Here is a 57671-nt window from a genome sequence, read left to right as displayed (position 1 = left end):
CGCCCACCTGCGCGCCTTCGCCCGGCGCGACCGGCACGCGCCGGAGAGCGTGGCCCTGCAACCCGCCCTCGACGACGCCCTGGCACTCCTGGCCAAGCGGCGGCGCTCGATGGAAGTGGAACTGATCCGCGATTTGCCGGAAGCGACCCTGTGGGTACAGGCCGGCGAAACCCGTCTGCGCCAGGTACTGGGCAACCTGCTGGCCAACGCCCTCGACGCCCTTACCGAAAAAGGCCCGCCGCGCAAACTGTGGCTGAGTGCCGAAACCACCGCCCAGGGCGTCAACCTGTACATTCGCGACAACGGCCCGGGCTTTTGCATGGAAGCCCTGGGCCGCGCCAGCGAACCGTTCTACACCACCAAGACCCGCACCCAGGGCTTGGGCCTGGGCCTGGCGATCTGTGACACCCTGATGCGTGCCTTTGGCGGCGAACTGCTGTTTGCCAACCACAAGGAAGGTGGCGCGCTGTTAACCCTGAAATTGCGTGCCGGCTCGCCGGGCGTCAGTCTGCAACCGTCCGAGGACCGCAGTGTATGAGTATCGATAACCAGATTCAGGTGGTGTTGATCGACGATGATCCGCACTTGCGTCAGGCCCTGTGCCAGACCCTGGACCTGGCCGGGCTGAACGTCCTGCCCCTGGGCGAAGCCACCGGCCTCACCGCGCGCCTGTCGCGGGATTGGCCGGGCGTGGTGGTCAGCGACATCCGCATGCCCGGCATGGACGGCCTGGAGCTGCTGGACGAGCTGCACGGCCAGGATCCGGACCTGCCGGTGCTGCTGATCACCGGCCACGGCGACGTGCCGCTGGCGGTGCAGGCCATGCGCGCGGGAGCCTATGACTTCCTCGAGAAACCCTTCGCCAGCGACGCCCTGCTCGACAGCGTGCGCCGCGCCCTGGCCCTGCGCCGGCTGGTGCTCGACAACCGCAGCCTGCGCCTGGCCCTGAGCGACCGCCAACAACTGAGCACCCGCCTGGTGGGGCACTCGCCACAGATGCTGCGCCTGCGCGAGCAGATCGGCGCCCTGGCCGCAACCCGCGCAGATGTGCTGATCCTCGGCGAAACCGGCGCCGGCAAGGAAGTGGTGGCCCGCGCGCTGCACGACCTGTCGAGCCGGCGCAGCGGGCCGTTTGTGGCGATCAACGCCGGGGCGTTGGCCGAGTCGGTGGTGGAGAGCGAACTGTTCGGCCATGAGCCCGGCGCCTTTACCGGCGCGCAGAAGCGGCGCATCGGCAAATTCGAATTCGCCAACGGCGGCACCTTGTTCCTCGATGAAATCGAAAGCATGAGCCTGGACGTGCAGGTCAAGCTGCTGCGTCTGTTACAGGAGCGTGTGGTGGAGCGCCTCGGCGGCAATCAGCTGATCCCGCTGGATATCCGCATCATCGCCGCCACCAAGGAAGACCTGCGCCTGGCCGCCGACCAGGGCCGCTTCCGCGCCGACTTGTACTATCGCCTCAACGTCGCGCCGTTGCGTATTCCGCCACTGCGCGAGCGCGGTGAAGATGCGTTGATGCTGTTCCAGCACTTCGCCGACGAAGCCAGCAGCCGCCATGGCCTGCCGTTGCATGAGCTGCAACCGGGCCAGCGTGCCCTGCTGTTGCGTCATAGCTGGCCGGGCAATGTGCGCGAATTGCAGAACGCCGCCGAGCGCTTCGCCTTGGGCCTGGAGTTGGCGCTGGACAGCACCCCGGACAACCCCGCCAGCAGCGTGCTGACTTCCACGCCGGGCGGCTTGAGCGAACAGGTCGAGCAGTTCGAAAAAAGCCTGATCGCCGCCGAACTGACCCGCCCCCACAGCTCCATGCGCAGCCTCGCAGAAGCCCTCGGCGTACCGCGCAAGACCCTGCACGACAAACTGCGCAAGCACGGCCTGAACTTCGCCAACCCAAGCACTGACGACGAATGACCCTGCCCACCCACCAAGAGGCCGCCATGAGCCGCGACAGCCGTTACCTGGAATCCATCCTCCACCACGACATCCCCCTGACCCGCGAAATGGGCCTCAAGGTACTCGACTGGCAAGACGGGCAACTGCGACTGCATCTGCCCCTGCACGCCAATATCAACCACAAGAGCACCATGTTCGGCGGCAGCCTCTACTGCGGCGCGGTGCTGGCGGGTTGGGGCTGGATGCACCTGCAACTGCGCGAGGAAGGGATTGAAGACGGGCATATCGTGATTCAGGAAGGGCAGATCAGTTATCCGCTGCCGGTGACGCACGACGCGACCGCCATTTGCGCGGCACCGGAGGAGAAGGTGTGGAAGCGTTTTTTGGCGACCTACAGGCGCTATGGCCGGGCGCGGCTGGCGTTGGACACCTGGATCGTGAATGAGGGCAGTGAAGAGCGGGCCGTTACGTTTACCGGCCAATACGTCTTGCACCGCTAGAAGCCAATACACAAAAAAATGTGGGAGGGGGCTTGCTCCCTCCCACATTCAGATCGGCTGAGGTATTAAGAGCGGGCCAAGGTCAGCAACCGCTCACGCCACGCCGCCTTCGCCGGCAACGCCAGGAAAAACGGATTCAGCAACGACGCCCGCGCTGGATAGCTGAACGGCTCGCCACTCAACTCCAGCACCTCGCCGCCCGCCCCTTCCAATACACCCTGGGCCGCCGCCGTATCCCACTGCGAAGTCGGCGCCAGCCGCGGGTAGCAATCGGCACTGCCCTCGGCCAACAGGCAGAATTTCAACGAGCTGCCGATATTCGCCAGCTTCAACTCCCCCAACCCTTCGCTCAAACCGTCCAGCAGACGCTCTTGCTCGGGGCTGGTATGCCGGCGGCTGGCGACCACGGTGAACGCCTCACCAACTGCCGGGGCCTCGCGCACCTGGATCTGCCTGGGCGCTTCGTTCACGTCGGAACGCCACGCCCCCAGGCCGGCACCACCGAAGTAGCAACGGCCACTGGTGGGCATGGACACCACGCCGAACACCACGCGCCCCTGTTCGACCAGGGCAATATTGACGGTGAATTCTTCGCTGCCGGCGATAAATTCCTTGGTGCCATCCAGCGGGTCCACCAGCCACCAGCGCTGCCAGCCGGCACGTACGCTCTGGTCGATGTCAGCGTCTTCTTCGGACAGTACCGGGATGCTCGGGTCCAATGCGGTAAGGCCCGCAAGAATCAGATGGTGGGCGGCCAGGTCGGCCGCCGTCACCGGCGAATCATCGGCCTTGGAGGTCACCGCCACATCGGCGCGCCAGTACGGCAGGATCACTTCACCCGCCTGGCGGGCCAGTTCGATCACAGGGGCGATAAACGGGTGGCCTAAAAACAGTTCGCTCATGGGGTAAACGCTCCACGCTGAATCAACAAATCTCGTACCAGGTACAACGCCGCCAGGGCGCGGCCTTCGCTGAATTGCTCGTTTTGCGCAAGCTGCGACAGCTCGCGCAGGTTGACCCTGTCCACACGCATCGGCTCGGGCTCATCACCTTCCAGGCGTTCTTCATAGAGTTCGGTGGCGAGCACCACCTGGATTTTCTGGCTCATGTAGCCAGGGGATAACGACAGCTCGGTAATGTGTTCCAACTGCCGTGCGCCGTAGCCGGCTTCTTCCTTGAGTTCCCGGTCGGCCGCCGCCAGCACGTCTTCGCCGGGTTCGATCAGGCCCTTGGGCAACGACAGCTCATACTCATCGGTACCGCCGCAGTACTCTTCAACCAGCAACGCATGATCTTCGTCGATCATCGCCACGATCATCACTGCGCCGTAGCCGGCACCGCGGCCCACCAGGCGCTCGTAGGTCCGTTCAACGCCATTGGAAAAGCGCAATTGCACTTCCTCCACGCGGAACAAACGGCTACTGGCGACTATTTCGCGGGCGAGGACGGTGGGTTTCTGGCGCATAAGCGGCTCCTTGGCGTGATCGGGTTACTATACCGTGGCTTTTCCGATTGTCTGTGTCGGATATCTTTACTTACATGAGACCGCACCATGCCCTCTTTGCCCTGGCACGCCATCGACACCGTCCTGCTGGACATGGACGGCACCCTGCTCGACCTGCATTACGACAACCATTTCTGGATGGAACACCTGCCCCAGCGTTACGCCGAACTGCACGGGGTGAGCCGGGCCATGGCCGAGATGGAGTTGCAGCCTCTGTTCGAGCGTAACGCCGGACAGTTGCAATGGTATTGCCTGGATTTCTGGAGTGCGGAACTGAACATCCCGGTGCGCGAACTCAAGCTGGAAACCGCCCACCTGATCGCCCTGCGCCCGGATGCCGACACCTTCCTGGCGGCGATCAAACAGGCCGGCAAGCGCGTGATCCTGATCACCAACGCCCATCGTGATTCGCTGTCATTGAAGTTGGAGCGCATTGAACTGGCGCCGTACTTCGAGCGATTGATCAGCTCCCACGACTACGGCTTCGCCAAGGAAAACCCGCAGTTCTGGGATGCCTTGCAGGCTGACATCCAGTTCGATCCGGCTCGCAGCCTGTTTATCGACGACACCCTGCCGATCCTGCGCAGTGCCCAGGCGTTTGGCGTGGGGCATTTGCTGGCGGTGAAAGAGCCGGACAGCAAAAAGGGGCCAAAGGACACGGCTGAATTTGCAGCAGTCGGTGACTACCGCGATCTCATTGCCGGGCTCTGAACCCTGTGGGAGGGAGCAAGCCCCCCTCCCACCTTTTCGCCCGTGTATTACTCAGGAATACGCAGTGTCTGCCCTGGGTAAATCTTGTCCGGATGGGACAACAGCGGCTTGTTGGCCTCGAAGATCTTGTTGTACAGGTTGGCGTTACCGTACACCGTCAGGGAGATCGCGCTGAGGGTGTCACCCTTTTTCACCACGACGAAACGGGCGGCGGCAACTGCCGGGCCGGTTACGGTGATCTGGTCATCCACACTGGCCACGCCTTGAATGTTACCCAGCGCCAGCAGAATCTTCTCTTTCTCTTCCTGGGTGGCGACTTCACCGGTCACGGTCACTTTGTCGCCATCCACCGTGGTCTGCACATTCGGATTCCCCAGACCCACCTTCGCTACGTGTTCCTTCAACTGCTCACTCGCGTTGGCATTACCCGGCGTCAACAGGTCGACAATCTTTTCGCCGGCTTCTTTGATAAAGCTGAAAATGCTCATAGTGCGCTCTCCTTGGTAGTTGATTTCCAGATGCCCAAGACTAGACCAGTCCGGCAGACTTGTGTTCCAGCCCGACCAAAGACGCAAACGCGCTAGAATCCCCCCGCCATTGGAATAAGCCCTGGAGCGAAGATGGACATCAAGCAGCTGAAATTCCTCATCGCCCTCGACGAGACCCGTCACTTCGGCCAGGCCGCGGCGCGTTGCCACATCACCCAGCCAACCCTTTCGATGCGCCTGCGCAACCTTGAAGAAGAGCTGGACTTGCCGCTGGTCAATCGCGGCCAGCGCTTCGAAGGGTTCACCGCCCCCGGCGAGCGCGTGCTGGCCTGGGCACGCACGGTGCTGGCGGCCTATGACGGTTTGCAGGCCGAAGCCGCCGCCTGCCGTGGCAACCTGGTGGGTACGTTGCGCCTGGGTGTGGTGCCGTTGTCGAGCTTTGATCCGCTGGCGTTGATGCAACAACTGCACAAGGAGCATCCGAGCCTGCGCTTTGAGCTGTCGGCCCTCAGCTCCGAGCAGATCCTCGAACAGTTGGCGAGCAATCGCCTGGACCTGGGCGTGTCCTACCTCGATCGCCTGGACAACGAGCGCTTCGACTCCCTGGCCCTCGGCGAAACCCGCATGGGCCTGCTCTACGACCAGCGCTATTTCAGTTTTGGCGACAAGCCGCTGAGCTGGGAGGCCTTGATCGAACTGCCCCTGGGCATGCTCACCAGTGGCATGCACTTCCGTCAGTCCATCGACCACAACTTCCACAGCCGGGGCCTGCACCCGCAGCCGCTGTTACAAACCGACGCCGTCCATCAGTTGTTACAAGCGGTGCATGGCGGACTCTGCTGCGCCGTCATGCCGTTGGACGGCGGCCTGGACGCCCTCACCGAACATTTGCGCCTGCAACCCATCGAAGACGCCCACACCCTGGCGCGCCTGGGCCTGATCATGCGGCGCAGCGCGCCGCGTTCGGCATTGGCAGAGGCGTGTTTCGCGCTGTTTCAGAAATCGCAAACAGAGTCTTGATCGACGTCATCTATCGGTAGATCAGTACTGGCAATTAGACGCGACGCTTTGTCGCGCCTAGTCTAAACACTGATCAATCCGCCGGTGGTACTGCCCCATGAACGCCAAGCGCCCAGTCTGCGCGGCGCCTGCTCCGGAAGCGTCCGCGCCCGTCGCCAGCCAGAGCTACCAGTTTTGCAACCTTGAGCACACTGAAGTCGCCAGCACCGCCTTGGCCGAAGAAGTAGCGTTGGCGATTGCCTATAACGACATCAGCCAGGCCGTCATGCTGGTCACGCCCACGGACCTGGAAGACTTTATTGTCGGGTTCAGCATCGGCAGCGGCATTATCGCCGACGTCAGCGATATTTATGATCTGAAACTCAGCGGTTCGGGTTCGGCCCAATACGCTCAGGTGCAGATCTCCAGCCGTGCGTTCTGGAACCTCAAGCAGCAGCGCCGCCAGCTGGCAGGCACCAGCGGCTGCGGCCTGTGCGGAGTGGAAGCGATGGAACAGGCCCTGCCGGACCTTCAAGTGCTGCCCGGCGCGCCCTTGCCGCCTGCCGAATGGCTCGACGGCCTGCGCCAGCGCATCAGTGCGTTCCAGCCTTTGGGCCAGTACAGCGGCGCTGTGCATGCGGCCGTGTTCATGGATAACCAGGGCGAATTGCTAATGGGCCGTGAAGACATCGGCCGGCACAACGCCCTCGACAAGTTGATCGGTGCGCTGATCCGCCAACGGGTCCGCACCGACGGCGGGCTGGCGATTGTCACCAGCCGTTGCAGCCTCGAATTGATCCAGAAAGTCCTGCGCGCGGGCATTCAGACCCTGGTCAGCCTGTCGTCGCCCACCGGCCTGGCCCTGCAATGGGCTCGCCGGCATCACCTCAATCTCATCCACCTGCCGCAGAAAAGTGCGCCGCGGGTCTACAGCCCTGCGATGGAGAACCAGCCGTGAGCAATCATCATCAAGCCGACCAAACCCCAACCCCGCGCTACAAGCCCTACAAGGGCCCGGCTGGCGGCTGGGGTGCGCTGATCAGCGTGGCACAGGCGTGGTTGACCAGCGACAACGCGCTGAAAAACCTGCGCATGATGCTCAAGACCAACCAGAACGGCGGCTTCGACTGCCCGGGCTGCGCCTGGGGCGACTCGCCGGAAAGCGGCATGGTCAAGTTCTGCGAGAACGGCGCCAAGGCGGTCAACTGGGAAGCCACCAAGCGCCGCGTTGACGCAGCGTTTTTCGCCAAGCACAGCGTCACCGCGCTGCTGGAGCAAAGCGACTATTGGCTCGAGTACCAGGGCCGCCTGACCGAGCCGATGCGCTACGACGCCGAAACCGACCGCTACACCCCCATCAGTTGGGAAGCGGCCTTCGACCTGGTCGGCAAGCACCTCAACGCCCTGCCCAGCCCGGACATGGCCGAGTTCTACACCTCGGGCCGTGCCAGTAACGAAGCGGCGTACCTGTACCAGCTGTTTGTGCGCGCCTACGGCACCAACAACTTCCCGGATTGCTCGAACATGTGCCACGAGGCCAGCGGCGTGGCCCTGGCCCAGAGCGTGGGGGTCGGCAAAGGCACCGTGACTTTTGATGACTTCGAACATGCCGATGCGATATTCGTCTGGGGCCAGAACCCCGGCACCAACCACCCGCGCATGCTCGAACCGCTGCGTGAAGCGGTCAAACGCGGTGCCCAGGTGGTGTGCATCAACCCCCTCAAGGAGCGCGGCCTGGAGCGCTTCCAGCATCCGCAGCATCCGCTGGAAATGCTCACCAACGGCGACAAGCCGACCAACACCGCGTACTTCCGCCCGGCCCTGGGTGGCGACATGGCCATCCTGCGCGGCATGGCCAAGTTCCTGCTGCTGTGGGAGCGCCAGGCTCAGGCCGAAGGCAAGGAAGCCGTGTTCGACCACGACTTCCTCAATGAACACACGGCCAACGTGCTGGATTACCTGGGCCAGATCGACGATACCTCCTGGGATGAAATCGTCGAACAGTCCGGCCTGACCCTGGTCGAGATCGAGCAAGCGGCGCGCATGTACGCCAAGGGCAAGAACGTGATCATGTGCTGGGCGATGGGTATCACCCAGCACCGCCACTCGGTGCCGACCATCCAGGAAATCGCCAACCTGATGCTGCTGCGCGGCAACATCGGCCGCCCCGGCGCCGGCCTGTGCCCGGTGCGTGGCCACAGCAACGTGCAGGGCGACCGCACCATGGGCATCAACGAACGCCCACCGGTGGCGTTCCTCGACGCCCTGGAGCGGCGCTTCCAGTTCCAGGTGCCGCGCACCAACGGGCACAACGTGGTGGAAGCAATCCACGCCATGCTTGAAGGTCGCTCCAAGGTGTTTATCGGCCTGGGGGGCAACTTCGCCCAAGCCACCCCGGACAGCCCGCGCACCTTCGAAGCACTGCGCAATTGCGACCTGACCGTGCAGATCAGCACCAAGCTCAACCGCAGCCACCTGATGCACGGCAAAGACGCGCTGATCCTGCCGTGCCTGGGCCGCACCGACATCGACATCCAGGCCGAAGGTCCGCAAGCGGTGACGGTGGAAGACTCGTTCAGCATGGTCCATGACTCCAACGGCCAACTGCAGCCGCTGTCGAAGTTGATGAAATCAGAACCGGCCATCCTCGCCGGCATCGCCGCCGCAACCCTGGGCAGCAAACCGGTGGACTGGAACTGGTTGGTGGCCGACTACAGCCGCATCCGCGACCTGATCGCCGATACCATCCCAGGCTTCAAGGACTTCAACGAACGCCTGAAACACCCCGGTGGTTTCTACCTGGGCAACTCCGCAGGTGCCCGGCGCTGGAACACGCCTTCGGGCCGTGCCAACTTCCGCCCGAACATCCTGCCCAAGGACCTGATCCACGAGCGCACCCACGCCACGGGCCACGTGCCGGACCTGATCATGCAATCGATGCGCTCCCACGATCAGTACAACACCACCATTTATGGCCTGGACGACCGCTATCGCGGGGTCAAAGGCCAGCGTGACGTGCTGTTCGTCAACGAAGCCGACATCATCCGCCTCGGCTTCAAGCCGGGGCAGAAAGCCGACATCGTGTCGTTGTGGGAAGACGGCCGCGAGCGTCGTGTGAAGGGCTTCACCTTGCTGGCGTTTGATATTCCGGCGGGGCAGGCTGCGGCTTACTACCCGGAAGTGAACCCGTTGGTGCCGCTGGAAAGCACCGGGGATGGCAGCCATACACCGACGTCGAAGTTCGTGGCGATACGTTTGGAAGCTGCCAGTGACAATGGGCTGATCATGGCGCGTTCGGCCTGACTGATCATTTCGGGCACAAAAGAGGCCGCTTTTGCATAAAAGCGGCCGTTCCGAAGTAGCTAAAGACTCGCAAAAACTACTTAAGTTCCCGAGCTAAAACAGTAACTTAGAGAATTGTGTACAACTCGTGTTACTGGTCGGATTTCTATTGTAACCATGTCAATACAGCCTCAGGATCGCGCCGTCATCCTCTTGAGGTCTCTCTATGAAGTTCTCCTCGATTCTCTTGTTGTCCCTTGGCCTGGTCAGTGGCGCAGCCATGGCCGGTGGCACCACCGAAGCCGGTGTGGGCGGCGCATTGGGCGGGGTTCTAGGCTCGGTTGTCGGCCAGCAGTTGGGCGGCAACACCGGTTCAACCATCGGCGCGGCCCTGGGCGGCGCAGGCGGTAGTGCGGTCGGAGCCGACAAGCGCAGCCGCGGCGAAGCAGCCATTGGCGGCGCACTGGGCGCAGCCGGCGGCAACGTGGTGGGCCGCAGTGTCGGCGGCAGCACCGGGGCACTGATCGGTTCAGCGGCCGGCGGTGGCGCGGGCGGTGCGCTGGGCAACTACATGGGCAACAAGAGCGATGACGATGATCGTCGTAGTCGTGATAGCCGCCGTTATGACCGCGACGACCATCGCGGCCGCGGCCATGCCTACGGGCATCGCAAGAACAAGCATCACTACCGTCACCGCTAAGCGCTAAAGAACACTGCAAAATCAATGTGGGAGGGGGCTTACTTGCCCCCTCCCACATTGGGTTCCGTGGTGCCTGCAACGCCGAAGTCAGACAACCAACCGCTGCAACGCCTCGCGCAACATCCCCGGAATCGTCACCGGCTGGTTCGTCCCCCGATCCACGAACACATGCACAAAGCGCCCCGCAGCGCAGGCTTCCTCTTCGCCTGCCTTGAACACCGCCAACTCGTACTGCACGGAGCTGTTGCCCAGCTTGCCCACCCGCAGGCCGATGTCCAGGCGGTCGGGAAAGGCAATCGACGCGAAGTAATCGCACGCCGAACTCACCACAAACCCCACCACCTCACCGTCATGAATATCCAACCCACCCTGTTCGATCAGGTAGGTATTCACCGCCGTGTCGAAGAAGCTGTAGTAGGTGACATTGTTCACATGGCCGTACACATCGTTGTCGTGCCAACGCGTGATGATCGGCTGGAAGTGACGGTAATCGGCGCGTTGCGGCATCGAGTCAGGCATGGGCAGGTCTCATGAAAGTAGGGTTACAAGGTCACTCAAGTGGGCTTGGGCCCACTCACGCACGTCGGCGTAGGGGTAGTCTTCCAGCGCTGCGAAACCGGGAATGCCCCGCGCCTTCAACTTGGTAAACAACGGCACGCTGATACCCCCCAGGAACCGTGTCAGCCGCTCAGCGCCCGGCAACTGTCCGGTGTGCTCATGATGCCTGTGGATAAAATCACCGCACAGCCCCATGAAGTTTTTATCCACAAGTGGCGGCAGGCTCGGCGGCGCCGGCAAATGCACGACGTGACCGTGGCACACGGAGCAGTGCCCGCAGCGCTGCGGTGCATTTTCATCACCAAAGTAACGCGCCAGGCGCTGCCCCAGGCAATGTTCGGTGGCGAACAGATCGAGCATGGCGTGAATCCGCGCCACTTCCGTCACCTCGTGCTGCTTGAAGCCTGTGTATAACTCGGCGCTCAACACCTGTGGATCAAACTCGGTATCCAGCAGGCTGTAGACCTCCGTCATCTGCTTGCTTTCCAACTCGATCAGGCCTTGTTCCTGGAAGTAATCCAAGGCCTTCACCACCCGACTGCGTTCGGCATTGTGTTGCTGGTAAAGCGCATCGAAATCCACGGTCGCCCAGGTTTTCGCACGCTTGCACACCTGGATGATCGCCGCGACAAACTGCTGGCGCTCGCCGGAAAAACGCGTCAGCAGAGCCTCGGGCTCGACCAGGTACTTGAAGCGGTATTCGGCATAAAACGCGTAGCGCGGCGCGATCACGCCCTTGAGCTCCAATTGCACCAACAGTGTCTTCAGTGGCAGTTCGCGGATGTTGCTGTGGTCCGACAGCGACCTCAGCAGGAACTCCCACTGCCCTTCACTGCGCGCGGCCTGCAACTCTTCCAGCACCCGCCGAATACCGTCCTGCTCCGGCGTATCGCCATACACGAAGTTTTCCAGCACATTGAGGCTGTCGCGGTTGGCCAGAACCAGGCAGTCCGAGGGCTGCCCATCACGCCCCGCACGGCCGATTTCCTGGCTGTAGTTCTCGATGGATTTGGGCAGGTCAAAATGCACCACATTGCGGATATCGCTCTTGTCGATGCCCATGCCAAACGCGATGGTAGCGACGATGCAATTGGAGCGCCCGCCCATGAAGCGCTGCTGGATGCCTTCACGCCTGTCGTGGGGCAAGCCGGCGTGATACGCCTCGGCCTGGATACCGTTGCGGTTCAGGTGCTCGGCAATCTGCTCGGCGGTTTTCTGCAAGGTGACGTAGACGATGCTGGGCTGGTTGGCCCGCGCGCTCATCCACTGCACCAGGCGACGACGCTTGTCCGCACCCGCGACCGGCTCCACCAACAGGTTGAGGTTGGGCCGATAGAAGCCCGTGGTGACCACGTCATCCGGCGCAATGGCGAACTTGGCCTGCATGTCGGCAATCACCTTGGGCGTGGCTGTAGCCGTCAGCAGCAGCGCTTGTGGGATCTTGAACTGGCGCTGGTAGTCCGGCAGCTTCAAATAATCCGGGCGGAAGTTGTGGCCCCACTCGGAAATACAGTGCGCCTCATCCACCACCAGCAGCGAGATCTGCACACTTTGCAGGAAGTGGCGAAAACGCTCGTTCTTCAAGCGCTCCACGGAAATCATCAGGATTTTCAGCTCGCCCGACCGCGCGCGTGCCATCACGTCATTGGCGTCCTCGCGGCTTTGCGCCGAATCGATACTGCCCGCCGAAATACCGTGGCGTTGCAGGAAGCCCAACTGGTCCTGCATCAACGCCAACAACGGCGACACCACCAGCGTCAGGTGCGGCAGCAACACCGCCGACAGTTGGTAACACAGGGACTTGCCCGACCCCGTAGGAAAAATGGCCGCAGCCGAACGACCTGCCAGTACGGCGCTGACCGTTTCTTCCTGGCCCGGACGAAACTGTGGATAACCAAAGACCTGCTGGAGGGTGTCGTGCATAGGCTGTCACTCCATTGACCGCTGAAGGTGGCTTAAAAACGTAGCCCAGTAAGCTCAGCGAATCGAGAAAGGTCGCATGGAAAAAAGAGACAGGATGATACACAGGGTGCAGCAATGGCCTTGGGCCAAATTTGACAAGTTCGACTGTGGCTGTAGGAACACCACAAACCAAATGTGGGAGGGGGATTGCCCCCCTCCCACATTTCAGCCTGCGCTACAGCTGAATCAGCGGTTCTGCACCCGCTCAATCGCCGTGTCATACACCGGGTTGGCCTTCTGTTCCTTGGCCAGTTGATAGTGACGCAATGCATCCGGGAACTGCCCCGCCGCTTCGTAGATCCGCGCAATGTTGTAGTAGGCACCTGCACGTACGGTGGCAGCATTGGCACCGGTGGCGAGGGCGATAGCCTTGCGATTGGCCCAGATCGACTCGGCAGTGTTGCCGGCTTTCTGATACGCCAGACCGAGGTTGCCGTAGGCCTTGCCGAAGCCATTGTCCAGCTCGATAGCCTGGCGGAACAGGTCGATGGCCTGGTCCAGCTTGCCGGCCTGGTAGGCCGCTTCACCCTGCAGGTTCAGACGCTTCGCATCTGTTTGTACGGAAGAACTGACGGTGACGGCGGTGACCGCCACGCTGTCATCCAGCAGCGGTTTGACTTCGTTCAGCACATTCGCCGCATTCACGGTCACGCCACTGAAAGTGTTGATGTCCTGGAAGTCGCCGCTGCCGGTCATGCGGAACACCGTCCACAGGTTGCCGCTGCGGTTCTTGGGCACGTAGTAGGTACGCACCAGCGATTGGCCCATGTACACGAACACCTTGGCTTCGCTGTCGGATAACTGGCGCGAGCCTGGGTTGCCGCCATTGCTGTAGTCATGCACGGCATAAACATAGCTTTCGCCGTAGTGTTTTTTCTGCAGGGTGATGGTTTCCGGGCCGTAGCTGTCGGTGTCATCCACATCCAACTCGGCATCGGTACCCTTCTGGTTCTCGAAGTAGATGTTATTGCCGGGGAAAATCATGTGGGAATCGAGGTCACTCGGCGTCTTGCCCCAGGTCAGCACCACACGCAGGCCATCGAGGTTTTCCATCACCGGGCTGATGGCGTAGGTCATGCCCGCGCAGGGGCACTTCACCACCAGGTTGGAGTAGCCAGGCTTCTTGATGATCAGCAGGTTGCTCCCATCATCGGCGGCCTCACTGGTCAGCGTCACTTGGCCCTGGGCGTTGGTGCGGCCCACCACGTTCTGTGCGCCGTTACGTTGCAGCAGCACTTCGGCATCGGCGATTTTCTGGTCCTTGACCACCGCACTGAGCACTTCGATCGGCAACTGCCCGGCCTGGACCGAAAAAGCCACCGCACACAATGACATCGCCGAAGCAACACGAAGCAAACCCATGCCTAACTCCCTTTAAGTCGCGGGCGGAAATCGCCCTGCAAGATTTTGCGGTGAAACATACGCTGAATTCCGGGTGTCGGCGGACTTTTTATACAAAATGTGACGTGGTTTTTATCCCGCCTGCCCATTGAAGCATTGCGCTACAATCAAACCTTGCTACCCAGGAGTACGCTGCGATGAGCGAACTGACGTTTGAGCAAAAACAGGATCATTACCACAAGATCCGCCGTTCCAATTACCTGGCCAGCCTGCGCCTGGAAGGGTTCGACACCCAGCCGGCCGACGTCGACAAACCCCTGCCGACCCGCGAAGCCGTCCTTGCCAAGTACCGCAACACCCCACGCTGATGCTCGACAAATACGGGGTGGGCCAGGATCCGTACTGCTATCCCGGTAGCAGCGTCCTGCGCAACCGCCTCGATTTGCTCGACGAAGCCCGCCTGCACCAGGCCGAGCGGGAATTATCCGAAATCGCCGTAGGCAGCCTCCCGCTCTTCCCCCCGCCCTACGACCTCGACCGCCTGCAACACATCCACCGCACGCTGTTTGGTGACATCTACGAGTGGGCCGGTGAGTTGCGCAGCGTGAACATCCAGAAAGGCGACACCCTGTTCTGCACCCCGGAGCGCATCCCCCCGGAAGCCGCGAAGATCATCCGGCAGATGGAAGAAGCAAACTGGTTTGTCGGTGCCAGCCAAACCGAGTTGATAAGCAGGATTGCCGAAGCCTATGGCGACCTCAACGTCATCCACCCCTTCCGCGAGGGCAATGGCCGGGCGCAGCGGATTTTGTTCGAACAGATCATCGTCAACGCGGGGTTTTCAGTGAACTGGTGGCTGGTGAAACACGCGGCATGGATACCGGCGAATATCGATGCGGTGGCGTGTGATTATCGGGGGTTGGTGGCGATTTTTGAGCGGTGTGTCAGCAGGCCTGCAGGGCAGTGATCGTTCCTCACGCTCTGCGTGGAAATGATCTGATCAACGGCGAGGCGATGGACCAGAAAAAACACGGCGCCCTTGAGTTTTTCGCGAGCAATCTCGCTCCTACAAGCACTGCCAAGCCACAAATGCCGGAAACCGTTGTAGGAAACCTCCAAACACCGCGACATCCCCTTCCCAAACTGCTCCAAACACCCGCTTGACCCTCTACAGAAGTTACCCGTAGCTGAATGAAAATAGCGCGGTCTCAACTTTCTCGGCAGAAACCTGTGAACATCGAAAGGGCTCAACACATCGGCCACTATGGCGTCATCTTCACAGTGAATCGCTTCACTGTTGTGCCTGACAATCGGCATGCTTTGGCCAATCTATGCCTGCTTGAAGCAAAAACGGTGGCGCGGTCAACACTCTCAATGCATGTCTACTCGGACGGGTCTTAGTGACATGGCCCTTTACCTTCAATTCGCTTCCTTTCTCCTTATCTATTTGATGCTGCACTACCAAATCACAGACCCAATGCTCAGAAAGCACTTCGCAGTCACATTTCTTACAACAGGCCTTATTTTGACGTTCCTACTACCCTATGTAGCGGTGATCCTCAGAATGCCCCTCCTACCTGTCTTTGTATTCTTGATAGGCTTGGCGCTCTTCATCACTCGAAACAAATACCGCCTCCAACGCAACCAGCCCCTTCATCCACTCCTGCGTGCCCCCACCATGAACCTCGCCCCCAACTTCCCCGAAGACCCTGTGATGCAGCAACTCCTGCAACTGCTGCACGAAGAAATCGGCCTGCCGAAACACAAGACCATCCGCCTGCAAACCTCACTCAATTTCGACCTGGGCTGTGACGGCAGTGAAGCCAAGCAACTCATGGAAGCGCTGGAGCAGGAGTTCGCACTCGACCTCGGCGACTACGACACTTATCGTTACTTCAACCCACCGGTCTTTGACGTGTTCCTCAAGCGTCGGGGCAAGGGGCATGGCGACAAGGTGCCGCTGACCATCGGCATGCTCTACCTGGCCATCAAGACCCACAGCTGGGACACCCAGACACTGGAAAACCTGAGCTGAACGAAGATCAGCTCCAGGCACACCGCAACTCAAAGGTGGAGGGGCAATGATTCTGCCTATCGTCGACTAACCCTTCGCGCACAAAAAAGCCGCCCACTAGGGGCGGCTTTTTAACAGCGACCGAGTCTTACAACTTCGGACCCGCAGCCTTGATCGCATCACTCACTTCAAACTTCTTGAAGTTCTCGATGAACAGACCAGCCAGCGCCTTCGCTGCTTCATCGTAAGCCGCCTTGTCTGCCCAAGTGTTACGTGGGTTCAACAGGCCGGTCTCAACGCCCGGTACGGCCAATGGCACGTCGAGGTTGATGGTGTCGAGGTGTTCGGTTTCAGCACCGATCAGAGCGCCGCTCTGGATCGCTGCGATCACGCCGCGCGTGGTCGGGATGTTGAAGCGCTTGCCAACGCCGTAGCCGCCGCCGGTCCAGCCGGTGTTGACCAGGTAGACCTTGGAGCCGAAGCCGCGGATGCGCTTGATCAGCAGCTCTGCGTATTCGCCGGCCGGGCGTGGGAAGAACGGCGCGCCGAAGCAGGTGGAGAAGGTCGACTTGATGCCGCTGCCCGAACCCATTTCGGTCGAGCCCACCAGCGCGGTGTAGCCGGACAGGAAGTGGTAGGCCGCTTGTTCTTCGCTGAGGATGGACACGGGCGGCAGTACGCCGGTCAGGTCGCAGGTCAGGAAGATCACCGCGTTTGGCTCGCCGCCCAGGTTCTTCTCGGAACGCTTGGCAACGTGCTCCAGCGGGTAGGCGGCGCGGCTGTTCTGGGTCAGGCTGACATCGGCATAGTCGGCGTGCTTGGCCTCGTCGATCACGACGTTTTCCAGCACGGCGCCGTGCTTGATGGCTTTCCAGATAACCGGCTCGTTCTTCTCGGACAGGTCGATGCACTTGGCATAGCAACCGCCTTCGATGTTGAACACCACGCCTTCGCCCCAGCCGTGTTCGTCGTCACCGATCAGGTAGCGGCTTTCGTCGGCGGACAGGGTGGTCTTGCCGGTACCCGACAGACCGAAGAACAGGGTCACGTCGCCTGCTTCGCCAATGTTGGCGGCGCAGTGCATCGGCAGTACGTCGGAAGCCGGCAGCAGGTAGTTCTGCACCGAGAACATGGCTTTCTTCATTTCACCGGCGTAGCGCATGCCGGCGATCAGCACTTTTTTCTGGGCGAAGTTGAGGATCACGCAACCATCGGAGTTGGTGCCGTCACGCTCTGGCACGCACTCGAAGTTGGCCACGTTGAGCACTTGCCACTCGTCACGACCGGCCGGGTTGTACTGGGCCGGGTTGATGAACAGGCAACGACCGAACAGGTTCTGCCAGGCAGTCTGGGTGGTCATTTTCACGGCCAGGTAGTGGTCTTCGGCAGCCCCTACGTGAACGTGGGAAACGAAATGCTCTTGCGCGTTGTTGAACGCCTCGACGCGGGCCCACAGGGCATCGAACTTGTCGGCCGGGAACTTGCGGTTGATCGGGCCCCAGGCGATGGAATCCTGGGTGGAAGGCTCTTCAACGATGAAACGGTCGACTGGCGAACGGCCGGTACGGTGACCGGTTTCCACGACCAGCGCGCCGGTATCGGCAAGCACGCCTTCACCGCGCTGCAGGGCTTCTTTGACCAGATCGTCAACACTCAGATCGGTGTATACGGCGTTATTGGCTTGCGTCATGAGGTTCCCCGTCGGCCTGTGGCCGAGTGCTCCAAACGTTTTGTAGTAGAAAGTTGCGCACTACTACCGCGAAAAAAGTGGGCCGGATTATGCCAGAAAAGCCCAAAAAGAGTAGGGCCCTCCCGTCAGAACGCCTCTAATCCGGCATTTGACAGGTGATTTACCTGTGCTTAAACGTTTTAGTGGCGGGTGTCGGAAGGCGTGTCGATGCCTGCGCCCGCGAACAATTGCGCTACATCGGCAGCGTCGAACAGGTAGCGCTCGTTGCAGAACTGGCAGTCGATCTCGATATTGCCACCGTGTTCCACCACCAGGTTCTGCGCATCTTCCAGGCCCAGGCTGACCAGGGCGTTGCCCGAACGCTCGCGGGAGCAGCTGCAGTGGAAGTGCAGCGTCTGCGCGTCGAACAGGCGCACGGGGTCTTCGTGGTACAGGCGGTGCAGGATGGTTTCGTTGTCCAGACCCAGCAGTTCTTCGGCTTTCAGGGTATCGGCCAAGGCAATGCAGTGCCGCCAGCTTTCAGCGCGATCTTCGTCGTCCTTGATACGGTCGGCCGGCAGTTGTTGCAGCAACATGCCACGGGCGCGCTTGCCGTCGGCGTTAAGCCAGAACTTGGTGCCCACTTGCTGGGACATCACGAAATAGTTGGTGAAGCATTCCGACAGCGTCTTGCCGTCGAGGTCGACGATGCCCTGGTAACGCTGGCCTGAGGTCGGGTCGACGGTGAGCGCCAGGACGCCGTTGGGCATCAGCTCGGCGAGGCTGGCGTCCGGGGCAATCTGGTCGGCTTCATAACGGGCCAGGCCTCGGATTTCGCGCTCGCTGGAGCACTCGATCATCAACAGCGGAATCGGCCCTTCGGAACGGGCTTGCAGGATCAGCAAACCGTCGAACTTCATGGTACCCACCAGCAACGCAGCAGCGGCCATCAGCTCACCGAGCAGTTGTGCGACCGGCTCCGGATAGGGGTGCTTGGCGAGGACTTCGGCGTAGCTGCGCTCCAACGAAACCATTTCGCCGCGGGCGTCGCTCTCGTCGAAGATGAAGCGTTGGGTGAAGTCGGTATCCGGTAGATCAGTCATAGGTCTGGGTATCTGAATTGATGACAAATTGGTTACAAGGTTTATAAAATTAAACGCTTTAGCACCATCTTGGTGCGGCTTTCTCCTGGAAACAGAGAGCTTATTTAGAGCGAAGAGGGACAGTTTATGAACAATCCGGGTTTGTTCCAAGCCAAGTGGAACCTCCGGCGATGGGCTCTGTGCAATCTACTCGCTATCGGGCTGCTGTGTTTTTGGCTATGGCCCACGGGGCAGATGCTCTGTGTGATTTTCGACGAGTGGCTGTTTCACCTTCTCAACGACCCGCTGGCGAGCAACGCGACATGGCTGCACGTGTGGGCCGTGGCCAGTCTGCGGCCGTTTGATGCGGTGGTCGGGGTGATCCTGCTGATGCTGCTGATTCGCGGCGACTGGGTGTTCAAAGCCGCGCAGGTACGCCAGGCCCTGTTAGGTTTTGTCGGTATTTTGTTGCTCTTGCTGTTTATCCGCATGCTGTTTTCCAAACTCGCGGCGCAGATGGGCTGGCAACACAGCAGCCCGTCGATGGTCATCGCCGGGGCGATCCAGATGAGCGACTATTTCCCGGGGCTGGAGAAGACCTGGGAGCTGAAGGACCGCTCAAGCCAAAGCTTTCCGGGGGATCACGCCTCGGTGTTGCTGATCTGGGCAATGTTCATGAGCGTGTTCGCCAAGCGCATCGGCCAGGTGCTGGTGATCTGGGGCCTGGCGCTGTTGTTCATGATGCCGCGGCTGGTAGCGGGCGCGCATTGGGGGCAGGACGATTACATCGGCGGGGTGCTGCTGGCACTGTTGGCGTTGGGCTGGGGTTGTTACACGCCGTTTGCAGCGAAGGTGTCGGCCGCGTTGTTACACGTGACGACGCCGATCTTCAGGTTACTTGGCAAGCTGCCAGTGATCAGTGGATTGAGCGTCGTGCGCACCTCCCCTTAACGCTGCAAGCCCCCTCCCACATTTGAATGGGCCGCTGCGCAATCAGTCATCATTGCCACTGCCGCGAAACTTGAACAGGTCGCGGCGCTGCTTCTTGCTCGGCTTGCCATCGGTGGTCATCCCCGTGGCGCCCGCCTTGCGCAGGGCCGCCGCATTTTCGCGCCTGGCAATGCTGGCTTCGGTTTCGGTGTACAGCGCCTGCGCTTCGGGGGCGCCACGGCGCACAATGGAAAGTGCCTGAACCACCACGGTCTTTTCGTCAAAACCTATCCGAATCTGCAGCTCATCACCGACACGTGGCTCTTTGCCCGGTTTACAGCGCTCGCCTCGGTGATGCACCTTGCCGCTCTCAATCGCGGCCTTGGCCAAGGCACGTGTCTTGAAGAAACGCGCTGCCCAAAGCCACTTGTCCAGACGGACCTTTTCTTCCTCTTCCTGCTTTTGAGCCACTTGAATTCCTCGCTCTGACAAATGTCGCAACTGTAACGTTGAAACCCTTCGACGCATAAACCTCAAGGCTCACCTAAGATACGCCAGGTAGCACCCTGTTTTCGCGAGGATACGCCGTGACCGACTTTCCCACTTCACTCACCTCGCCTGAACAGCGTTGCGCAGGCTGCCAGCAAAGCGAACCCCTGGGTTTCGAGTTTGCTTTCGCCTACCAGCCTATCGTAGACCTTCGGGACCATTCGATTTTTGCCCACGAAGCCTTGGTGCGCGGTACACAGGGCGAAGGGGCGATGTCGGTACTGGAGAAGGTCAATGACAGCAACCGCTACCGCTTCGACCAGCGCTGCCGCACCCAGGCGATCGCCGGTGCTGCGGCCCTTGGGATGCAAACCCACCTTTCCATCAACTTCATGCCCAACGCCGTGTACCGTCCGGAGTTGTGCATCCGCAGCACCCTAGAGGCAGCTCGCGCGCACAACTTCCCGCTGAACCAACTGATTTTCGAAACACTGGAAAGCGAGCATGTAGATAACTATCGCCATTTGACGAATATTCTGCGTGAATACCGCGAGTTCGGCTTCAAGACCGCCATCGACGACTTCGGCGCGGGCTATTCGGGGCTGAATCTGCTGGCCGATTTCCAACCTGACTTGATCAAACTCGACATGGCGCTGATCCGCGATGTCGACCAGGATCGTGTCCGCCAGGTGATCGTCCAGGGGATTGTCACAATCTGTGAGCAGTTGAACGTTACTGTCATCGCCGAAGGCATCGAAAGTGCCGGCGAGCGCGACTTTCTGTCTGACTGCGGAATATTTCTGATGCAAGGCTACTGGTTCGCCAGGCCTGCATTCAAAGCCCTGGCCGAGGTTTCTCCTCAGGCGTGGGCGAATTGACCGGTTACCCATATTGAAGACATTTGACCATTTGACCGTTGTAGGTCTGCGTGAGTGGGTGGCACTTCCCGACTTGGGAGTGGCAGGCCTGCGTGCCAAGATCGACACCGGTGCCAGCACCTCCAGCCTGCATGCCACCGACATCGAGCCTTTTGAGCGCGACGGTGAGAAGTGGGTGCGCTTTACCGCGCACCTGGGCAGCGTTGTGCAACTGCGTCACCGCCGCTGCGAAGCGCCCCTGGTGACCATGAAAACCATCAAGAGCTCCAATGGCCATGCGCAGGTGCGCTACGTGATCAGCACCACCCTGGCACTGGGTGATCGGGTATGGCGGGTGGAGTTCACCCTGGCCTGCCGCAAAGCCATGCGTTACCGCCTGTTGCTGGGTTCCAAGGCGCTGATTGACGGCCACCTGGTGGTCAATCCCGGCGTCAAGTACGTTCAAGACAAGCCGGTGTTCCCGGTCTCTACTATTTCTGCCCCAGGTGCTGCATGAAGATTGCTGTGCTGTCGCGAAACCCGCGTCTGTATTCCACCCGCCGCCTGGTCGAGGCCGGCACCGAACGTGGCCACGAAATGGTGGTGATCGACACGCTGCGTGCCTATATGAACATTGCCAGCCACAAGCCGCAGATCCATTACCGCGGTAAACCGCTGGAGGGGTTTGATGCGGTGATCCCGCGGATTGGCGCCTCGGTGACGTTCTATGGCTGCGCCGTGTTGCGCCAGTTCGAAATGATGGGGGTCTTCCCCCTCAATGAATCCGTGGCCATTGCACGCTCGCGGGACAAATTACGCTCGTTGCAACTGCTCTCGCGGCGGGGCATCGGCCTGCCGGTCACCGGCTTTGCCCACTCCCCCGACGACATTCCCGACCTGATCGAAATGGTCAACGGCGCGCCGCTGGTGATCAAGGTGCTGGAAGGCACCCAGGGCATCGGTGTGGTGCTGTGTGAAACCGCGACTGCAGCGGAATCCGTGATCGAGGCATTCATGGGCCTCAAGCAGAACATCATGGTCCAGGAGTACATCAAGGAAGCCGGCGGTGCGGATATTCGCTGCTTCGTGGTGGGCGACAAGGTGATCGCAGCCATGAAGCGCCAGGCCAAGCCCGGAGAGTTCCGCTCCAACCTGCACCGTGGCGGCAGCGCCAGCCTGATCAAGATCACCCCGGAAGAACGCATGACCGCGCTGCGGGCGGCCAAGGTCATGGGGTTGGCAGTGGCGGGTGTGGATATCCTGCGCTCCAACCATGGGCCACTGGTGATGGAGGTGAACTCGTCGCCGGGCCTGGAAGGGATAGAGACCACCACTGGGAAGGATGTGGCGGGGATCATCATCCAACATCTGGAGAAGAATGGTGGACCGAATATGACCAGGACCAAGGGCAAGGGTTAGAGACGGGAGCTGTCAGCTTCAAGCTATAAGCTGCAAGAAAGGGCAAAAGCTGTGCGCCTTTCTCTTGCGGCTTCAAGCTTGAAACTTGCAGCTGTTTCTAGACCGCATCCCTTGGCAGCATAAGCCCAAGCGGCAAGCGTACCCGCGCCTCAAGGCCACCGCCGTCGCGGTTACGCAACTCGACATTGCCGCCGTGCATCGACGCAATCCGCCGCACGATCGCCAGCCCCAAGCCGGTCCCTTTGCCACCCCGGGCACGGTCGCCACGGGTGAAGGGGTTGAAGATACCCTCCAGCTCGTCCGGATCGATGCCCGCCCCCCGGTCCATCACACTCAGCACCACGTACGGCGCAGCACTGTCGCCAGACACATACGCAGCCACTTCAACATCCGAACCGGCGTGGTGCAAAGCGTTGCCGATCAGGTTGTTCAGCAGGCGCTTCATCGACACCCGACGCAACGCAAACGGCTGGATCGGCTCAAGGCGCATGCGCACTTGCTCGCCATTCTGGTTGTAGGGCGCGACAACCTCACGCACCAGGTCCGTGAGATCGACTTCCTCCACCACCTCGTCACGACCATCGCGAATAAACGCCAGGAACTGGTCGAGAATCGCGTCCATGTCTTCGATGTCGCGAACCATGTCGTCGGTGAGGTCGCTATGGTTGCCCATCAGCTCCAGGGACAGGCGCAATCGCGTCAAAGGCGTGCGCAAGTCATGGGACACCCCCGCCAGCATCAGCTCGCGCTCGCGCCCGGCCTGTTCGACATCCTCCGCCATCTGGTTGAAGGCGCCATACACCTCGGTCATTTCACTGGGCGTATCGCTGACCGGCAGGCGCACGCTGCGCCCCTGGCCCAATTGGCGGGCGGCAAACACCAGGCGTTTAAGCGGTTGGTTGAGCTGGCGAACGAAAATCCACGCCGACGCGGTGGAAAGCAAGCCGATGGCCAGGAACCAGCCCAACACGTTCCAGATCTTCTGCCCCCGCAAAGGGTGCGGATACAGCGGAACCTTGATCCAGGCATCGCCAAGGCTCGGCGCCCTTACCCACAGCGCAGGTGAAACATGCATGCGCAAGCGCACCTCGGTGTCCTCGCCCAGTTCGGCCTGCATCTGGCGCTGGTAGATCTCGCTGTAGGGCCAATGCTGCTCACCCTCGGGTACACCAGCCCCGTCAACGCGGGTCAACGTCGAGGCCTTGGCGACCTTTTCGCGGTTCTCAGGGTCTACGGCCCAGTAACCACGCAGCGTCAGGGCGACACCGTGGCTGTACTGCCGGTCCACCAGCACGTCTTCGTTCATCAGCAGATAAACCAGTGTCAGCGCCTTGGAAAACAGCACGACGATCAGCACCAGCCAAAGGGTGCGGGAGAAGAAACTTTGCGGGAACCACAGAGGGGTTTTCATAGAAGACAGCTGGACACCTTGCAGGAACGAGCGGCGCTCGCAGAATTGCAGACGCCGGGCATCCCGTCGACCCTCATGGAGTCAAGCGCCAGGATGCCCGCCCTGCAAATCATCGGTCACTTGGTTGCGGTGCCATCCGGCACAAACACATAGCCCACACCCCATACCGTCTGGATATACCGAGGTTTGGACGGGTCCGGCTCGATCATCCGGCGCAGACGGGAAATCTGCACGTCGATGGAGCGCTCCAGGGCGTCCCATTCGCGACCGCGTGCCAGGTTCATCAGTTTGTCGCGGGTCAGCGGCTGACGCGCGTTCATCACCAGGGCCTTGAGCACGGCGAATTCACCGGTGGTGAGCATGTGCACTTCGTCGCCACGCTTGAGCTCGCGGGTTGCCAGCGACAGTTCGTAGTCGCCAAAGGTAACGCTTTCGTCTTCGCTGCCCGGCGCGCCCGGTACCGGCGGTGCCTGACGACGCAACACGGCTTTGACCCGCGCCATCAACTCGTCGGGGTTGAAGGGTTTGGCCAGGTAGTCATCAGCGCCCAGCTCGAGGCCCTTGATGCGGCTCAGCTCATCGCCCTTGGCGGTCAGCATGATGATTGGAATCTGGTTGTTCGCGCCACGCAGGCGCTTGCAGGCGGTGAGGCCGTCTTCGCCGGGCAGCATCAGGTCGAGTACGACCAGGTTGAATACCTCACGCCCCAGGAGACGGTCCATCTGCTCGGTGTTCGGCACCGCGCGGGCACGGTAGCCCTTGGAGTTGAAGAAACGCTCCAGCAGGCTGCTAAGCCCCGGATCATCATCAACGATGAGAATTTTTTCGCCTTCAGCAGTTTGTGCAGTGCTGCTCATTGGATGCTCCTCTTATCTCGGCGCGCATTATGGCGTAGCTGCCGTTATACGCACCGTGTGCATTGTTAGCAGATTTTTCCTCTACTGCCAGCGAACCCTCGCCTTCCAACCACTGGCGCAGTACCCCCCAAGGGCAGAACGCTGGTTATAATGCGGCGCCTTCGTGCAGGGCAACGTCAGATCGTTGCCGTTTACTGCCGGGCTTTTTTTCCCCGCTTGTCGTGATTTTTTCGATTTCGAGGGTCAATAGGCTGCCTCTTGACCCAGGTAGCGGCGCCGGTCGGGCCGCTCAACCAGCCGCGCAAGGCCTTGTTTTCCGGGCCTGCGGGCTGCTTTTCAGAATTTCAGGTGGTTTTATGGACAGCATCAACAGCCGCATCGCCGAAGAACTCGGCGTACGCCCACAACAGGTCGAAGCGGCCGTCGCTCTACTGGATGAAGGCTCCACGGTGCCCTTCATCGCCCGTTACCGGAAAGAAGTGACCGGCAGCCTCGACGACATCCAGCTGCGGCACCTTGAAGAACGCCTGCGCTACCTGCGAGAACTCGACGAACGGCGTATCAGCATCCTCGCCAGCATCGAGGAACAGGGCAAGCTGACGCCTCAGCTTGAACGCGACATCAAGCTCGCCGACACCAAGACCCGCCTCGAAGACCTTTACCTGCCGTACAAACAGAAGCGCCGCACCAAGGGCCAGATTGCCCTGGAAGCCGGCCTGGGCGAACTGGCCGACGGCCTGTTCAACGACCCGTCGCTGACCCCGGAGACCGAAGCCGCGCGCTTCATCAACACCGAAAAAGGCGTTGCCGACGTCAAGGCCGCCCTCGAAGGCGCCAAGTACATCCTGATGGAGCGCTTCGCCGAAGACGCCAACCTGCTGGAAAAACTGCGCAACTACCTGAAACAGGAAGCCACCCTCAGCGCCCGCGTCATCGCCGGCAAAGAGGAAGAAGGCGCCAAGTTCCGCGACTACTTCGAACACGACGAACCGCTGAAAAGCATGCCGTCCCACCGTGCGCTGGCGATTTTCCGTGGCCGCAACGAAGGCATTCTCAGCTCTGCGCTGAAAGTCGGCGACGAACTGCCGGGCACCATGCACCCGTGTGAAGGCATGATCGGCCAACAATTCGGCATCCAGAATCAGAATCGTCCTGCGGACAAGTGGCTCGGTGAAGTCGTGCGCTGGACCTGGAAGGTCAAGCTCTACACCCACCTGGAAACCGACCTGCTCGGCGAGTTGCGCGACGGCGCCGAAACCGAGGCGATCAACGTCTTCGCCCACAACCTGCACGACCTGCTGCTGGCCGCCCCGGCCGGTCCACGTGCCACCCTGGGCCTCGACCCGGGCCTGCGCACCGGCTGCAAGGTCGCCGTGGTCGATGCCACCGGCAAGCTGCTGGACCACGCCACCGTGTACCCACACGTTCCGCACAACAAGTGGGACCAGACCCTCGCCATCCTGGCCGCCCTGTGCGCCAAGCATGCGGTGGACCTGATCGCCATCGGCAACGGCACTGCCAGCCGTGAAACCGACAAGCTGGCCGCCGAACTGATCAAGAAGTACCCAGCCATGAAGATGACCAAGGTGATGGTCTCCGAAGCCGGTGCTTCGGTGTACTCGGCATCGGAACTGGCCTCCAAGGAATTCCCGGACCTCGACGTGTCGATCCGTGGCGCGGTGTCCATCGCCCGTCGCCTGCAGGATCCGCTGGCAGAGCTGGTGAAAATCGATCCTAAATCCATCGGTGTCGGCCAGTACCAGCACGACGTGTCGCAGCTGAAACTGGCACGCGGCCTGGATGCGGTAGTCGAAGACTGCGTAAACGCCGTGGGCGTGGACGTGAACACCGCCTCCGTGGCGCTGCTGGCGCGTATCTCCGGCCTCAATGCCACCCTGGCGCAGAACATCGTCACTCACCGCGACGAAAACGGTGCGTTCAAAACCCGCGCCGCGCTGAAAAAAGTCGCCCGCCTGGGTGAAAAAACCTTCGAGCAAGCCGCCGGCTTCCTGCGCGTGATGAACGGCGACAACCCGCTGGATTCGTCAGCCGTTCACCCGGAAGCCTATCCGTTGGTGCAACGTATCGCCGCCGAGACCGACCGCGATATCCGCTCGCTGATCGGCGACGCCGCATTCCTCAAGCGCCTGGATCCAAAGAAGTACACCGACGAAACCTTCGGCGTTCCGACCATCACCGACATCCTGCAAGAGCTGGAAAAACCTGGCCGCGACCCGCGTCCCGAGTTCAAGACCGCCGAGTTCCAGGACGGCGTCGAAGACCTCAAGGACCTGCAACTGGGCATGATCCTCGAAGGCGTGGTCACCAACGTGACCAACTTCGGCGCGTTTGTGGACATCGGCGTGCATCAGGACGGTTTGGTGCACATCTCTGCGCTTTCGGAGAAGTTCATCAAGGATCCGCGCGAAGCGGTGAAAGCCGGTGATGTGGTCAAGGTCAAGGTCATGGAAGTCGACATCCCGCGCAAACGCGTTGGCCTGTCGATGCGCATGGGCGACACCCCCGGCGAAAAAATCGACGGCGCCCGTGGTGCACGTCCTGGCTCGGCACCGCGCCAGTCGCAGAACCGCTCTGAAAACAGTCAACCGCGCAAGGAAACCGCCACCGCAGCGCCAAGCAACAACGCCATGGCCTCGCTGTTCGCCAACGCCAAGCAGTTGAAGAAACGCTGATGGAAATCCCCGCCGGTTTGACCCAGATCGCGTTCAGCGAACTGATCGGCTGCCGCCTGCAACGCCTCGAAGAAGGCGTTGCCGAGGTGGCCCTGACCCTGGAGCCGCACCTGCGCAACCGCGCGGGCAAGCTCCATGGCGGGGCGATTTTCAGTCTGGTGGACATCACCATGGGGCTGGCCTGCTCCAGCGCCCATGGGTTTGACCAGCAGAGCGCGACCATCGAATGCAAGATCAACTACATCCGCGCCGTGGAAGACGGCGATGTGCTGTGCACCAGCCACGTGATTCACGCCGGCCGGCGCACGCTGGTGGTCGAGGCCGATGTGTATCAGGACGAAAGACTTGTCGCAAAAGCACAGGGCACGTTCGCTGTCCTATAGCTCCCCGCCCCCGATTTGAGTTAATTTCGGCGCTGCGATAACAGCGTCGGAATTTTCTTGCTGCGCTATAGCCCAATTCATGGAGTGAAGTAGGCTTTTTTAACGCGGGTCAAATCGACTCAAAACCAGGCGATCACGCCAGTTTTAACTTCACCCTTGTAGACCGTCCTGCCCACCCCCATATTGGGGCGACTGACGCGTGAAGGAATCCAACTTGAGCGAACTTCTCAACCGCCGCCTGGCCCTGCTCGGCAAGCGCGAACACCTCTCCCTGCTAGAGCAGTGCTTGCACGGCATCGAGCGTGAATGCCTACGTGTCACCGGTGAGGGTCGCCTGGCGCAAACGCCGCACCCCGAAGCCCTGGGCGCCGCGTTGACCCATGAACAGATCACCACCGACTACTCGGAATCGCTGCTGGAGTTCATCACTCCGGCCCTGCCCAACCCGGCCGATACCTTGAGCAGCCTGGACAAGATCCACCGCTTTGCCTACACCAAGCTCGGCAGCGAATACCTGTGGAGCCCCTCGATGCCGTGCCCGTTGCCGGCCGAGGAAGACATTCCGATTGCCTACTACGGCACCTCCAATATCGGACAGCTCAAGTACGTGTACCGCAAGGGCCTGGCCCTGCGTTACGGCAAGACCATGCAGTGCATCGCGGGCATCCACTACAACTTTTCCCTGCCGGAACAGCTGTGGCCGCTGCTCAAGGAGACTGAAGGCTTCGTCGGCACCGACCGCGACTATCAGTCCACGGCCTATATCGCGCTGATACGCAACTTCCGCCGCTACAGCTGGCTGCTGATGTACCTGTTCGGCGCATCGCCGGCCTTGGACGCGGGTTTCCTGAGGGGGCGCTCGCACCAATTGGAAGTGCTCGACGCCGACACCCTGTACCTGCCGTACGCCACCAGCCTGCGCATGAGCGACCTGGGTTACCAGAGCAACGCCCAGGCCGGCCTGACGCCGTGCTACAACGACCTGGCCAGCTACACCGACAGCCTGCGCGAAGCGGTGGCAACGCCCTATGCGCCCTATGTCGAAGTCGGCACCCACAAGGACGGTGAGTGGGTACAGCTCAACACCAACATCCTGCAGATCGAAAACGAGTACTACTCCAACATCCGCCCCAAGCGCGTGACCTACACCGGCGAGCGGCCGATCCAGGCGCTGATGGCCCGTGGCATCCAGTACATCGAAGTGCGCTGCCTGGACATCAACCCGTTCCTGCCGATGGGCATCGACCTGCCGGAGTCGCGTTTCCTCGACGCCTTCCTGCTGTACTGCGCGCTGAACGACAGCCCACTGTTCGCCGATAACGAGTGCGGCAACGCCACGTCCAACTTCCTCAGCGTGGTCAAGGAAGGCCGGCGCCCGGGCCTGCAATTGCAGCGCAAGGGCCAGGCCGTGGACATGAAGGAATGGGCCACCGAGCTGCTGGAGAAGATTGCCCCGCTGGCTGCGCTGCTGGATGAAAGCCACGGCATCACCGAACACAGCCAGGCACTGGACGCCCAACTGGCCAAGGTCAAGGACCCGTCCCTGACCCCTTCGGCGCAGGTACTGGCGGCGATGGCCGAGCGCAAAGAGAGTTTCGCGCAGTTCTCCCTGCATCAGAGCGAGGTGCACGCCGAGTACTTCCGCCGCGAGCCGTTGCCGGCTGAAGAGCAGGCACGCTTTGAAGAGCTGGCGCGCACGTCGCTGGCGCAGCAGGCGGAACTGGAGCAGAACGAAGTGGGCGATTTTGATGTGTTTGTCGGCTCGTACCAGGCGAGCATTCTGGCCATCAGCAACTAACTGAAGCCGAACCCGGCTCAAAATGTGAGAGGGGGCTTGCCCCCTCCCACATTTGCCCTCATCAAGCTCAAGATTCGCTTCAACCTTTCGCCCATAAGCTAATTCGAAAATGTTATTTATTTTCGGATTCTTAGATCATTTAGTCTCCTCACACGCCGACCCTCGGCCGCCTGATTGAGGAGCTTCCCCTTGAAACTGTTAACCCCTCTGCGCCTCCTGGCCGCGTTGTCCCTGGCCGGTGCCAGCCTGTTTGCCCAGGCGGCGGATGTAACCATCGCTTACCAGACCACCGTAGACCCGGCCAAAGTCGCCCAGGCCGACGGCGCATATGAAAAAGCCACCAACGCCAAGATCGACTGGCGCAAATTCGACAATGGTGCCGACATCATCGCCGCCATCGCCTCCGGCGACGTGCAGATCGGCTACCTCGGTTCCAGCCCGCTGACCGCTGCGATCACCCGCAAGGTGCCGGTGGAAACCTTCCTGGTTGCCACCCAGATCGGCGGTGCCGAAGCCCTGGTGGCGCGCAATGGTTCCGGGATCAACAGTCCCCAGGACCTGATCGGCAAGAAAGTCGCCGTACCCTTCGTTTCCACCGGCCACTACAGCCTGTTGGCCGCGCTGAAGCACTGGAACATCGACCCATCGAAAGTGACCATCCTCAACCTCGCACCGCCAGCGATCATCGCGGCCTGGAAGCGCGGTGACATCGACGCTACCTACGTATGGGACCCGGCCCTGGGCGTGGCCAAGGAAAACGGCAAGGTGCTGATCACCTCCGGCGAGCTGGCCAAGTTCGGCGCGCCGACCTTCGATGCCTGGATCGTGCGCAAGGACTTCGCGCAGAAGCACCCGGAAATCGTCACCGCCTTCGCCAAGGTCACCCTGGATGCCTACGCCGCCTACCGCAAAGACCCACAAGCCTGGCTCGCCGACACAGGCAACGTCGACAAACTGGTGAAACTCTCCGGCGCCAAGGCCAGCGACATCCCGCTGCTGCTGCAAGGCAACGTCTACCCGCTGGCCGCTGACCAGGTGACCCTGCTGGGTGCACCGACCACCAAGGCCGTGACCGATACCGCTGCGTTCCTCAAGGAACAAGGCAAGGTCGACGCCGTGCTGCCGGACTATGCCCCTTACGTCAGCGCCAAGTTCATCACTAACTGATCCAGGAGTTCATCGCGATGGCCTTGCTACAACTGGAGCGCATCAGCGCACAGTACCCAGGCGCCACAGAACCGGTACTGTCCGACATTTCACTCGACCTGGGGCCCCAGCAATTGCTGGTGGCCCTCGGCCCGTCCGGCAGTGGCAAGACTTCGCTGTTGAACCTGATTGCCGGCTTTGTCGAGCCGTCCGCCGGGCGCATCACCCTCGATGGCGTGCCGGTCAAAGGCCCCAGTGCCGAACGCGGCGTGGTGTTCCAGGACGACGCCCTGCTGCCCTGGCAGGACGTGCTGGCCAATGTCGGTTTCGGCCTGGAACTGGCCGGCGTGCCCAAGGCGCAGCGTGAAGTGCGCGCCCAGGAAATGCTCGCGCTGGTGGACCTCGCCGGCTTCGACAATCGCCGCATCTGGCAACTCTCCGGCGGCCAGAAGCAACGCGTCGGCCTGGCCCGCGCCCTGGCCGCCGACCCGCGCGTGCTGCTGATGGACGAACCCTTCGGCGCCCTCGATGCCTTCACCCGTGAGCAGATGCAGGAACTGTTGCTGCAAGTCTGGCGGCGCACGGCCAAGCCGGTGTTCCTGATTACCCATGACATCGAAGAAGCGGTGTTCCTCGCCACCGACCTGATCCTGTTGGCGCCCAACCCGGGCCAGATCGTCGAACGCCTGCACCTGGACTTCGGCCAACGCTACGCGGCCGGTGAGTCGGCGCGGGCGATCAAGTCCGACCCGCGCTTTATCGAAACCCGCGAACACGTGCTGGGCAAAGTGTTCTCGCAACGGCAGGTGTCCGCATGAGCAGCTACGAACTCCCCGCCACCGCTGCCAAGCCGCTCGCCCACACCGTTATCCCGGTGCGGCGCAGCCTGAGCACACGCTGGATCAGCCTGTTGACCCTGGTCGCCTTGCTGGCCCTCTGGTGGGCCGTCACCGCCACCGGCCTGATCGAACCGTTGTTCTTGCCACCGCCCTCCGCCGTGCTGCAAAAAGGCTGGCTGCTGGCGACCACGGGCTATATGGATTCAACCTTGTGGCAGCACCTGGGCGCGAGCCTCAGCCGGATCGGCCTGGGCCTGGGCTTCGCGGTGCTGACCGCCGTGCCGGTAGGCATTGCCATCGGCGCCAACCGCATCGCCCGCGGCATTCTCGACCCGCTGATCGAGTTCTACCGGCCGATTCCGCCCCTGGCTTACCTGCCGTTGATCGTGATCTGGTGCGGTATCGGCGAGCTGTCCAAGGTGCTGCTGATTTACCTGGCGATCTTTGCGCCGATCGCCATCGCCACCGCGACCGGCGTACGCACCGTCGACCCGGCCAAGCTGCGGGCGGCGCAGTCGTTGGGCGCCACCCGTGCGCAGCTGATTCGCCATGTGATCCTGCCGAGCGCCCTGCCCGACATCCTCACCGGGATGCGCATCGGCCTGGGTGTGGGCTGGTCGACCCTGGTCGCCGCCGAACTGATCGCGGCCACCAGCGGCCTGGGTTTCATGGTGCAGTCGGCGGCGCAGTTCCTGGTGACCGATGTGGTGGTGCTGGGGATCCTGGTGATCGCCCTGATCGCCTTCGCCATGGAAATGGGCCTGCGCGCCCTGCAGCGTAAGTTAGTGCCTTGGCATGGCCAGGCACATTGAGTGAGAACAGCATGAGCAGCCTGACCGTTACCCCCTTGAGTACCGCCCTGGGCGCCCAGATCAGTGGCGTCGATATCACCCAGCCGCTGAGCGCCGAACACCGCGATGCCATCGAACAGGCGTTGCTCAGCCATTCGGTGCTGTTCTTCCGTGGCCAGCCGATCACCCCGCAGCAACAGGCGCGATTCGCGGCGAACTTCGGCGACCTGCACATCCACCCGATCTACCCCAACGTGCCGGAACAGCCCGAAGTGCTGATCCTCGACACCGCCGTCACCGACGTGCGCGACAACGCCGTATGGCACACCGATGTGACCTTCCTGCCCACTCCGGCCCTCGGTGCGGTGCTGAGTGCCAAGCTGCTGCCGGCGTACGGCGGCGATACGCTGTGGGCCAGTGGCATCGCGGCGTACGAGGCGCTGTCCGAGCCGTTGAAGCGGTTGCTCGATGGGCTGACGGCTACCCACGACTTCACCAAATCCTTTCCGCTGGAACGCTTTGGCAACAGCGCCGAAGACCTGGCGCGCTGGGAAGAAACCCGCAGGAAAAACCCACCGCTGTCGCACCCGGTCGTGCGCACGCATCCGGTGAGCGGGCGTAAGTCGCTGTTTGTCAGTGATGGGTTTACCACCAGGATCAATGAACTGGAACCGGCGGAAAGCGAGGCGATCCTCAAGCTGCTGTTCGCCCACGCGACACGCCCGGAATTCACCCTCCGCTGGCGCTGGCAGGAGAACGACGTGGCGTTCTGGGATAACCGCGTGACCCAGCATTACGCGGTGGATGACTACCGGCCGCAACGGCGAGTGATGCATCGGGCGACGATTCTTGGGGATGTGCCGTTCTAAACCACACTGCAAATCAAATGTGGGAGGGGGCTTGCCCCCGATAGCTCTGGGTCAGTCAACTAATCAAGTGACTGACACACCGCCATCGGGGGCAAGCCCCCTCCCACATTGACCCAGTGGTGTCAGGTTATTCAGCGCTGGATGGCTTTTCCCACAAGTTAATTCCGCCTTCCTGCGCAAACCGATCGATCTCCGCCAGTTCTTCCGCGCTGAAGCTCAAGTTCTTCAACGCGCCGACGTTCTCGATGATCTGCTCCGGCCGGCTGGCGCCGATCAGCGCGCTGGTCACCCGTGGATCGCGCAGGGTCCAGGCCAGCGCCAATTGCGCCAGGCTTTGGCCACGGCGCTGGGCGATTTCATTCAACGCACGCACGTGGGCGATGTTGGTTTCAGACAGGTGCTTGGCCTGCAACGAACCACCACCCGGACGGTTGACCCGTGCGTCGGCCGGCACGCCATTGAGGTACTTGTCGGTGAGCAAACCCTGGGCCAGCGGCGTGAAGGCAATCACCCCGGCGCCGAGTTCTTCGGTGGTGTCCAGCAGGTCTTTTTCCACCCAGCGGTTAAGCAGGTTGTAGGCCGGTTGGTGGATCAGCAGCGGGACTTTCCACTCTTTGAGCAGCGCGGCGATTTCGCGGGTTTTCACCCCGGAGTAAGACGAGATACCGATGTACAACGCCTTGCCCTGTTGCACGGCGGTGGCGAGGGCGCTGGCGGTTTCTTCCAGGGGCGTGTCGGCATCAAAACGGTGGGAGTAGAAAATATCCACGTAGTCGACGCCCAGGCGTTGCAGGCTCTGGTCCAGGCTGGCCAGCACGTATTTGCGCGAGCCGCCGCCCTGGCCGTAGGGGCCAGGCCACATGTCCCAGCCGGCCTTGCTGGAGATGATCAATTCGTCGCGGTAGTGCTTGAAGTCTTCGCGCAGCAAACGACCGAAGTTGATCTCGGCGCTGCCGTAGGGTGGGCCGTAGTTGTTGGCCAGGTCGAAGTGGTTGATGCCCAGGTCGAACGCGGTGCGCAGCAGGGCGCGCTGGGTGTCGATCGGCGTGCTGTCGCCAAAGTTGTGCCACAGCCCCAGGGACAGTGCCGGCAGCACCAGTCCACTGCGGCCTACGCGGCGATACGGGATAGATTCATAGCGGTTTTCGGCAGCAATGTAAGTCATCGAATCCTCTCTTGGACGTAGGCAAATAAGGCCTGGGAATAACGATATTCCCAGGCCTTTTAACCAGCTGAATCGCTTAAGTCTGCCCTTCCGTTTTACAGCAATTTCCTACCAGAGTGGAACGACATAGCTGACATAGAAGCGGTTTTCATCCTGCACGGTGGCACCGGTGATGTCCGGACTGGCATGGGCGTTTTTCCACGTGACGCCAAGGCCTTTGAGGGTACCGGTCGGCACTTGATACGCCACCGCCACGTTTCGCTCCCATTCACTGGTGGTGCCCTGGGCAGTGCGGATGTCATCGCCGTGGGCGTAGGCGGCGGAGAAGGTCAGGCCGTTGAGGCCGAGTTTGCCGAAGTCATATTTGTACTGCGCCAGCCAGGTGCGTTCGCCGGCATGCTGGAATTTGTTCAGCTGCATGTTGGTCAGCGCCGGGGTGTCGGCACCCGAGCCTGGGCCTTGGCGCGCGTCACCGCTGTTTAGGCCGGAGTCGAGGTACGGGAAGTCGCTGTCGCCGCTGTTTTTCTGGATGCCCAGGCCGACGGTATGGCCGTCCAGGCTGTAGCTTTCCAGCAGGCTGACGGTGGACTGGTTGATGCGGCCCTTGCTCACGCCATCGCCATACAGGCCCGCTGCGGCAAAGTCCTTGTCGCCGTCGGCGTTGCCGCCCACACCCAGGCTGCGGAACACACGCACGTCGGTATCGATCGCACCGACCGACAAGGCGTCATGGCGCTTGGCACCGAGGAAGAACTGCTGGTAGTAATCCTCAAGGTTGGAGTACCACAGGCTGACAGTGGTGTTCTGTATGCCGGTGTAGTCCGCACCACCGAACAGGAAGCGGTCGCTCTCTTTGGTCCCGCCCGCGGTGATCATGCCCTGGTCGCCGGTTTCGTTGCGGATCTTGGTCTTGAAGATATCGCCGCCGGTGAAGGTGAAGTCGCTGAGGTCCTTGGACACCAGTTGCACACCGGTATTGGTCTGCTGGTACAGGCGCCCGTCGGTGTTGGCGAGTATCGGGTTGTTGCCGTACAGCGTACCGACGCGCAACTCATCCTTGGCAAAGCGCATCTTGAACGTCGGGCTGAGCACGCCGAACTGGTCGGCGGACTTGCCATTGTCCAGTGGGAACATGCTGCCGGGGTAGCGGCCCTGGTGATCCTTGTCGTTGAGGTCGCCGCCGGAGTCGAGCTTCAGGCCGTAGAACGCCTGCAGATCGAGGCCGAAGCCCACCGGCCCCTCGGTGTAGCCGGACTTGAAGTTGAATTCGAAACCCTGGCCCCAATCCCGAATGCTATGGGCCTTGGCATTGCTGCCCACCACGTCGCGCCCCTGCTGGTTGAGATAGCGGTTGAGCAGGGTCACGTCGGCGTGGCTGTCATCGATAAAATCGGCGTGGGCGGACAGCATAAAGCTCGCCATGGCGGCTCCCACCACAGGGCTTAAAAACGTCTTCATGGGTACCGGTCTCCGTCACTGTTCTGAAATGAAAGCGTCAAACGCTTCACACAATTACGCAGTGGCCAGATGACAGTTACGCGTCAAAACAGCGTCTTGACGGATGAAATTAAGTTTAAGAAAGCCCCGTAGAACGGGGCTTTGCGGGGAGTTGAGCGTCAGCGCACCAAGTGCAGGAACTGCAGGTGGCGCTCGTACTGGTCGAGGATGTCGTTGATGATCTGCTCCTTGGTGTAGCCCACCAGGTCGTAGTCCTGGCTGCCCTCGCTCAAGTGCACTTCCGCCCGGTAGTAGCGACGATTGTTGAGCTGCTTGGACCCCATGCCGCCGCGTGCAAATGAGGGCGTGAAATAGCCGCGCATCTGCACCTGGTACACGAACGGATGCTCTTCGCCGTGGCCGATTTCCAGGCTGACGCTGTCGTTGGACGGGTCGGGCTGGGTGACGACGTTGAGGCCTTTTTCGACAAACACCGCCGTCACTTCTTCGATCGCCGGACGCACCGTGGTCTCAAGGAACCGGTACACCTCGTCCCGCGACGGGAAATGCACGGCCTGGCTCAAACGCTGGCGCCAACCGCCGGTGCCCTTGCGGGAGCCCGACACCGGTGCCAGCGAATGCAACTGCGCAATCTGCTTTTGCGACTCGAGGTAGAAGGCCTTGTGCAGCCCCCACATCATCAGCAGCAGGATCAGCGAAAACGGCAACGAGGTCAGCACCACCGCCGATTTCAGCGAATCGATGCTGCCGGCAAACAGCAAGGCACTGGTGACCAGCGCGGTCATCGCACCCCAGAACACCCGCAGCCATTTCGGTCCATCTTCATCGGCGTTGCCGCCTTTGGACGAGAGGGTGGACAGCACTACGGTGCCCGAGTCAGCGGAAGTTACGAAGAACACGAAGCTGATAAACACCGTGACCGCGATGACGGTTTTGCTCCACGGGTAGGTTTCCAGCAGCAGGTAGAGGCTCATCGACGGATCATCGATGGCCGACTGGCCGAGGGCGGTCATGCCGTGGTTGAGCACCTGGTCGATGGCGCTGTTGCCGAAGATCGACATCCACGCCAGGGTGAAGCCCAGCGGGATCAGCAGCACGCCGAACACGAATTCGCGGATGGTCCGGCCACGGGAAATGCGCGCGATAAACAGGCCTACGAATGGCGACCATGCGATCCACCAGGCCCAGTAGAACACCGTCCAGCCGCCCAGCCAGTCGCTCGGTTTGTCGTAGGCGTACACATCGAAACTCTTGGTCGGCAACGCGCCCAGGTAGTCACCGATGTTCTGGATCAGGGTGTTGAGCAAGTGCTGGGTCGGCCCGGCGAACAACACGAACAGCAGCAGCGCGCAGGCCAGCAGCATGTTGATGTCGGACATCACCCGCACGCCCTTGTCGACGCCGGCCACGGCGACCAGAATCGCCGCGCCCATCATCAGGGTGATCAGGCCGACCTGGATCCACTGGGTGTGGGCAACGCCGAACAGGTAGTCGAGGCCGGAATTGAGGTGCAGCACGCCAAAGCCCATGTCGGCCCCCAGGCCGAACACCGTGGCAATGATGCCGAAGCCATCCACCGCATAGCCGATAGGGCCATTGATGCGCTTGCCGATCAGCGGGTACAGCGCCGAGCGCAACGCCAGCGGCAGGTTATGCCGGTAGGCGAAATACGCCAGCGCCATGCCGACAAACGCAAACACGCCCCAGCCGTGCAGGCCCCAGTGCAGGAACAGCACCTGCATGGCCTGGCGCGCGGCGTCGGCATTCATGGCCTCGCCCTGGGGCGGTTGCACCAGGTGCGTCAGCGGCTCGGACACGCAGAAGAAGAACAACGTGATGCTGATCCCGGCGGCGAACAGCATGCCGGCCCAGGACAGGTAACTGAATTCGGGCTCGTCGTGGTCGGCACCGAGTTTTATCTTGCCGTAGCCCGATAGCGCGGTGACCACCACGAAGACCAGATACAGGGTCATCGCCAGCATGTAGTACCAGCCGACCGTGTTGGCCGCCCAGTTTTGCGCCGCCAGTAACCAGGCACCGGCCTGTTGCGGGATAGCGATGACAGTGATGCCGAACAGCAAGATGAAGGTGGCGGCAAAGTAGAAGACCGGCGCATTCATGCGCACCAGGCCGCTGGATGGGGTGGACGATGCACTCATGAACGATGCACCCCGAGGGTGAGGGATGTGGCTGTATAAAACGGACTCAGCAAAGGTAAGCCTCCTGTTGTGAGCGGGCAGCGAACCACCGGGTTTAACTTGAACGAACGTTCAAGTTAAACATGAATCGGCGGTTTGGGGCTAATCGCAGGGCTGAGTGGTATGACGGGTGAGCAAAGGAAATCGTTCAGCGACTGCTGACTGAAATACGGGCTCCATGTGGAATGCCGTCAAAATGTGGGAGGGGGCTTGCCCCCGATGGCGGTGGGTCAGCCAATTCATTTTTGACTGACACTCCGCTATCGGGGTGCAAGCCCCCACACAGGGTTTTGTGTGATTTTTAAGACCGGCGCTATTTTTGCGCCCCATCATCATGCTGCAGATTCGCCTGCGTAATATTCGCCCCCGCCGGCACACTGCGGGTCAGCCACACATTGCCGCCAATGGTCGAGCCCTTGCCGATGGTGATGCGCCCGAGGATCGTCGCCCCGGCATAGATCACCACATCATCCTCGACAATCGGGTGGCGCGCATGGCCCTTCTGCAACTGCCCATCTTCGTCCGCCGGGAAGCGCTTGGCCCCCAAGGTGACGGCCTGATAGATGCGCACCCGCTCGCCGATGATCGCGGTTTCGCCGATCACCACGCCCGTGCCGTGGTCGATGAAGAAGCTCGGGCCGATCTGTGCGCCGGGGTGGATATCGATGCCGGTGGCCGAGTGGGCGATTTCCGCGCTGATCCGTGCCAGCAGCGGCAAGCCGGCGCGGTACAGGTGGTGGGCCAGGCGATGGTGAATCACCGCGAGGATCCCCGGGTAGCACAGCAGCACCTCATCCACGCTGCGCGCGGCCGGGTCGCCGTGGTAGGCGGCGAGTACATCGGTGTCCAACAGGCTGCGCAAGGACGGCAAGGCCAGGGCGAAATCCTGGATCAGCCGGATGGCATGGGCGTCGATCTGGCTGTCATCCTCGCCGCCCTGGCGCGCGGCATAGCGCAACTCCAGGCGCGCCTGGGCCAGCAAGGCATTCAGCGCAACGTCGAGGGTATGGCCGACGTAGAAATCTTCACTTTCTTCACGCAAGTCCGCCGGCCCCAGGCGCATCGGAAACAACGCACCGCAGAGGGACTCGAGAATCTGGGCAACGGCTTCACGGGACGGCAATTCGCGGCCGCCATGCTCGCCGCTCAAGCGGCCATTGCGTGTTCGCCACTGGTCACGGGCGCTGCGCAGTTGGCTGACGATGGTCTGTAATTGCCAATGGCTGGAACGCTCACTCACGGTATTCACTCCTGACGTAATGGCCATCACTTTACGGTATCCACCCTGGCCGCCCTTAAGAACCAATGGTGTGATGCTAAGAACCATCAGGCATAAGCGATTGACGGTTGCTCGATGAAAAGTGCCTGCCTATAGTCGCTCCATCCCTTAGCCACCGTGCGTAGCCATGATCAAGCAACAGCTCGACCGTTTTAACCGCCTGGAACTGCTCGGCGGCGCCACCGCCCTGGAAAAACTCGAACGGCTGTCGACCTGGTTGGGACGCGACATCTACGTCAAGCGCGACGACACCACGCCGCTGGCCATGGGCGGCAACAAGCTACGCAAACTCGAATACCTGGCAGCCGATGCCATCGCCCAGGGCGCCGATACCCTGGTGACCGCCGGCGCGATCCAGTCCAACCACGTACGCCAGACCGCCGCCCTCGCCGCCAGGCTCGGCCTGGGCTGCGTAGCCCTGCTGGAAAACCCCACCGGCACCGAAGACCCCAACTACCTGGGCAACGGCAACCGCCTGCTGCTGGAGCTGTTCGACGCCAAGGTAGAGTTGGTGGAAAACCTCGACAACGTCGACGACCAACTCAACGCCCTTGCCGATCGCCTGCGCAGCAACGGCAAGAAACCGTACCTGGTGCCCATCGGCGGCTCCAATGCCCTCGGCGCCCTCGGTTACGTACGCGCCGGCCTGGAGCTGGCCGCACAGATCGAAGACAGCGGTATCGAATTCGCCGCCGTGGTGCTGGCCTCCGGCAGCGCCGGTACCCACAGCGGCCTGGCCCTGGCCTTGAGTGAAGTGCTGCCGCAGTTGCCCGTGATCGGCATCACCGTATCGCGCACCGAAGAAGCGCAGTTCCCGAAAGTCCAGGGCCTGGCCGAACGCACGGCCGAGTTGCTCGGCGTGGACATCCCCGACGCGTTCAAGGTGATCCTGTGGGACGAATATTTCGGCCCCCGTTATGGTGAACCGAACGCCGGCACCCTGTCGGCGGTCAAGCTATTGGCGAGCCAGGAAGGCCTGCTGCTGGACCCGGTCTACACTGGCAAGGCCATGGCCGGCTTGCTGGACGGTATCGGGCGTCAGCGTTTTGAAGACGGGCCGATTATTTTCCTGCATACCGGCGGGGCACCGGCGTTGTTTGCCTATGACTCGGTTTTCAACTGAATAAACGCGGGCTAAATGTGGGAGGGGGCCTGCCCCTCCCATATTAGACTCGCCAAATATTCCTAAATAGAATATCAAATAAGATTTATATTATTTTCAAGTCTTAAAAGCCGGCTTTATCATCGCGCCGCAGGCGAAGACGCGCTACGCGCTTTAAGGCAGGATACGACTACCGCGTCACCTGCTTCGCTCAACATAAAAACACAGGGGCTCTTCATGACTATTTCTGTATTGCGTCGCACGTTGCTGGTTGGCACTTTGGGTCTGGCTCTCGGCGCCGGTTGGCTGGGCCAGGCGGTTGCCGGCGAGCAACTGGGCAACATCAAAAAGGCCGGCGAGATCAAAATCGGCCTGGAAGGCACCTACCCGCCGTTCAGCTTCGTCGATGAAAGCGGCAAGCTCAGCGGCTTCGAAGTCGAGCTGTCCGAGGCCCTGGCCAAAGAGCTGGGCGTGAAGGTCAAGCTGCAAGCCACGCCATGGGACGGTATCCTCGCCGCCCTGGAATCCAAGCGCCTGGATGCGGTGGTCAACCAAGTCACCATCTCCGAAGAGCGCAAGAAGAAGTACGACTTCTCCACGCCTTACACCGTGTCCGGTATCCAGGCGCTGGTGCTGAAAAAGAACGTCGACACCATCAAGACCGCCGACGACCTGGCCGGCAAGAAAGTCGGGGTAGGCCTGGGCACCAACTACGAACAATGGCTCAAGGACAACCAACCCAAAGCCATTATCAAGACCTATAACGATGACCCGACCAAGTTCCAGGACCTGCGCATCGGCCGTATCGACGCCATCCTGATCGACCGCCTGGCCGCCCTGGAATACGCCAAGAAAGCCCCGGACACCGCCGCTGCCGGCGACGCCTTCTCCCGCCAGGAAGCCGGTATCGCCCTGCGCAAAGGCGAGCCCGAGCTGCTTGAAGCGGTGAACAAGGCCCTCGACAAGCTGCGCGCCGACGGCACCTTGAAGAAGCTGTCCGAGAAGTACTTCAACGCTGACGTCACTCAATAATGGAAGCAGGTTTCCAACTCGCGCTGGACTCCGCGCCCTTTCTGCTCAAGGGCGCGTATTACACGGTGCTTCTCAGCCTTGGCGGGATGTTTTTCGGCTTGCTGCTGGGCTTCGGCCTGGCCTTGATGCGGCTGTCGCGCTTCAAGCTGCTGAGCTGGACAGCCCGCGTCTACGTGTCGTTCTTTCGCGGCACGCCCTTGCTGGTACAGCTGTTTTTGATCTACTACGGCTTGCCGCAAGTGGGCATCGAGCTGGATCCGATCCCGGCCGCCATGATCGGCTTCTCGCTGAACATGGCCGCCTACGCCTGTGAAATCCTGCGGGCCGCCATTGCCTCCATCGAGCGTGGCCAATGGGAAGCCGCCGCCAGTATCGGCATGACCCGTGCGCAAACCCTGCGCCGGGCCATCCTGCCGCAGGCAATGCGCACCGCCCTGCCACCGTTGGGCAACAGCTTTATTTCGCTGGTCAAGGACACCGCGCTGGCCGCCACCATCCAGGTGCCAGAACTGTTCCGCCAGGCTCAACTGGTGTCTGCGCGCACCTTCGAAATTTTCACCATGTACCTGTCCGCCGCCCTGATCTACTGGGTGCTGGCCAGCATCCTGGCGCATTTCCAAAACCGCCTGGAAGACCGGGTCAACCGGCATGACCTGGAGTCTTGAAGCATGATCGTGGTTGAAAAACTGACCAAACAATTCAACGGTCAGGTGGTACTCAACGGCATCGACCTGGAGGTCAAGGAAGGCGAAGTCGTCGCCATCATCGGCCCCAGCGGTTCCGGCAAGACCACCTTCCTGCGCTGCCTGAATTTCCTCGAAGAACCCACCAGCGGCCGGATCAAGGTGGGCGACATCCAGATCGACGGCAGCAAACCGCTCAACCAGCAACAAGGCCTGGTACGGCGCCTGCGCCAGCACGTGGGTTTTGTGTTCCAGAACTTCAACCTGTTCCCCCACCGCACAGCGCTGGAAAACGTCATCGAAGGGCCGACCGTGGTCAAGAAGATGCCGCGGGAAGCCGCTGTTGCCCTTGGGCGCAAGCTGCTGGCGAGGGTCGGCCTGGCGGGCAAGGAAGACGCCTACCCACGGCGCTTGTCGGGCGGCCAGCAACAGCGCGTGGCGATTGCCCGCGCGCTGGCCATGGAACCGGAGGTGATCCTGTTCGACGAACCCACCTCGGCGCTGGACCCGGAGCTGGTGGGCGAAGTGCTGGCGACCATCCGCAGCCTCGCCGAAGAAAACCGCACCATGGTCATCGTCACCCACGAAATGAGCTTTGCCCGCGATGTGGCCAACCGGGTGATCTTCTTCGACAAGGGCGTGATCGTGGAGCAAGGCGAAGCCAAGGCGTTGTTCGCCAACCCCAAGGAAGAACGCACCCGGCAGTTCCTGAGCAAGTTCCTCGCCCACTGATGTGGCGAGGGAGCTTGCTCCCTCACCACACAATCTGCTCCTACAGAAAACCCTCGCCATCCACGCGTAAACCCGCCGTCTCCCTGATCCAAAAATCCCCCGCCCAGTCAGACCCTTCTGAATCTGCTCCAACCTGCCGTTTAGCCTTTTGCCGCCATTGACGCTCCTTGGTCAACCCTCTTATCTAGCGTCCAGAGGATTGGATCCTATCCCGGCTACTCACTGAATCGTTCCTTTCAGCCCACCTGCGCACCCGCGCCACGGGGCTGGAACGATTGCTGCTGGCTGCATCAAGGAGATTACTTATGACGCGCACTGCAACCCCGGCCCTGCTCACGGCCCCCACCTTGCCCCAGGCTAACCGGCACGGCATCAACGCACTGGCGGCCAGTCAACTGCAGGTGGACATCGCGCCTTACCCCGGCATGGATGAGGGCGACCTGATCGAACTGTTCTGGAACAACTGCTTTGCCGCCTCACGCAGGGTGAGCGCGTGCAAGGTCGGCTCGCCGACCCATCTGCGGGTGCCGGAAAGTTTTGTGCTGGACGGCCTGGCCCAGGTGCATTACCAGGTCATGCAAGTCGGGCGTGCACCTGCCCGCTCGGCCGTGAAAGGTGTGTGTGTAAAGACCCGATACCCCGGCGGCCAGCCCTCCCCCCTGTACAGCGACGAAAACCACAACCTCGCCCCCGTCGGTTTGCCCGAGTCCATCCGTCGCTACGGCGTCAACGGTCGCCAGGTGCGACGGGGCATTCCGCTGACCATCGCGCCTTACCTGAACATGGCCACGGGCGATGCCATCACCCTGCGCTGGGGAGACGTACGCATGGACCTGCCCAGGATCCAGGCCAAAGCCGTCGGGGTGGTCGTGCAGGTGTGGGTGCCTTCGACGGTGATTGTCGAGGCCGGTGACGACAGCCGCCTGGAGGTGACGTACTGCATTCTCGATCGTGTCGGCAACAATTCGCGCTGGGCGCCCACACGTACGTTGCGCATTGCCGCCTGCGCGCCGAGCCAGCCGGCCGGGACCGCGCGGGTCTACCAACCACGGCCCCTCGGCTCACCCTGTGAACCGGGGTGACAGACCTTCTATGCATATTCCCAAAAGTTAGTTTATTTAAATATTTAACACGCTTAGGGTATATGCACCGGACCACCGGACATCTCTGATTTTTCTGTTTTTATTTCATTGAATGCGAGGTCGGTATGGTCAGAATTACCCCGGTGCATAACGCCAGGGCATTACGTGCAGCCAAGGAGCGGCGCTGATGTCTAACTTGGCTCTAACACCCCCCCAGAGTGATCTGGACGTTGCTCCCCTGCTGTTGCCGGCCACCGTGCTGCGCAACGATGCAGAGGCGCTGAAGGCTGCCCATGAGCTGGCCCAGGCCGCGCGCCTGCAAGCCGCCCAGCGTGACCAGCAACGCAAGCTGCCGTGGGCGCAGATCGAACAATTCACCCGCAGTGGGCTGGGCAGTATTTCCATCCCCCGCGAATACGGCGGCCCACAGGTGTCGTTCACCACCCTGGCGGAGGTGTTCGCGATCATCAGCGCGGCAGACCCGGCCCTCGGGCAGATCCCGCAGAACCATTTCGGCATTCTGCAGGTGTTGCAGGGCGCCGCCACCGAGCGTCAGAAAGAGCACCTGTTCCAGAGCGTGCTCGACGGCTGGCGCATCGGCAATGGCGGACCTGAACGCGGCACCAAAAACACCCTGGAGCTCAAGGCGCGCATCACCGCCCAGGGCGATGGTTACGTGATCAGCGGCCAGAAGTTCTACTCCACCGGCGCGCTGTTTGCCCATTGGGTGGCCGTGAAGGCGCTGAACGACGACGGCAAGCAGGTCATGGCGTTTGTACGCCGTGGCACCGCAGGGCTGCGCATCGTGGATGACTGGTCGGGCTTCGGCCAACGCACCACCGCCAGCGGCACCGTGCTGCTGGACCGCGTGCCCGTGGACGCCGAACTGGTCGTAGACAACTGGCGCATCGGCGAAAGCCCGACTATCCAGGGCGCCGTTTCCCAACTGATCCAGGCCGCCATCGACGCCGGCATCGCCCGTGGCGCGCTGGATGACACCATCGCCTTTGTGCGGGAGCGTTCGCGCCCGTGGATCGACGCCAAGGTCGAGCGCGCCAGCGATGACCTCTACGTGATCGCCGATATCGGCAAGCTGAAGATCGAACTGCACGCCGCCGAGGCGCTGTTGCGCAAGGCCGGGCAAGTGCTGGACCAGGTCAGCGCCGCGCCGATCACCGCACAGTCCGCCGCGCGTGCGTCGATTGCCGTGGCCGAAGCGAAGGTGCTCACCACTGAAGTGTCGTTGCTGGTCAGCGAAAAGCTCTTCGAACTGGCCGGCAGCCGCGCCACCCTCGCCGAATTCAACCTCGACCGTCACTGGCGCAACGCCCGGGTGCACACCCTGCACGACCCGGTGCGCTGGAAGTATCACGCCGTCGGCGCCTATCGCTTGAACGGCACGTTGCCGGCTCGCCATTCCTGGATTTAACCGACCAGACCTCTGGAGAAACTCATGACCTTTTCTCACCGTGTCGCGGTTATCACCAGCGACGAACAGGCCCTTATTGTCGCCAGCGACCTGGCCGAAGACTTGCGCCGCGACAGCGCCCAGCGCGACCGCGAACGCCGCCTGCCGCTGCCCGAACTGGACGTGTTCTCGCGCTCCGGCCTGTGGGGCATCAGCGTGCCCAAGGCATTTGGCGGCGCGGGGGTTTCCAACGTGACCCTGGCCAAGGTCATTGCCCTGATCGCCCAGGCGGATGCCTCCCTGGGCCAGATTCCGCAAAACCATTTCTATGCCCTCGAAGTGCTGCGCGTGAATGGCAGCCCTGAACAGCAACAACGCCTGTACGCCGACGTACTCGCCGGCCAGCGTTTCGGCAACGCCCTGGCAGAACTGGGCACCAGGACCGCCCACGACCGTGTTACGTCCATCACCCGCGACGGCGACGGCTTCCGCATCACCGGTCGCAAGTTCTACGCCACCGGCGCGATCTATGCCCAGCGCATTCCTACCTCGGTGGTGGATGAGCACGGCATCCAGCAACTGGCCTTTGTCCCCCGTGACAGCGAAGGCCTGACGGTCATTGACGACTGGAGCGGCTTCGGCCAGCGCACCACCGGCAGCGGCTCGGTGGTGTTCGATAACGTGTGGGTTGCTGCCCACGACGTGATCCCGTTCCAGAGCGCTTTCGAACGCCCGACCACGGTCGGCCCGCTGGCGCAGATTCTTCACGCCGCCATCGACACCGGCATCGCCCGCGCCGCCTTTGAAGATGCACTGCACTTTGTGCGTACCAAGACCCGCCCATGGATCGACTCCGGCAACGACAAGGCCACCGAAGACCCGCTGACCCTGAAGAGCTTCGGCCACCTGAGCATTCGCCTGCACGCCGCTGAAGCCTTGCTGGAACGTGCCGGTGTTTACCTCGATCGCGCCCAGGCCGACAGCAATGCAGAGACCGTGGCGGCAGCGTCCATCGCCGTCGCTGAAGTCCGCGCCTTGAGCACCGAGATTTCCCTGGCCGCCGGCAGCACCCTGTTCGAGCTGGCTGGCAGCCAGGCCACCCTCGCCGAGCACGGCCTCGACCGCCACTGGCGCAACGCCCGCGTGCACACCCTGCACGACCCGGTGCGCTGGAAGTACCACGCTGTGGGCAATTACTACCTCAACGCTGAAAACCCGCCACTGCGGGGGACCATTTGATGGCAAAGAAAAATATCCTGCTCAATGCCTTCAACATGAACTGCATCGGGCATATCAACCACGGTATGTGGACCCATCCACGGGACACGTCCACCCAGTACAAAAGCATCGAGTACTGGACCGACCTCGCGCAAACCCTGGAGCGCGGGCTGTTCGACGGTTTGTTCATCGCCGATATCGTCGGCGTGTATGACGTGTACCAGAACTCCATTGATGTGCCGCTCAAGGAGTCGATCCAGCTGCCGGTCAATGACCCGCTGTTGCTGGTTTCGGCGATGGCCGCCGTGACCAAAAACCTCGGCTTCGGCCTCACCGCCAACCTCACCTATGAGCCGCCGTACCTGTTCGCCCGGCGCATGTCCACGCTCGACCACCTGAGCCGCGGCCGGGTGGGCTGGAACATCGTCACCGGCTACCTCGACAGCGCCGCCAAGGCCATGGGCCTCACCGAACAGGTCGAGCATGACCGGCGCTACGACCAGGCCGATGAATACCTGGAGGTGCTCTACAAACTCTGGGAAGGCAGCTGGGAAGACGACGCGGTGCTCAACGATCCGCAGGCGCGGGTCTATGCGCAGCCGGGCAAGGTGCACAAGGTCGAGCACCATGGCGAGTTCTACCAGGTGGAGGGTTATCACCTGTGCGAGCCGTCGCCGCAGCGTACGCCGGTGCTGTTCCAGGCCGGCAGTTCAGACCGTGGCCTGTTGTTCGCCGGGCGCCATGCCGAGTGCGTATTCATCAGCGGGCAGAACAAGGCCGCGACCAAGGTGCAGGTGGACAAGGTGCGCGCCAGCGCGGTCGAGGCCGGGCGCAACCCGGATGACATCAAGGTGTTCATGGGGCTGAACGTGATCGTCGGCGCCACCGAAGAACTGGCCTGGGCCAAGCATGCCGAGTACCTGAGCTATGCCAGCGCGGAGGCCGGCGTCGCGCACTTTTCGGCGTCCACCGCGATTGATTTTGCCCAGTACGAACTGGACGAGCCGATCCAGTACGTGAAGAGCAACGCGATCCAGTCGGCCACCAAGAATCTGCAGAACAACGACTGGACCCGACGCAAGTTGCTCGAACAGCATGCCCTCGGCGGGCGCTATATCACCCTGGTCGGCTCCCCCGAACAGGTCGCTGACGAGCTGGAATCCTGGATCAGCGAAACCGGGCTGGATGGCTTCAACCTCACGCGCATTGTCACGCCGGAAAGCTATGTGGATTTTATCGACCTGGTAGTGCCGGAGTTGCAGAAGCGGGGGTCGTACAAGACCGAATATGAGAGCGGCACGCTGCGGGAAAAGGTCTTCCACGGCAGTGCTCGCCTACCCGAACAACACACCGGATCTACCTACCGCCACTGAACAAAAAAGGTGGGAGGGGGCAAGCCCCCTCCCACATTGGATCTGCATTGTTTGCCCTAATACCTTATGACTGGAAAGCCACTATGAAAAAGACATTCCTCAATAACCCAGTCAAAGCACTGGCCCTGGCCTTCGGGTTGTTCAGCTCGGCGGTGTTCGCCGCCGATGCACCGTTGAAAATCGGCACCACCGCCGCCTTCGCGATTCCCCTGGAGGCCGCCGTCGCCGAAGCCGGCAAGCAAGGCTTGAAGGTCGAGCTGGTGGAGTTCACCGACTGGATCGCGCCCAACGTCAGCCTGGCCGCCGGCGATATTGACGTGAACTACTTCCAGCACATCCCGTTCCTGGAAAACGCCAAGACCGCCGCCGGTTTTGACCTGGTGCCGTACGCGCCGGGCATCATCAACAACGTCGGGCTGTATTCGAAAAAGTACAAAAGCATCAACGACCTGCCCCAGGGCGCCAGCGTGGCGATTGCCAACGACCCGATCAACAGCGGTCGCGGCCTGCAACTGCTGGCCAAGGCCGGCTTGATCACCCTCAAGCCGGGCGTGGGCTACAAGGCCACCGAAGAAGACATCGTCAGCAACCCGAAGAAGATCAAGATCCTGCAAGTCGAGGCCGTGCAACTGGTGCGCGCCTATGACGACGCGGACCTGGTGCAGGGCTACCCGGCCTACATCCGCCTGTCCAAGACCTTCGATGCCGAGTCGGCGCTGCTGTTCGACGGCCTCGACCACCCGGAATACGTGATCCAGTTCGTGATCCAGCCAAAAAGCAAAACCGACCCGCGCGTGATCAAGTTCGTCGACATCTACCAGCACTCGCCGGTGGTGCGTGCCGCCCTGGATAAATCCCTCGGCAAGCTCTACCAAGTCGGTTGGGAAGATAAAAAATGACCGCCGCCCACGCTCGACTGCGCGACCTGGGCTCACCGCCCAGGGACGCCGAACAGACAGAACTGCATCCGGACCTGAACCGCGCGCACGTGCGCTTTATCAACCTGGGCAAGACCTACGACGGCGGCGTGCATGCCTTGCAAGGCATCGACCTGGCGATCCAGCGCGGTGAAGTGTTCGGCATTATCGGCCGCAGCGGCGCCGGCAAGTCCTCGCTGATCCGCACCATCAACCGCCTGGAACAACCCAGCAGCGGGCGCGTGCTGATCGATCAGGTGGACATCGGCGACTTCGACGAAGACCACCTGGTGGCGCTGCGCCGACGTATCGGCATGATCTTCCAGCACTTCAACCTGATGTCGGCCAAGACCGTGTGGCAGAACGTCGAATTGCCGCTGAAAGTCGCCGGCGTGCCCAAGCCCCAGCGTGAGCAAAAAGTGCGCGAGCTGCTGGAATTGGTCGGCTTGCAGGACAAGCACAAGGCCTACCCGGCGCAGCTGTCCGGTGGGCAGAAACAGCGCGTGGGCATTGCCCGTTCGCTGGTGCACGACCCGCAGATCCTGCTGTGCGACGAAGCCACCTCGGCCCTCGACCCGGAGACCACCCAATCGATCCTCGGCCTGTTGCGCGAGATCAACCGGCGCCTGGGCCTGACCATCGTCTTGATCACCCATGAGATGGCGGTGATCCGCGACATCTGCGACCGCGTGGTGGTGCTGGAACACGGGCGCATCGTCGAGCAAGGCCCGGTGTGGCAAGTGTTCGGCAACCCGCAACATGAGGTCAGCCAGACCCTGCTGGCGCCGCTGCAACATGGGCTGCCGGAAGAACTGCAAAGCCGTTTGCACCCCCAGCCTGAATCGCCGGACGCCGCCGTGGTGCTGCGCTTGCAGTTCACCGGCAGTGCCAGCGATGAACCGGACCTGGCCGCGCTGTTCAGCGCCCTCGGCGGGCGCGTGCGCTTACTGCAGGGCGGTGTCGAACGGATCCAGGGGCATGCCTTGGGGCAACTGCTGCTGGCGGTGAATGGCTCACCCCATAACAGCGAAGAACTGCGCAACCGCGCTGCGAACTGGGCACAACAGGTGGAGGTGCTGGGCTATGTGGTTTGATCGTTTGGTGCAAGGCGCCATCGACACTTTGTTGATGGTCGGCGTGTCGTCGTTGATCGCCTTGCTGGTGGGGATTCCGCTGGCGGTGTTTCTGGTGACCAGTGACAAGGGCGGCATCTACCAGGCGCCGACGCTGAACCGGGTGCTGGGGGCGTTCGTCAATCTGTTCCGCTCGATTCCGTTTTTGATCCTGATGGTGGCGCTGATCCCGTTCACGCGGCTGATCGTCGGCACCACCTATGGCGTGTGGGCGGCGGTCGTACCGCTGACCATCGCCGCCACACCGTTCTTCGCGCGGATCGCCGAAGTGAGTCTGCGCGAGGTCGACCACGGCCTGATCGAAGCCGCCCAGGCCATGGGTTGCCGGCGCTGGCACATCATCTGGCATGTACTGCTGCCCGAGGCGCTGCCGGGGATTGTCGGCGGGTTCACCATCACCCTGGTGACCATGATCAACTCGTCGGCCATGGCCGGGGCGATCGGGGCCGGTGGCTTGGGCGACATTGCCTATCGCTATGGCTACCAGCGCTTTGATACGCAGATCATGCTTACGGTGATTGTGCTGCTGGTGATCCTGGTGGCGGTGATTCAACTCGGCGGCGATCGCCTGGCGCGAGTGCTGAACAAGAGGTGAGGTATAGTCGGGCCATCTCAGTGCCCGGTATTCATCACCATGCCCCTCAAGCCCGACGACCTCGACCAGATCACGTCCACCACCCTCGGCCACTACAACAGCGTGGCCGAGAGCTTTCGTGAAGGCACCCGCGATCACGATGTGAGCCAGAACATCGACGCGCTGCTGCGGCATATCCAGGGCTCGGCGCCCTTTACCGTGCTGGATTTCGGCTGCGGGCCGGGGCGGGACTTGCAGACCTTTACGCGCCTGGGGCATATCGCCGTCGGCCTGGATGGCTCCGAGCGGTTTGCGCAGATGGCGCGCGAAGACAGCGGCTGTGAGGTGTTGCAGCAGGACTTCCTCAAGCTGGATCTGCCCGCCGAACGCTTTGACGGGATCTTTGCCAATGCGGTGCTGTTTCATATCCCCAAGCAGGAATTGCCCCGTGTGCTCAAGCAACTGCATGGGGCGTTGAAGCCCGGCGGTGTGCTGTTCAGTTCCAATCCACGGGGTGAGAACCAGGAAGGCTGGAACGGGCCGCGCTATGGTTCCTATCACGACCTCGAGGCCTGGCAGGCACTGCTCACCGCCGCCGGCTTCGTGGAACTGGAGCATTACTACCGACCCGCCGGGTTGCCTCGACCCCAGCAGCCCTGGTTGGCCAGCGTTTGGCGCAAGGCTTGAGTCAACCCACATTTGGAATGCATGCCCCTGTGGGAGGGGGCTTGCCCCCGATGACGGACTGATGGACACCCCTACTGCACCTGATACACCACCGATGTCCCATCCACCACCGCTGTCACACTCCTCGCCGCAACCCCCTCTCTCGACCCCGTGGAAAAATTCGCTACCAACCGCGTGCCATCGGCAAACGTGGTTTCCTGCACCTGCCGATCCGCCGTCAGCCAGCGAAACCCGGTCATCGCCTGGGTGGCCAGGCGCTCATGCAGCGGTCGGAAAAATCGATCCTGGCGCTGGATCAGCGGCAGCCGCGCCTTGAGCGTCGCAGCACTCAGGTGATACAGCGGCGGCACGTTGTAGAGCAGTTGGGTCAGCTCATTTTCAGCCCGCACATTGCTCAGCTTGAGGCTGTCGAACAGCCAGTGATGGGTGGTGATCACCGAGCCATGGAACACCGCCTGATACAGCGGCAGGCGCAGCGTCGGGTCGAAGTAGAGGGTGCGAAACGGCTCGTTCAGCGGCACCGACTTGAAGAACACCGCCGGTTGTTCCGGCGGGTACCAGTTGCCCACGTAGTAGGGCGACTGTTTGTCCTGGGTCATGTCGCGATCCCCCCAGCCCAGCACCGGGGTTTGCATGCCATGGGCGAACAGGATGCCCCGGGCGGTAATAGCGTTGCCGTCTTCGGAGCCGGTCGGCAATTGCAGCGTGGTGTTCAGCCAGCGGGACGCATCGATATTGCCTTCGGCGTTTTGCGCCTGGGTCATCGGTGCGTTGGTGCGGTAGCTGTCGAACAGCATGCTGGTGGCGTACGCATCGAGAAACCAGGCGTTGAAGCCGGCCACGGCCTGCACGGCTTTCACCCGCGCCTCCAGCAGAGGCCGCACGCAGCGCGGGTCGGTGTAGTGGCCGGACTGCTGGAAGCCGGTCTTGAGCGTGCCGTCCTTCAACACGATGGCGCAGTCGCGGTAAGCCTGGCTGCCCAGGTGGGCGGTGGTCCAGTCGGGGTTTTCGGTGGCGGACAACGCGGTTTGGTAGGAGTCGTAGGGCGCCATCAGGTAGCCGACGTCGACACCGGCGCGGATGGTCTCTGGGTGCCAGAGGCCGCCTTCCCAGCCTTCGCCCAGGGTCAGCATCAAGCGTGGCAGCCCGGCGTCGCGCAGCGTCTGTACCACCTGGCTGCCCCAGGTGCCGGGGCTATCGCGCAGGGCGCCGGCAAAGTCCACGGCCAATTCGCGACGCAACTCGCCATAGCGCGCGGCAAGACGGGTCATATCGGGCTCGTCCACCTGCCAACTCTGCCGGGCCTTCCTGTTGATCGCGGCGTTGAGGCCGCGCAACAACACGCTTTGTTCGTAGCGATTCAAGGCGCGGGGCTGCGCCAGCACCGCTGCGGAGTCCTTGTCCAACAGGCCACTGAGTTCATGAGCGCGCAAGCGCTGGAGCAACAACGGCCAATCACGCACATCCTCCGGTGCCAGCAGGTCATTGCCCCACAGGTAGACATGGCTGGCGCCCAGCAGCTTTTCAGCCTCAGGGGTTTGCCGCAGCTTGTCTGCCAGGGGCTCATAGCGACCCTGCGCGACCAACCATTGGCGATAGCGCTTGGCCCCGGCCAGCGGATCGCTTTCGCCCAGGTGCAACAACAGGGTCATGGGGGCGGCAGGCCCGAGCGAAGTGAACTCATGGGCCAGCGACAACGCCTGGCCCCGCCAGCGCAGGCGGTTGTTATAGGGATTGGTCAGCAGCCAGTTGAGGGTGAAGGCGCCGTGATCGACGCCCCACAGCGGCAGGCTGAGGTCCTGGGTGGTGTTGATGTCACCCTGCGCCACCAGGAAAGCGTTCCACATGGCATGGCCGGCCGGCACGTAATGCCCCTCGGCCAACGGCCACATCAACCCTCGGCCCATGGCGCTCGCCGGTTGCAGAAGAATCGGCAGCTCTCCGGCTTCCCGCGCCGTGATCGACAGCACCAGGTCGCGCTGCTCAAGGCTGGCGGTCAGGCGATAGGCACCGTCGTCCCATTGCCAACTGACCTGTTGCGCGCTTTGTGCCAGTTGACTGACGGCACGCGCCGCTACGCCGTCGGAGGCCTGCACCTGGGGCTGGCCACTGGGTGTCACACGGATGGCGAGGGTGGCCGGGTCGAGTTCGACTCGCCACAACGGGTTTTCCAATACGGTGCCGGCAAAGGCCAGGGGCGACAGGAAGCAGCAGATCAGCAAGGTATGACGCAGACGGTTCATGGCAGGCGACCGTTGAGAGGTGGAGGCCGGAGGGTAAAGCACTCAACGGTTGGCCGGGGCAACAGGCTTCACTTGCGGAAGTTTCCCACGTCTCAAATGCCCAGTTGAGATCAATTGTGGGAGGGGCGGTGCGACGATTCGACTTGCTCCCGATGGCGGTGGGTCAGACAAATATTTTTTGCTGACCCACCGTCATCGGGAGCAAGCCCCCTCCCACATTTTTAACCGTGTTGTTCCTGTTGCTTCTGCTTTGGTTCACGGATCTTGTACCAGGCCACATAAAGCGCCGGCAGGAACAACAACGTCAGCAAGGTGGCGATAATGATCCCGCCGATCATCGCGTAGGCCATCGGCCCCCAGAACACTTCGCGGGCAATCGGGATCATGCCCAGGCTCGCCGCCGCCGCCGTGAGCAGGATCGGCCGGCGCCGATGCTCGGTGGCTTCCACCACCGCGTCCCACGGCGTGTAGCCGGCCACTTCATACTCGTGGATCTGCGTCACCAGGATCACCGAGTTGCGGATGATGATGCCGATCAGCGCCAGGATGCCGAGGATCGCCACAAAGCCCATGGGCGTGCCCGTGGGGATCAGCGCCAGCACCACGCCGATCAGCCCCAGCGGCGCGACACTGGCCACCAGGAACATCTTCTGCACGCTGTGCAGCTGGATCATCAGGAACGTCGCCATCAGGAACAGCATCAACGGCACCACGCTGGCAATCGGGCCTTGGGCCTTGCCGCTTTCTTCCACGGTGCCGCCGGTGGCGACCTTGTAGCCCACCGGCAGGCCGGCGCTGAATTGGTCGATCTCCGGCTTGAGCTGCTTGACCAGGTCGGTCGGCTGCATCTCATCGCGCACCGAGGCCTTGATGGTGATGGTCGGCTTGCGGTCGCGACGCCACACCAGCGGCTGCTCCAGCTCATAGCGCACCGTGGCGAAGGCCAGCAGCGGGATCGAGGTGCCGTTGGGCGTGACGATCTGCAGGTTCTGCAAGGTTTCCGGCGTACCGCGCTCGGCGTCCTCGGCACGGCCGACCACGCTGATCAGGTAGATATCGTCGTGCACCTGGGTCACCGAGGCGCCGCTGACCACGCTGTTCATCAGTTGTGCCACGTCTTCGGAGGACAGCCCAAGCTGGCGCGCCTTGTCCTGGGCAATGTCGATGCGCAGCACTTTGCCCGGCTCGTTCCAGTCGTAGATGATCTCGCCCAGGTGGGTGTTTTTATCCAGCAGGGTCGCCAGTTCGATGGCGTGTTTACGCACCTGGTCGGTGTCTTTGCCGGACACGCGATACTGGATCGGACGCCCTACAGGCGGGCCCATTTCCAGCGGCTGCACGAAACTGCCGATGCCCACGAAGTCGTCGCGCAGGCGCTTTTGCAGGCGCGCAATCAAGGCACCGCGCTCTTCCAGGCCTTTGCTGACGATCACCAGTTGCGCGTAGTAGGGGTTTTCCAGTTGCTGGTCGAGGGGCAGGTAGAAACGGATCGCGCCCTGGCCGATATAAGTGCTCCAGCGTGCAATGTCCGGGTCGTCCTTGATGATCGCTTCAAGGCGGTCGACGGCCTTGCGCGTCTCGTTGATCGAGGCGTTTTGCGGCAGGTTGAGGTCGACGAGGATTTCCGGGCGGTCCGACGACGGGAAGAACTGGTTCTGCACAAACTGCATGGAGAACACCGACGCCACGAACAGTCCCACGGTGATACCGATGGCCCACCAACGGTTGCGCATGGCCCACAGCATGCCGCCATTGAACGCGCGGCCGATGCGCCCCGGCTCGGCGCTGTGGGGTTTCACCTTGGCGCTGAGGATATGCACGCCGATCACCGGCGCAAACAGCACCGCCACCACCCACGACACCAGCATCGCCACGGCAATCACCGCGAACAGGGTAAAGGTGTACTCGCCTGCCGAACTGGCGTTGAGGCCAATCGGCACGAAGCCGGCGACGGTCACCAACGTACCGGTGAGCATCGGAAATGCCGTGGAGGTGTAGGCGTAGGTCGCCGCCTGCTCCTTGGTTTCGCCTTTTTCCAGGCGCGTGATCATCATCTCCACGGTGATCATCGCATCGTCCACCAACAGGCCGAGGGCGATGATCAACGCACCCAGCGACACACGCTGCATGGTGATGCCGCTGTATTCCATGAACACGAATACCAGCGCCAGCACCAGTGGAATCGAGCACGCCACCACCAGCCCGGCGCGCATGCCGAGGCTGATAAAGCTCACCACCAGCACGATGATCACCGCTTCGAACAGTGCGCTGGTAAAACCGCCGACGGCCTCCTCCACCACTTCGGCCTGGTCGGAGACCTTATGCACACCGACGCCCACCGGCAGGTCGGCGGTCAGTTCGTCCATGCGCGTGTGCAGCGCCTTGCCGAACGACTGGATATTGCCGCCCTTCTGCATGGCGATGGCCAGGCCAATCGCCGGCTTGCCGTTGAAACGGAACATCGGCCGCGCCGGGTCGACATAGCCACGGCTGATCTCGGCGATATCCGCCAGGCGATAGAAGCGGTCATTGAGACGCAGGTTGACGTTGGCCAGGTCTTTCTCCGAGGCGAACTGCCCCGAGGTACGCACCGAGATGCGCTCCGGCCCGGCCTCGATCACCCCGGCGGGGGTCACCGCGTTCTGCGATTGCAGGCTTTGCACCACCTGGCGCTGATCGATGCCCAGGGCCGCCAGTTTGCGCGTGGAGAAGTTCAGGTAAATCACTTCGTCCTGCTGGCCGATCATCTCGACCTTGCCCAGCCCCGGCACCGAACGGATCTCGGCGCGCACCTGCTCCACGTAGTCGCGCAACTGGCGCATCGACAGGCCGTCGCCGGTAAAGGCGTACACCGAGCCGAACACATCGCCGAATTCGTCGTTGAACGACGGTCCCTGCAAGCCCTGGGGGAAGGTGCCGCGAATGTCGTCGATCTTCTTGCGGACCTGGTACCAGATCTCCGGAATCGCCTTGGCGCCGGTGGTGTCCTTGAGGAACACGAACACCGTGGATTCACCCGGTCGCGTGTAGCTTTTCACATAGTCGAGGGAGTCGAGTTCCTCGAGCTTTTTCTCGATGCGGTCGGTGACCTGCTTGAGGGTTTCTTCCTGGGTCGCGCCCGGCCAGCGGGTCTGGATCACCATGGTCTTGATGGTGAACGAGGGGTCTTCCTCGCGGCCCAGGTTCATGTAGGAGAACACGCCCATCAGCAGCGCGACGAACATCAGGTACCAGACGAAGGACTGATGCTTGAGGGCCCAGTCGGATAAGTTGAAGCTGCCTTTCATCGCGGGCTGTCCTCGTCGATTTTGACTTTCTGCCCGGGCTTCAGGCTGTTCACGCCGGCGGTAACGATACGCTCGCCGGGTTTGACGCCGCCGTTGAGCAAGGCGCTGTCAGCGTCACGGCTAAGCACCGTGATATCGCGCGGTTGCACGGTCTGGCTTTGGGTATCGAGGATCCAGATGCGGGTCTTGCCGTCGACTTCCTGCAAGGCGCTCAGGGGCAATTCGATGCGTGGGGCGATGGCCGAACTCAAGGTCACGCTGATCGCCGTACCAAGACGGAACGCGGGCGGCGTTTCGGCCAGGGTCAGGCGCGCGCGACGGGTGCGCGTGGCGCTTTGGGCCTGGGGTTCGATCTCGCGCACGGTGGCGGTGGTGTGGACGCTGGGGTCGAGTTGCCCGGCGACGAGGAATACCACATCCGCCGGCAGGCGCTCGGCGAGGCCGGCGGGCAGGTCGATGACCGCCTCCTTGATGTCCGGGCGCGCCAGGGTCACCACTTGCTGACCGGCGCTGACCACCTGGCCGGCCTCGGCATTCCAGGCGGTGACGATGCCGGCGTGGTCGGTGCGCAGCTCGGCGTAGTTGAGCTGGTCCCTGGCCTGGTTGACCGACGCCTGGGCCTGGTCGAGGGAGGCCTGGGTGGTCTTCAGGTCGGTCTGGGCCACGTCCAGTTGGGCCTGGGCGCCGACGCCACGGTTGAACAGCTCCTGCTGGCGACGGGCATTGGCCTGGGCGTTGATGAACTGGGCCTGCACCCGTGCCAAATCGCCCTGGGCGGCGCGCAATTGGTTCTGTTGGTCGGTAGGGTCGAGCACCGCGAGCAAGGCGCCCTTGTCCACTTCGGCGCCCACATCCACGGCACGCCGGGCGATGCGACCGGGGACGCGAAAGCCCAGATTGCTTTCATAGCGCGCC

At 61.9% G+C, this 57671-nt stretch carries 52 protein-coding genes (2 of these 52 cut by a window edge); 34 read left to right on the top strand and 18 right to left on the bottom strand.

Annotated elements, in window-relative coordinates; genetic code table 11:
- The 3 genes in view from BLQ09_RS23150 to BLQ09_RS23140 are tightly spaced (at most 26 nt apart) and all read left to right on the top strand, a layout consistent with a single transcriptional unit that may run on beyond the window.
- Positions 1-538: the 3' end of a sensor histidine kinase gene (locus tag BLQ09_RS23150; protein ID WP_027605130.1), read on the top strand. Its footprint begins 1271 nt before the window's first position; only the last 538 of its 1809 coding nucleotides appear in the window; its start codon lies off the left edge, out of view; the stop codon is at positions 536-538.
- On the top strand, positions 535-1911 hold the full coding sequence (locus BLQ09_RS23145; protein WP_092358675.1) for a sigma-54-dependent transcriptional regulator: 1377 nt from the start codon (positions 535-537) through the stop codon (positions 1909-1911). The genes BLQ09_RS23150 and BLQ09_RS23145 overlap by 4 nt, the downstream gene beginning before the upstream one ends.
- A 26-nt stretch (positions 1912-1937) precedes the next feature.
- Positions 1938-2393: a YiiD C-terminal domain-containing protein gene (locus BLQ09_RS23140; RefSeq protein ID WP_027605132.1), complete on the top strand. Its 456-nt coding sequence runs from the start codon at positions 1938-1940 to the stop codon at positions 2391-2393.
- Positions 2394-2458: 65 nt separating this feature from the next.
- On the opposite strand, the gene cysQ is transcribed toward BLQ09_RS23140, so the two are convergent.
- Complete coding sequence (cysQ, locus tag BLQ09_RS23135) at positions 2459-3295, bottom strand: 3'(2'),5'-bisphosphate nucleotidase CysQ (RefSeq protein WP_027605133.1); 837 nt, start codon at positions 3293-3295, stop codon at positions 2459-2461.
- The gene (gene nudE / locus BLQ09_RS23130; RefSeq protein ID WP_027605134.1) at positions 3292-3858 is read right to left on the bottom strand and encodes an ADP compounds hydrolase NudE; all 567 of its coding nucleotides are present in this window, start codon (positions 3856-3858) and stop codon (positions 3292-3294) included. Before nudE ends, cysQ begins: the two co-directional genes overlap by 4 nt.
- A gap of 87 nt (positions 3859-3945) precedes the next feature.
- Here nudE and yrfG point away from each other — a divergent pair, with 87 nt between their 5' ends.
- A complete protein-coding gene (gene yrfG / locus BLQ09_RS23125) occupies positions 3946-4608 on the top strand; it encodes a GMP/IMP nucleotidase (protein ID WP_053140324.1) in 663 nt (220 codons plus the stop codon).
- A gap of 47 nt (positions 4609-4655) precedes the next feature.
- Here the strand turns inward: yrfG and lysM are convergent, their stop codons facing one another.
- Positions 4656-5096 carry a peptidoglycan-binding protein LysM gene (gene lysM, locus BLQ09_RS23120; RefSeq protein ID WP_027605136.1) on the bottom strand — a complete coding sequence of 147 codons (441 nt, stop codon included), beginning with the start codon at positions 5094-5096 and terminating at the stop codon, positions 4656-4658.
- Between the two features lie 132 nt (positions 5097-5228).
- On the opposite strand from lysM, the gene BLQ09_RS23115 reads away from it, so the two are divergent.
- The 4 genes from BLQ09_RS23115 (at position 5229) to BLQ09_RS23100 (ending at position 10077) form a co-directional block, all read left to right on the top strand.
- Entirely contained in the window at positions 5229-6116 is an 888-nt protein-coding gene (locus BLQ09_RS23115) for a LysR family transcriptional regulator (protein ID WP_027605137.1), read from the top strand.
- Positions 6117-6213: 97 nt separating this feature from the next.
- Positions 6214-7053, top strand: a complete 840-nt coding sequence (gene fdhD / locus BLQ09_RS23110) for a formate dehydrogenase accessory sulfurtransferase FdhD (RefSeq protein ID WP_027605138.1) — start codon at positions 6214-6216, stop codon at positions 7051-7053.
- Positions 7050-9398 carry an FdhF/YdeP family oxidoreductase gene (locus tag BLQ09_RS23105; RefSeq protein ID WP_027605139.1) on the top strand — a complete coding sequence of 783 codons (2349 nt, stop codon included), beginning with the start codon at positions 7050-7052 and terminating at the stop codon, positions 9396-9398. The genes fdhD and BLQ09_RS23105 overlap by 4 nt, the downstream gene beginning before the upstream one ends.
- Positions 9399-9603: 205 nt before the next feature.
- Positions 9604-10077, top strand: coding sequence for a glycine zipper domain-containing protein (locus BLQ09_RS23100; RefSeq protein WP_027605140.1), 474 nt, complete (start codon positions 9604-9606; stop codon positions 10075-10077).
- Positions 10078-10164: 87 nt separating this feature from the next.
- Here the strand turns inward: BLQ09_RS23100 and BLQ09_RS23095 are convergent, their stop codons facing one another.
- From BLQ09_RS23095 to BLQ09_RS23085, 3 genes are all read right to left on the bottom strand, one after another.
- Positions 10165-10596: an acyl-CoA thioesterase gene (locus tag BLQ09_RS23095; RefSeq protein WP_065925806.1), complete on the bottom strand. Its 432-nt coding sequence runs from the start codon at positions 10594-10596 to the stop codon at positions 10165-10167.
- A gap of 9 nt (positions 10597-10605) precedes the next feature.
- On the bottom strand, positions 10606-12558 hold the full coding sequence (locus tag BLQ09_RS23090) for a RecQ family ATP-dependent DNA helicase (RefSeq protein ID WP_092358673.1): 1953 nt from the start codon (positions 12556-12558) through the stop codon (positions 10606-10608).
- A gap of 225 nt (positions 12559-12783) precedes the next feature.
- Positions 12784-13959: a tetratricopeptide repeat protein gene (locus BLQ09_RS23085; RefSeq protein ID WP_027605143.1), complete on the bottom strand. Its 1176-nt coding sequence runs from the start codon at positions 13957-13959 to the stop codon at positions 12784-12786.
- 176 nt (positions 13960-14135) lie between these two features.
- On the opposite strand from BLQ09_RS23085, the gene BLQ09_RS23080 reads away from it, so the two are divergent.
- The 3 genes from BLQ09_RS23080 (at position 14136) to BLQ09_RS23070 (ending at position 15973) form a co-directional block, all read left to right on the top strand.
- Positions 14136-14306 (top strand): YhfG family protein, encoded by a 171-nt coding sequence (locus BLQ09_RS23080; protein WP_003236014.1) that lies wholly within the window; start codon positions 14136-14138, stop codon positions 14304-14306.
- A complete protein-coding gene (locus BLQ09_RS23075; RefSeq protein ID WP_092358671.1) occupies positions 14306-14905 on the top strand; it encodes a putative adenosine monophosphate-protein transferase Fic in 600 nt (199 codons plus the stop codon). Before BLQ09_RS23080 ends, BLQ09_RS23075 begins: the two co-directional genes overlap by 1 nt.
- Before the next feature lie 711 nt (positions 14906-15616).
- The gene (locus tag BLQ09_RS23070; RefSeq protein ID WP_027605145.1) at positions 15617-15973 is read left to right on the top strand and encodes a DUF1493 family protein; all 357 of its coding nucleotides are present in this window, start codon (positions 15617-15619) and stop codon (positions 15971-15973) included.
- Between the two features lie 127 nt (positions 15974-16100).
- Here the strand turns inward: BLQ09_RS23070 and BLQ09_RS23065 are convergent, their stop codons facing one another.
- Positions 16101-17642: a phosphoenolpyruvate carboxykinase gene (locus BLQ09_RS23065; protein ID WP_027605146.1), complete on the bottom strand. Its 1542-nt coding sequence runs from the start codon at positions 17640-17642 to the stop codon at positions 16101-16103.
- A gap of 179 nt (positions 17643-17821) precedes the next feature.
- A complete protein-coding gene (gene hslO / locus BLQ09_RS23060; protein ID WP_027605147.1) occupies positions 17822-18724 on the bottom strand; it encodes an Hsp33 family molecular chaperone HslO in 903 nt (300 codons plus the stop codon).
- A gap of 126 nt (positions 18725-18850) precedes the next feature.
- Between hslO and BLQ09_RS23055 the strand changes: the two genes are divergently transcribed.
- A complete protein-coding gene (locus BLQ09_RS23055; protein WP_027605148.1) occupies positions 18851-19654 on the top strand; it encodes a phosphatase PAP2 family protein in 804 nt (267 codons plus the stop codon).
- 42 nt (positions 19655-19696) lie between these two features.
- Here BLQ09_RS23055 and BLQ09_RS23050 read toward each other — a convergent pair whose 3' ends face one another.
- Positions 19697-20104 carry an RNA-binding S4 domain-containing protein gene (locus tag BLQ09_RS23050; protein WP_027605149.1) on the bottom strand — a complete coding sequence of 136 codons (408 nt, stop codon included), beginning with the start codon at positions 20102-20104 and terminating at the stop codon, positions 19697-19699.
- Positions 20105-20220: 116 nt separating this feature from the next.
- On the opposite strand from BLQ09_RS23050, the gene BLQ09_RS23045 reads away from it, so the two are divergent.
- Genes BLQ09_RS23045 through rimK form a run of 3 tightly spaced genes read left to right on the top strand, consistent with a single transcriptional unit; the run spans position 20221 to position 22398 of the window.
- Positions 20221-21000 (top strand): S6 modification regulatory phosphodiesterase RimA, encoded by a 780-nt coding sequence (locus BLQ09_RS23045; protein ID WP_027605150.1) that lies wholly within the window; start codon positions 20221-20223, stop codon positions 20998-21000.
- A gap of 46 nt (positions 21001-21046) precedes the next feature.
- Positions 21047-21496 (top strand): retropepsin-like aspartic endopeptidase RimB, encoded by a 450-nt coding sequence (locus BLQ09_RS23040; protein WP_169899741.1) that lies wholly within the window; start codon positions 21047-21049, stop codon positions 21494-21496.
- Positions 21493-22398, top strand: a complete 906-nt coding sequence (gene rimK / locus BLQ09_RS23035; protein ID WP_003171022.1) for a 30S ribosomal protein S6--L-glutamate ligase — start codon at positions 21493-21495, stop codon at positions 22396-22398. Before BLQ09_RS23040 ends, rimK begins: the two co-directional genes overlap by 4 nt.
- Positions 22399-22495: 97 nt before the next feature.
- Here the strand turns inward: rimK and BLQ09_RS23030 are convergent, their stop codons facing one another.
- Both BLQ09_RS23030 and ompR read right to left on the bottom strand, forming a co-directional pair.
- On the bottom strand, positions 22496-23809 hold the full coding sequence (locus BLQ09_RS23030; protein WP_027605151.1) for an ATP-binding protein: 1314 nt from the start codon (positions 23807-23809) through the stop codon (positions 22496-22498).
- Positions 23810-23925: 116 nt separating this feature from the next.
- Positions 23926-24666, bottom strand: a complete 741-nt coding sequence (gene ompR, locus BLQ09_RS23025; protein ID WP_015373500.1) for an osmolarity response regulator transcription factor OmpR — start codon at positions 24664-24666, stop codon at positions 23926-23928.
- 356 nt (positions 24667-25022) lie between these two features.
- Between ompR and BLQ09_RS23020 the strand changes: the two genes are divergently transcribed.
- From BLQ09_RS23020 to tauD, 7 genes are all read left to right on the top strand, one after another.
- Positions 25023-27359 carry a Tex family protein gene (locus BLQ09_RS23020; protein WP_027605152.1) on the top strand — a complete coding sequence of 779 codons (2337 nt, stop codon included), beginning with the start codon at positions 25023-25025 and terminating at the stop codon, positions 27357-27359.
- The gene (locus BLQ09_RS23015) at positions 27359-27742 is read left to right on the top strand and encodes a PaaI family thioesterase (protein WP_092358670.1); all 384 of its coding nucleotides are present in this window, start codon (positions 27359-27361) and stop codon (positions 27740-27742) included. Before BLQ09_RS23020 ends, BLQ09_RS23015 begins: the two co-directional genes overlap by 1 nt.
- 214 nt (positions 27743-27956) lie before the next feature.
- Complete coding sequence (gene gshA / locus BLQ09_RS23010) at positions 27957-29540, top strand: glutamate--cysteine ligase (protein ID WP_027605153.1); 1584 nt, start codon at positions 27957-27959, stop codon at positions 29538-29540.
- A gap of 189 nt (positions 29541-29729) precedes the next feature.
- Positions 29730-30707 (top strand): taurine ABC transporter substrate-binding protein, encoded by a 978-nt coding sequence (gene tauA / locus BLQ09_RS23005; RefSeq protein WP_027605154.1) that lies wholly within the window; start codon positions 29730-29732, stop codon positions 30705-30707.
- A 17-nt stretch (positions 30708-30724) separates the two neighbouring features.
- Positions 30725-31504: a taurine ABC transporter ATP-binding subunit gene (tauB, locus tag BLQ09_RS23000; protein WP_092358668.1), complete on the top strand. Its 780-nt coding sequence runs from the start codon at positions 30725-30727 to the stop codon at positions 31502-31504.
- Positions 31501-32337, top strand: a complete 837-nt coding sequence (tauC, locus tag BLQ09_RS22995) for a taurine ABC transporter permease TauC (RefSeq protein ID WP_092358666.1) — start codon at positions 31501-31503, stop codon at positions 32335-32337. Before tauB ends, tauC begins: the two co-directional genes overlap by 4 nt.
- Positions 32338-32348: 11 nt before the next feature.
- Positions 32349-33185: a taurine dioxygenase gene (gene tauD, locus BLQ09_RS22990; protein ID WP_092358664.1), complete on the top strand. Its 837-nt coding sequence runs from the start codon at positions 32349-32351 to the stop codon at positions 33183-33185.
- Between the two features lie 127 nt (positions 33186-33312).
- Here the strand turns inward: tauD and mgrA are convergent, their stop codons facing one another.
- The 4 genes from mgrA to epsC all read right to left on the bottom strand — a co-directional run bounded on the left by mgrA (position 33313) and on the right by epsC (position 39246).
- A complete protein-coding gene (gene mgrA / locus BLQ09_RS22985; protein WP_027607827.1) occupies positions 33313-34350 on the bottom strand; it encodes an L-glyceraldehyde 3-phosphate reductase in 1038 nt (345 codons plus the stop codon).
- Between the two features lie 108 nt (positions 34351-34458).
- Positions 34459-35808 carry an OprD family outer membrane porin gene (locus BLQ09_RS22980; RefSeq protein ID WP_043293797.1) on the bottom strand — a complete coding sequence of 450 codons (1350 nt, stop codon included), beginning with the start codon at positions 35806-35808 and terminating at the stop codon, positions 34459-34461.
- Between the two features lie 158 nt (positions 35809-35966).
- Positions 35967-37928 carry a choline transporter BetT gene (gene betT / locus BLQ09_RS22975; protein ID WP_162844283.1) on the bottom strand — a complete coding sequence of 654 codons (1962 nt, stop codon included), beginning with the start codon at positions 37926-37928 and terminating at the stop codon, positions 35967-35969.
- A gap of 391 nt (positions 37929-38319) precedes the next feature.
- Positions 38320-39246, bottom strand: coding sequence for a serine O-acetyltransferase EpsC (gene epsC, locus BLQ09_RS22970; RefSeq protein ID WP_027607830.1), 927 nt, complete (start codon positions 39244-39246; stop codon positions 38320-38322).
- A 166-nt stretch (positions 39247-39412) separates the two neighbouring features.
- Here epsC and BLQ09_RS22965 point away from each other — a divergent pair, with 166 nt between their 5' ends.
- The 12 genes from BLQ09_RS22965 (at position 39413) to BLQ09_RS22910 (ending at position 51226) form a co-directional block, all read left to right on the top strand.
- Entirely contained in the window at positions 39413-40408 is a 996-nt protein-coding gene (locus BLQ09_RS22965) for a D-cysteine desulfhydrase (protein ID WP_065948523.1), read from the top strand.
- Positions 40409-40624: 216 nt separating this feature from the next.
- Entirely contained in the window at positions 40625-41419 is a 795-nt protein-coding gene (tcyJ, locus tag BLQ09_RS22960) for a cystine ABC transporter substrate-binding protein (RefSeq protein WP_027607832.1), read from the top strand.
- Positions 41419-42084 (top strand): cystine ABC transporter permease, encoded by a 666-nt coding sequence (gene tcyL, locus BLQ09_RS22955; RefSeq protein WP_027607833.1) that lies wholly within the window; start codon positions 41419-41421, stop codon positions 42082-42084. The genes tcyJ and tcyL overlap by 1 nt, the downstream gene beginning before the upstream one ends.
- Before the next feature lie 3 nt (positions 42085-42087).
- Positions 42088-42834 carry an L-cystine ABC transporter ATP-binding protein TcyN gene (tcyN, locus tag BLQ09_RS22950; protein WP_027607834.1) on the top strand — a complete coding sequence of 249 codons (747 nt, stop codon included), beginning with the start codon at positions 42088-42090 and terminating at the stop codon, positions 42832-42834.
- 305 nt (positions 42835-43139) lie between these two features.
- Positions 43140-43916: a hypothetical protein gene (locus tag BLQ09_RS22945; protein WP_027607835.1), complete on the top strand. Its 777-nt coding sequence runs from the start codon at positions 43140-43142 to the stop codon at positions 43914-43916.
- A 187-nt stretch (positions 43917-44103) separates the two neighbouring features.
- The gene (locus tag BLQ09_RS22940; protein ID WP_027607836.1) at positions 44104-45345 is read left to right on the top strand and encodes an SfnB family sulfur acquisition oxidoreductase; all 1242 of its coding nucleotides are present in this window, start codon (positions 44104-44106) and stop codon (positions 45343-45345) included.
- Positions 45346-45369: 24 nt separating this feature from the next.
- Positions 45370-46563, top strand: a complete 1194-nt coding sequence (locus tag BLQ09_RS22935; RefSeq protein ID WP_092358662.1) for an SfnB family sulfur acquisition oxidoreductase — start codon at positions 45370-45372, stop codon at positions 46561-46563.
- Positions 46563-47915: an LLM class flavin-dependent oxidoreductase gene (locus tag BLQ09_RS22930; protein WP_092358660.1), complete on the top strand. Its 1353-nt coding sequence runs from the start codon at positions 46563-46565 to the stop codon at positions 47913-47915. Before BLQ09_RS22935 ends, BLQ09_RS22930 begins: the two co-directional genes overlap by 1 nt.
- Before the next feature lie 83 nt (positions 47916-47998).
- On the top strand, positions 47999-48814 hold the full coding sequence (locus BLQ09_RS22925) for a MetQ/NlpA family ABC transporter substrate-binding protein (RefSeq protein WP_027607839.1): 816 nt from the start codon (positions 47999-48001) through the stop codon (positions 48812-48814).
- Positions 48811-49926, top strand: coding sequence for a methionine ABC transporter ATP-binding protein (locus tag BLQ09_RS22920; protein ID WP_092358658.1), 1116 nt, complete (start codon positions 48811-48813; stop codon positions 49924-49926). The genes BLQ09_RS22925 and BLQ09_RS22920 overlap by 4 nt, the downstream gene beginning before the upstream one ends.
- On the top strand, positions 49916-50560 hold the full coding sequence (locus BLQ09_RS22915; protein WP_027607841.1) for a methionine ABC transporter permease: 645 nt from the start codon (positions 49916-49918) through the stop codon (positions 50558-50560). Before BLQ09_RS22920 ends, BLQ09_RS22915 begins: the two co-directional genes overlap by 11 nt.
- Positions 50561-50599: 39 nt before the next feature.
- The gene (locus BLQ09_RS22910; RefSeq protein WP_027607842.1) at positions 50600-51226 is read left to right on the top strand and encodes a class I SAM-dependent methyltransferase; all 627 of its coding nucleotides are present in this window, start codon (positions 50600-50602) and stop codon (positions 51224-51226) included.
- Between the two features lie 71 nt (positions 51227-51297).
- On the opposite strand, the gene BLQ09_RS22905 is transcribed toward BLQ09_RS22910, so the two are convergent.
- The 3 genes from BLQ09_RS22905 to BLQ09_RS22895 form a co-directional block, all read right to left on the bottom strand.
- Entirely contained in the window at positions 51298-53469 is a 2172-nt protein-coding gene (locus BLQ09_RS22905; RefSeq protein ID WP_092358656.1) for a glycoside hydrolase, read from the bottom strand.
- 221 nt (positions 53470-53690) lie between these two features.
- Complete coding sequence (locus BLQ09_RS22900) at positions 53691-56756, bottom strand: efflux RND transporter permease subunit (RefSeq protein ID WP_092358654.1); 3066 nt, start codon at positions 56754-56756, stop codon at positions 53691-53693.
- On the bottom strand, positions 56753-57671 hold the 3' portion of the coding sequence (locus tag BLQ09_RS22895; protein WP_027607845.1) for an efflux RND transporter periplasmic adaptor subunit. It continues 152 nt past the right edge of the window; only the last 919 of its 1071 coding nucleotides appear in the window; the start codon falls outside the window, past its right edge — the gene reads right to left on this strand; it ends in the stop codon at positions 56753-56755. Before BLQ09_RS22895 ends, BLQ09_RS22900 begins: the two co-directional genes overlap by 4 nt.

Source organism: Pseudomonas sp. NFACC25, from assembly GCF_900100935.1.
Lineage (GTDB): Bacteria > Pseudomonadota > Gammaproteobacteria > Pseudomonadales > Pseudomonadaceae > Aquipseudomonas > Aquipseudomonas marginalis.
This window is presented reverse-complemented; position numbering and strand designations above follow the sequence as displayed.

Coding starts and splice junctions, on each gene's coding strand:
- BLQ09_RS23145 (WP_092358675.1), top strand. CDS start 535: ATGAGTATCGATAACCAGATTCAGGTGGTGTTGATCGACGATGATCCG.
- BLQ09_RS23140 (WP_027605132.1), top strand. CDS start 1,938: ATGAGCCGCGACAGCCGTTACCTGGAATCCATCCTCCACCACGACATC.
- cysQ (WP_027605133.1), bottom strand. CDS start 3,295: ATGAGCGAACTGTTTTTAGGCCACCCGTTTATCGCCCCTGTGATCGAA.
- nudE (WP_027605134.1), bottom strand. CDS start 3,858: ATGCGCCAGAAACCCACCGTCCTCGCCCGCGAAATAGTCGCCAGTAGC.
- yrfG (WP_053140324.1), top strand. CDS start 3,946: ATGCCCTCTTTGCCCTGGCACGCCATCGACACCGTCCTGCTGGACATG.
- lysM (WP_027605136.1), bottom strand. CDS start 5,096: ATGAGCATTTTCAGCTTTATCAAAGAAGCCGGCGAAAAGATTGTCGAC.
- BLQ09_RS23115 (WP_027605137.1), top strand. CDS start 5,229: ATGGACATCAAGCAGCTGAAATTCCTCATCGCCCTCGACGAGACCCGT.
- fdhD (WP_027605138.1), top strand. CDS start 6,214: ATGAACGCCAAGCGCCCAGTCTGCGCGGCGCCTGCTCCGGAAGCGTCC.
- BLQ09_RS23100 (WP_027605140.1), top strand. CDS start 9,604: ATGAAGTTCTCCTCGATTCTCTTGTTGTCCCTTGGCCTGGTCAGTGGC.
- BLQ09_RS23095 (WP_065925806.1), bottom strand. CDS start 10,596: ATGCCTGACTCGATGCCGCAACGCGCCGATTACCGTCACTTCCAGCCG.
- BLQ09_RS23090 (WP_092358673.1), bottom strand. CDS start 12,558: ATGCACGACACCCTCCAGCAGGTCTTTGGTTATCCACAGTTTCGTCCG.
- BLQ09_RS23085 (WP_027605143.1), bottom strand. CDS start 13,959: ATGGGTTTGCTTCGTGTTGCTTCGGCGATGTCATTGTGTGCGGTGGCT.
- BLQ09_RS23080 (WP_003236014.1), top strand. CDS start 14,136: ATGAGCGAACTGACGTTTGAGCAAAAACAGGATCATTACCACAAGATC.
- BLQ09_RS23075 (WP_092358671.1), top strand. CDS start 14,306: ATGCTCGACAAATACGGGGTGGGCCAGGATCCGTACTGCTATCCCGGT.
- BLQ09_RS23070 (WP_027605145.1), top strand. CDS start 15,617: ATGAACCTCGCCCCCAACTTCCCCGAAGACCCTGTGATGCAGCAACTC.
- BLQ09_RS23065 (WP_027605146.1), bottom strand. CDS start 17,642: ATGACGCAAGCCAATAACGCCGTATACACCGATCTGAGTGTTGACGAT.
- hslO (WP_027605147.1), bottom strand. CDS start 18,724: ATGACTGATCTACCGGATACCGACTTCACCCAACGCTTCATCTTCGAC.
- BLQ09_RS23055 (WP_027605148.1), top strand. CDS start 18,851: ATGAACAATCCGGGTTTGTTCCAAGCCAAGTGGAACCTCCGGCGATGG.
- rimK (WP_003171022.1), top strand. CDS start 21,493: ATGAAGATTGCTGTGCTGTCGCGAAACCCGCGTCTGTATTCCACCCGC.
- BLQ09_RS23030 (WP_027605151.1), bottom strand. CDS start 23,809: ATGAAAACCCCTCTGTGGTTCCCGCAAAGTTTCTTCTCCCGCACCCTT.
- ompR (WP_015373500.1), bottom strand. CDS start 24,666: ATGAGCAGCACTGCACAAACTGCTGAAGGCGAAAAAATTCTCATCGTT.
- BLQ09_RS23020 (WP_027605152.1), top strand. CDS start 25,023: ATGGACAGCATCAACAGCCGCATCGCCGAAGAACTCGGCGTACGCCCA.
- BLQ09_RS23015 (WP_092358670.1), top strand. CDS start 27,359: ATGGAAATCCCCGCCGGTTTGACCCAGATCGCGTTCAGCGAACTGATC.
- tauB (WP_092358668.1), top strand. CDS start 30,725: ATGGCCTTGCTACAACTGGAGCGCATCAGCGCACAGTACCCAGGCGCC.
- tauC (WP_092358666.1), top strand. CDS start 31,501: ATGAGCAGCTACGAACTCCCCGCCACCGCTGCCAAGCCGCTCGCCCAC.
- tauD (WP_092358664.1), top strand. CDS start 32,349: ATGAGCAGCCTGACCGTTACCCCCTTGAGTACCGCCCTGGGCGCCCAG.
- mgrA (WP_027607827.1), bottom strand. CDS start 34,350: ATGACTTACATTGCTGCCGAAAACCGCTATGAATCTATCCCGTATCGC.
- BLQ09_RS22980 (WP_043293797.1), bottom strand. CDS start 35,808: ATGAAGACGTTTTTAAGCCCTGTGGTGGGAGCCGCCATGGCGAGCTTT.
- betT (WP_162844283.1), bottom strand. CDS start 37,928: ATGAATGCGCCGGTCTTCTACTTTGCCGCCACCTTCATCTTGCTGTTC.
- BLQ09_RS22965 (WP_065948523.1), top strand. CDS start 39,413: ATGATCAAGCAACAGCTCGACCGTTTTAACCGCCTGGAACTGCTCGGC.
- tcyJ (WP_027607832.1), top strand. CDS start 40,625: ATGACTATTTCTGTATTGCGTCGCACGTTGCTGGTTGGCACTTTGGGT.
- tcyL (WP_027607833.1), top strand. CDS start 41,419: ATGGAAGCAGGTTTCCAACTCGCGCTGGACTCCGCGCCCTTTCTGCTC.
- tcyN (WP_027607834.1), top strand. CDS start 42,088: ATGATCGTGGTTGAAAAACTGACCAAACAATTCAACGGTCAGGTGGTA.
- BLQ09_RS22945 (WP_027607835.1), top strand. CDS start 43,140: ATGACGCGCACTGCAACCCCGGCCCTGCTCACGGCCCCCACCTTGCCC.
- BLQ09_RS22940 (WP_027607836.1), top strand. CDS start 44,104: ATGTCTAACTTGGCTCTAACACCCCCCCAGAGTGATCTGGACGTTGCT.
- BLQ09_RS22935 (WP_092358662.1), top strand. CDS start 45,370: ATGACCTTTTCTCACCGTGTCGCGGTTATCACCAGCGACGAACAGGCC.
- BLQ09_RS22930 (WP_092358660.1), top strand. CDS start 46,563: ATGGCAAAGAAAAATATCCTGCTCAATGCCTTCAACATGAACTGCATC.
- BLQ09_RS22925 (WP_027607839.1), top strand. CDS start 47,999: ATGAAAAAGACATTCCTCAATAACCCAGTCAAAGCACTGGCCCTGGCC.
- BLQ09_RS22920 (WP_092358658.1), top strand. CDS start 48,811: ATGACCGCCGCCCACGCTCGACTGCGCGACCTGGGCTCACCGCCCAGG.
- BLQ09_RS22915 (WP_027607841.1), top strand. CDS start 49,916: ATGTGGTTTGATCGTTTGGTGCAAGGCGCCATCGACACTTTGTTGATG.
- BLQ09_RS22910 (WP_027607842.1), top strand. CDS start 50,600: ATGCCCCTCAAGCCCGACGACCTCGACCAGATCACGTCCACCACCCTC.
- BLQ09_RS22905 (WP_092358656.1), bottom strand. CDS start 53,469: ATGAACCGTCTGCGTCATACCTTGCTGATCTGCTGCTTCCTGTCGCCC.
- BLQ09_RS22900 (WP_092358654.1), bottom strand. CDS start 56,756: ATGAAAGGCAGCTTCAACTTATCCGACTGGGCCCTCAAGCATCAGTCC.